Origin of the sequence: Streptomyces sp. BK79 (genome assembly GCF_044142145.1) — a bacterium.
GTDB lineage: Bacteria > Actinomycetota > Actinomycetes > Streptomycetales > Streptomycetaceae > Streptomyces.
The window spans coordinates 1-56,843 of record NZ_JBHVOC010000032.1; the positions used below are offsets into that span (position 1 = coordinate 1).

Below are 56,843 nucleotides of genomic sequence, written 5' to 3' on the forward strand. Positions count from 1 at the left end.
CGCGGGGGGGGGGCGCCGGGGGGTCGTAAACCAGTCAGGCCGGTGAAAGACCGGCTAGGGGAGACGGCCGGTGCGGCTCGGGCGGGGGAGTGGGGGAGCAGGGAGGGGGAGAGGGAGGGGAAAGGCGCGGGGGAGCGGTCGGGGCCGGGGTCAGGGTCAGTGGATGATGCCGGTGCGCAGCGCCACGGCGACCATGCCGGCGCGGTCGCCCGTGCCGAGCTTGCGGGCGATGCGGGCCAGGTGGCTCTTGACGGTCAGGGCGGACAGGCCCATAGAGACGCCGATCGCCTTGTTCGACTGGCCCTCCGCCACCAGGCGCAGGACCTCCACCTCGCGGCCGGAGAGCTCGCGGTAGCCGCCCGGGTGGCTCGGGGCACCCGGGGGGCGGCGGTGCAGGCGGGCGGCGGCGGCGCCGATGGGGGCGGCGCCCGGGCGGGTGGGGAGCCCGACGTTGGTGCGGGTGCCGGTGACGACGTAGCCCTTGACGCCGCCGGCCAGGGCGTTGCGCACGGCGCCGATGTCGTCGGCGGCGGACAGCGCCAGGCCGTTGGGCCAGCCCGCGGCGCGGGTCTCCGACAGGAGGGTCAGGCCGGAGCCGTCGGGGAGATGGACGTCTGCGACACAGATGTCGCGGGGGTTGCCGATGCGGGGACGAGCCTCCGCGACGGACGAGGCCTCGATGACGTCGCGCACACCGAGGGCCCACAGATGGCGGGTGACGGTGGAACGGACGCGCGGGTCGGCCACGACCACCATGGCGGTCGGCTTGTTCGGGCGGTAGGCGACCAGGCTTGCAGGCTGCTCGAGGAGAACGGACACCAGGCCTCCTGGGGTGCGGGACGGGGCCGGCTCGTGGGGGCGAAGCCGGGACGAACCGTGCTTTCAAGGTCACAGTCGTCTTCGGCACCGAACCCGTCCGCCTTTAGACAATGATCACGATCTGGTGAGTAACAATCCGAGCAATTCGGACACGCTGTCGATCATTCGAAGATCGAACGGTTTCACACTTTGTCGATACGGGCCCGAAAGTGGCCGTGTCGACAAAGTGACGGAACGTTTCCCGAGCCGGACGGGGCCCGGGAGAAGGACCAGGGGAACAGGGGCGCCGCTAGCGCGACTGCGGGCCGCGACGCTGCGGCAGCGTGACCACCGACGCGTCGCCCGGCGCGGCCGGCGGCAGGCCCGCGACCTGCGCCAGCAGATCGCACCACGACGCGAGGTGCACCCCCGTGTCCGGGACGCCGCCCAGCCCCTCGCGCGGCGTCCAGGACGCCCGGATCTCGATCTGCGAGGCGGACGGGCGCGCCGACAGCCCCCCGAAGTAGTGGGAACTCGCGCGCGTGACGGTGCCGCTGGGCTCGCCGTACGTCAGCCCCCGCGCCTGGAGGGCGCCGGTGAGCCAGGACCAGCACACCTCCGGCAGCAGCGGGTCCGCGGCCATCTCCGGCTCCAGCTCGGCCCGCACCAGCGTCACCAGCCGGAAGGTGCCCCGCCACGCGTCGTGCCCGGCCGGGTCGTGCAGCAGCACCAGCCGCCCGTCCGCGAGGTCCTCGTCGCCGTCGACGACCGCGGCCTCCAGCGCGTACGCGTACGGCGCGAGCCGCTTCGGCGGGGGCACCGCCTCCACCTCGATCTGCGGCCGCAGCCGCGTGGCCCGCAGCGCCTCGACGGCCGCCGCGAAGGGCGGCGGAGCCGCAGCGCCCGCTTTCCGGGCCTCGTCCTCGGTACCCTTCGGTTCGTCCATTCCGCCAGCGCCGTCCGACAGTCGTCCCTGAGCCGCAGCCATGCGGGGAAGATTAAGCGGAACAGCGCCTCGGCGCAGGGAGGGACACCCGCGTGCGGACGCGATGTCCGGATCACGCGGTCCCTCGCGGGCGCCCCCGTCCGCGCCGTCCGCGCGGGCGCACCCGCGGTCGGGCGCCTCGCGCCGGACATGCGAGACTTGCCGCTGTGAGTGCCAACCAGAGCCCCGCGGGCAAGCAGCCGACCGCCACGTACGACTCCGCGTTCCTCAAGGCGTGCAGGCGTGAGCCGGTGCCGCACACCCCCGTCTGGTTCATGCGGCAGGCCGGGCGCTCACTGCCGGAGTACCTGAAGGTGCGCGAGGGCATCCCGATGCTCGAGTCCTGCATGCGCCCGGAGCTGGTCGCCGAGATCACCCTCCAGCCGGTGCGCCGGCACGGCGTGGACGCGGCGATCTACTTCAGCGACATCGTCGTCCCGCTCAAGGCCATCGGCATCGACCTCGACATCAAGCCGGGCGTCGGCCCGGTCGTCGAGAACCCGATCCGCACCCGCGCCGACCTCCAGCGGCTGCGCGACCTCACCCCCGAGGACGTCTCCTACGTCACCGAGGCGATCGGCCTGCTCACCGCCGAGCTGGGCGCCACCCCGCTGATCGGCTTCGCCGGCGCGCCGTTCACCCTCGCGAGCTACCTCGTGGAGGGCGGCCCGTCCCGCAACCACGAGAACACCAAGGCGCTCATGTACGGCGACCCGCAGCTGTGGGCCGACCTCCTGGACCGCCTGGCGGACATCACGGCCGCCTTCCTCAAGGTGCAGATCGAGGCGGGCGCGAGCGCCGTCCAGCTCTTCGACTCCTGGGTCGGCGCCCTCTCGCCCGCGGACTACCGCCGCTCGGTGATGCCCGCCTCCGGCAAGGTCTTCGAGGCCGTCGCCGGGTACGGCGTGCCGCGCATCCACTTCGGCGTCGGCACCGGCGAACTGCTCGGGCTCATGGGCGAGGCCGGCGCGGACGTCGTCGGCGTCGACTGGCGCGTCCCGCTCGACGAGGCCGCCCGCCGCGTCGGCCCCGGCAAGGCGCTCCAGGGCAACCTGGACCCCGCCGTCCTCTTCTCCACGCGGCAGGCCGTCGAGACCAAGACCCAGGAGATCCTGGACGCGGCGGCGGACCTGGAGGGCCACGTCTTCAACCTCGGCCACGGCGTCCTGCCCACCACCGACCCGGACGCCCTGACCCGGCTCGTGGAGTACGTGCACACGCAGACCGCCGCCCGCTGAACCGGCGTCACCCGGCGCCCGCGCCCGAGAAACCGGACGGGCGCCCTCACCACCCCGGCCGCGCCCGCCTCCCGAACAGCAGCCCGCGCGGCTGTGGCGGGGGCGGGGTGCCGCGCCGCAGCGGCCAGGCGATCAGCAGGCCCACCACGAAGCCGACGACGTGGGCCGCGTACGCCACCGTCCCCGCGTCGGAGACGGCACCGCCGGACGAGTAGACCGCCTGGAGCCCGAACCAGAAGCCCAGCACGATCCAGGCGGGCAGCCTGAGCGGCAGGAAGATCAGGAAGGGCACCAGGACCCACACCCGCGCCCTCGGGTAGAGCACCAGGTACGCGCCGAGCACCCCGGCGACCGCCCCCGACGCGCCGATCAGCGGGGCGGCCGAGTCGGCGTCCAGGAGGGCGAAGCCGTAGGTGGCCGCGTAGCCGCAGACGCCGTAGAAGAGCAGGAACCGCAGGTGGCCCATGCGGTCCTCGACGTTGTTGCCGAAGATCCACAGGAAGAGCATGTTGCCCAGCAGGTGCAGCCAGCCGCCGTGCAGGAACATCGCCGTCAGGACGCTCAGCTCGGCGGACTTGTCGTAGTCAGGCGGGCCGACCACACAGCCCGGTCCCCGGGGGCCGATCCCGGTGTCGCCCGTCGGCACCAGCCGGGGCATCCGGTGGTGGACCAACTCCTGCGGCACCGCCGCCCAGTGGTCCAGGAACGCCTGGAGCTGACACGCCTGCGCGAGGCTGCCCTCTCCGGTCACCGACCCGGCCGTCCCTGGCGTGAACAGGAAGACCAGGACGTTCGCGACCACCAGGGCGTACGTCACCCAGGGGGTGCGGCGCGCGGGGTTCAGATCATGGACGGGAATGACCACGAGTCACTCCTGCCCGCCCGGCGGAGGGTGAATCGGCACGTCCCCTGAACGCCCCCGTCCGTGCGTCCGTATGACCCCGTATCCGCCCGCGGCCCGGGGAAGGCGGGGCGCGGGGACGACGTGAGGAACAGGCGATGAACGAACGGGTCACACCCGCTCCGGCGATGCACGCCCTGCCCGACGGCGAGGCCGAGGTCTCCCTCGTGCTGCGCCTGCCCTGGGAGGACGTCGCCCGGCTCGGTCAGGAGGCCGGGCGGCTGGCGGCGCAGATGCGGCGGCCGGTGACGCTGGACGAGGCGGTCGGCCACCGGCTGCGCTCCGCGCGGAGCGCGGCCCACGCCCGGCCGGCCGGCGAGCAGCCGCCCGCGGTGAGCGCGCCGGGGTCCGGCTCCGCGTCGCTGTCCGGCTCCGCGCCCGTGTCCGGCCCCGCGTCCGTGTCCTCCCTGCCCTCGCGGCCCCCGGCCGAGCAGGCGCGGCAGGCCATCGACCGGATCAACGGGACGGCGTAGGACGGCGTGGCACCCGGGCGGTTCCTCGTGCGCGCCGTTCCACCGCCCGCGTCGCCACCGGGTCAGCCCTGCCGCTCCACCGCCCGCGCCGCCTTGCGGGCGGCCACCAGCACCGGGTCCCACACCGGTGAGAACGGCGGTGCGTAGCCCAGGTCCAGGGCCGTCATCCGGTCCACCGTCATCCCGGCCGTGAGGGCCACCGCGGCGACGTCGACCCGCTTGCCCGCGCCCTCACGGCCGACGATCTGGACGCCGAGCAGCCGGCCGGTGCGCCGCTCGGCCAGCATCTTCACCGTCATGGGGGAGGCACCGGGGTAGTAGCCGGCCCGGCTGGTGGACTCGACGGTGGCCGTCACGAACCGCAGCCCCGCCCGCAGCGCGTCCTTCTCGCGCAGCCCGGTCCGCGCGATCTCCAGGTCGCAGACCTTGCTGACCGCGGTGCCGACCACGCCCGGGAAGGTGGCGTAACCGCCGCCCGCGTTGGTGCCGATGACCTGCCCGTGCTTGTTGGCGTGGGTGCCCAGCGGAATGTGCCGCTCCTGCCCGGAGACCAGGTCGAGCACCTCCACGCAGTCGCCGCCCGCCCAGATGTCCTCGTGCTCCCGCACCCGCATGCCCAGGTCGGTCAGCAGCCCGCCGTGGGCGCCCAGCGGCAGCCCGGCGGCCGCCGCGAGCCCGGTCTCGGGGCGTACGCCGACGCCGAGCACCACCACGTCCGCCGGGAACTCGGCGTCCTCGGTGGCCACCGCGCGCACCCGGCCGTCGTTGCCGGTGCGCACCTCGGTGACCTCGGCGTCGTTCACCATGGTGATGCCGAGGCCCTCCATCGCCTCGTGCACCAGGCGGCCCATGTCGGGGTCGAGCGTGGACATCGGCTCCCGGCCGCGGTTGACGACGGTCACCTCGTAGCCGCGTTTGATGAGCGCCTCGGCCATCTCCACGCCGATGTACCCGGCGCCGACGACCACCGCGCGGCGGCCGCTCGTGCGGGAGAGCGTGTCGAGCAGCGCCTGTCCGTCGTCCAGCGTCTGCACGCCGTGCACGCCGGGCGCGTCGATGCCCGGCAGCTCGGGACGGATCGGCCGCGCGCCGGTTGCGATCACGAGCTTGTCGTACGGCGTCCAGGAGTGGGCCCCCGAATCGACGTCACGCGCGCGCACCCGTCGGCCGGCGACGTCGATCTCCGTGACCTCGGTGCGCAGCCGCAGGTCGATGCCGCGGGCGCGGTGCTCCTCGGGTGTCCGGGCGACCAGGTCGTCCCGGTCGGTGACGTCGCCGCCGACCCAGTACGGGATGCCGCACGCCGAGTACGAGCTGAAGTGGCCGCGTTCGAACGCCACGATCTCCAGTTCGCCCGGGCCCCTCAGCCGGCGGGCCTGTGACGCCGCGGACATCCCCGCGGCGTCACCGCCGATCACGACCAGTCGCTCTCTCGTACGGTCCGCAGGGCTCATGTTCATGCGAACACGCTACGGCGGCGCGGCGTTCCGGTCCGGCCCGCCCCGGACCTCGCGTCCGTGCCGACCCGGCCCTCGTCAGTCCCGCCCGCCGGGCTTCCGCCCGCTCGCCGTCGCGGCCGGTGCCGGTGCGGCCGGTGCGGCCGGTGCGGCCGGTGCGGCCGGAGCCGGGCGGCGCGGCAGCCGGGGCCGTACGACCCGCAGCCACAGCAGCGCGACCAGCGCCGCCACCGCGGCGAACGGCAGGATCGCGCCGAAGGCCACCGCCACCCAGCGCAGCATCGTCACGAACGCGTCCCAGCCGCCCGCCAGCGCGTCCGTGAACCCCGGCTCGTCGTCCTCGGCCGCCTTCTCCTTCACCGGCGTCTCGGAGAGGGAGAGTGTGATGGTGGCCAGGCCGGTGCGGTCCTTCAGGGACGCCTGCTGGGCGAGCAGTGCCTCCAGCTCGGCCTGACGGCTGCTCAGCTCGCCCTCCAGCGTCACCACGTCGCTCAGTTTCGTCGCCCGGTCCATCAGCTCGCGCACGCGGGCCACGCTGGCGCGCTGCGAGGTGATCCGGCTCTCCACGTCGACGACCTGTTCGGTGACGTCCCGCGCCTTGGCGTCGCGGCGCAGCAGCTTCCCGGCGCCCTCCAGGTCGTCGAGGACGTCCTGGTAGGCGTCGACCGGCACGCGCAGGACGAGCCGGGTGCGCTCGTGGCCGTCGCCGTCCCGGCTGGTGTTCTCGTCGCCGACGTAGCCGCCCGCGTTCTCGACGGTGGCGCGGGCCTCGTCCAGGGCCTTCGGCACGTCCTTCACCCGGACGGTCAGGGAGGCGGTGCGGATGACGTGGCTCGCGGCGGCCTTCGGCGGGGCGGTCGCCCTGGCGCCGTTCGCCCCACCGCCCGCCGCGCCCTGCCGGTCGCGCGCCGCGCCGGGGGCGGCCTCCTTCGCGGCGCTGTCCGCGCCGCTCCCTCCGGAGTCGCCCCCGGCGGTGCATCCGGTGAGCGCCAGGGCCGCGGCGAGCAGGACGGCGGCCAGGGCCGGAACGGGTCGGACGGTACGTGGTGTGCGCACAGGAGCCCCCGGGATCGTCGGTACGACTGTCGTTCCTACGACGCCGGGACCGCCCGGGAGGTCGGCGCGGAACGGTTCCGAACAGGTCACGGTCCGGACTCGCGCGGCCCGGGCGGACAGGGCGGTTAGTGCGGTCCGCCCGGCCTGGCGGCGGTGCTGTCGGTGGGGTCTGAGACGCTGGGGGCATGTGCGCAAGCGAGACCACCGCGGGCGGGGCGGCCCCCGCGGACCAGGGCCATGTCGTCGTCGTGGGAGCCGGGATCGCCGGGCTCGCCGCCGCCCACCGGCTGCTGGAGCGCGGCGCGCGGGTGACCGTGCTGGAGGCGTCGGACCGCGTCGGCGGCAAGTTGCTGCCCGGTGAGATCGCGGGGGTGCGCGTCGACCTCGGCGCCGAGTCCCTGCTGGCCCGCCGCCCTGAGGCCGTCGGCCTGGCCCGCGAGGTGGGACTCGCCGACCGCCTCCAGCCGCCGTCCACCGCGTCGGCCTCCCTGTGGACCCGCGGCGCCCTGCGTCCGATGCCCAAGGGCCACGTCATGGGCGTCCCCGGCACCGCCGCCGCCCTGGCCGGCGTCCTGTCCGAGGAGGGCCTCGCCCGCATCGAGCGCGACGCCGACCTGCCCCGCACCGAGGTGGGGGACGACGTCGCGGTGGGCGAGTACGTGGCGGCGCGCCTCGGCCGCGAGGTCGTCGACCGCCTCGTCGAACCCCTGCTGGGCGGCGTCTACGCGGGCGACGCGTACCGCATCTCCCTGCGGTCCGCCGTGCCCCAGCTGTTCGAGGCCGCCCGCACGCACACCTCCCTCACCGAGGCGGTGCGCGCCCTCCAGGGCCGGACGGCCACCTCCCCGCCGAGCGGCCCGGTGTTCACGGGCATCGAGGGCGGCGTCGGCACCCTCCCGCTCGCCGTCGCCGAGTCGGTGCGCGCGCGGGGCGGCGAGATCCTCACCCGGGCGCCCGCGACGGAGCTGCGCCGCACCGCCGACGGGAGCTGGCGGATCACCACCGGCGACCGGGTGCTGCACGCGGACGCGGTCGTCGTCGCCGTCCCCGCCCGCCCCGCCGCCGAGCTGCTGCGGGCCGAGGCCCCCGCCGCCGCGGCCGAGCTGGCCGCCGTCGAGTACGCCTCGATGGCACTGATCACCCTCGCCTACCGCCGCTCGGACGCCGCCGTGCTCCCCGAGGGCAGCGGCTTCCTCGTGCCGCCGGTCGACGGGCGCACCATCAAGGCGTCCACCTTCGCCTCCCGCAAGTGGGGCTGGATCGACGCCGAGGACCCGGACCTGGTCGTCCTGCGCACCTCGGTGGGCCGGTACGGCGAGACGGAGGTCCTCGGCCGCGACGACGCCGGCCTGGTCGCCGTCTCCCGGCACGACCTGAAGGAGGCCACCGGTCTGGCCGCCGCGCCCGTCGCCACCCGCGTCACCCGCTGGCAGGACGGCCTGCCCCAGTACCCCGTCGGCCACCACGCGCGCGTGGCCCGCGTCCGCGCGCACGTCGCGAAGCTCCCGGGCCTCGCGGTGTGCGGCGCGGCGTACGACGGCGTCGGCGTCCCGGCGAGCATCGCGAGCGCCTACGCGGCCGTGGACCGGCTCCAGGGCGACCCGCGGGGTGTGGAGCGGCTCACCGCCCACCCGGTGCGGAGCCCGCACGGCGGAGCGGGAGAATAGGGCCATGAGTGACGACGCCTCCACCCCCGCCGCCGAGCGCATCCCCAACAAGGGCAAGCTGGCCAAGGACCTCAACGAGGTCATCCGCTACACGCTCTGGTCCGTCTTCAAGCTCAAGGACGTGCTGCCCGAGGACCGCGCGGGCTACGCCGACGAGGTCCAGGAGCTGTTCGACCAGCTCGCCGCCAAGGACGTGACCGTCCGCGGCACGTACGACGTGTCCGGTCTGCGCGCCGACGCCGACCTCATGATCTGGTGGCACGCCGAGACCGCCGACCAGCTCCAGGAGGCGTACAACCTCTTCCGGCGCACCAGGCTCGGCCGCGCGCTGGAGCCGGTCTGGTCGAACATGGCGCTGCACCGCCCCGCCGAGTTCAACCGCTCGCACATCCCGGCCTTCCTGGCCGACGAGACGCCGCGGAACTACGTCAGCGTCTACCCGTTCGTGCGCTCCTACGACTGGTACCTGCTGCCCGACGAGGACCGCCGCCGCATGCTCGCCGACCACGGCAAGATGGCCCGCGGCTACCCGGACGTGCGCGCCAACACGGTCGCCTCCTTCTCGCTCGGTGACTACGAGTGGCTCCTCGCCTTCGAGGCCGACGAGCTGTACCGCATCGTCGACCTCATGCGCCACCTGCGCGCCTCCGAGGCCCGCATGCACGTCCGCGAGGAGGTCCCCTTCTTCACCGGGCGCCGCAAGGACATCGGCGACCTGGTGGCCGGCCTCGCCTGATCAGGCGGCCGGCGCCGCGGCCTCCGGTGCCGCGGCCTCCGGCTCCGCCGGGGTCCTCGGCTCCGGCTCCGGGCGCGGGGCGCACGACGCGTCCCGCGCCGGGAGGCGGCCCTCCAGCAGGTACGCCTCCAGGTGGCCGTTGACACAGGCGTTGGCCCCGCCGCCGACGCCGTGCGAACCGGCGTCCCGCTCCGTCACCAGCACCGACCCCGCCACCCGCCGGCGCAGCTCCAGCGCGCCCTCGTACGGGGTGGCCGCGTCCCGTTCGGCGGCCAGGATCAGCGTCGGCGGCAGCTCGCCCGGCGCGGTGCGCACGTCGAGCGGGGTCTGCCGGGGCGCCCGCCAGTAGGCGCACGGCAGGTTCGTCCACACGTTGTCCCACGTCTCGAACGGCGCCCGGCGCGCCAGCCGCGTGTTGTCCCGGTCCCAGACCGCGAAGTCGGTCGGCCAGGGCGCGTCGTTGCACTCGACGGCCGTGTACACCGCGTTGGCGTTCTCCGCCCCGGCGGCCCCTTCCTCGGTCCGCGTCCCCGCCTGGTCGATCAGCGGCTGGGGGTCGCCGTTCAGATACGCCGACAGGGCCTGCGCGCGGTGCGGCCAGTAGTCGTCGTAGTACCCGGCCTTCAGGAACGCCCCCTGCAACTGGGCGGGCCCCACCGTCCCGCCCGCGGGCTCCACCGCGAGCCGGGCGCTCGCCTCCTCGTAGCTGTTCTGGACCTCCCTCGGCGTGTCGCCGAGCCCGTACACGGCGTCGTGCTCCGCGATCCACTCCTTGAAGTCGTCCCAGCGGTCCTCGAACGCCTCCGACTGGTCCAGGTTGTTGCGGTACCAGACCTGCCCGGGGTCCGGGTTCACCACCGAGTCGAACACCATCCGCCGCACCCGCGCGGGGAACAGCTCGGCGTACAGCGCCCCGAGATAGGTGCCGTACGACGCGCCCATGAACGTGAGGCGCCGCTCGCCCAGCGCGGCCCGGACGACCTCCAGGTCACGGGCGTTGTTGAGGGAGTGGTAGTGCCGCAGCGCGTCCCCGGCCCGCTCGGCGCAGCCGCGCGCGTACGCCTCGGCCTCGGCGGCACGCTCCTTCTTGTACGCCTCCGACGGCCGCGTCGGCGCCGGCCGGGGCCCCTTGAAGAAGTCCCCGGGGTCCTGGCAGGACAGCGGCGCGGAGGGCGCGACCCCGCGCGGCGCGTACCCGACGAGGTCGTACGCCGCCGCGATCCGCTTCCACTCGGGCACCATGCCGACCAGCGGGAAGTACAGCCCCGAGCCGCCCGGACCGCCGGGGTTGTAGAGCAGCGCGCCCTGGCGGGGCACCTCGCGCCCGCCGCCGCCCGGGTCCTCGCGCGTGGCCGGCAGGCGGCTGACGGTGAGCCGGAGCGACTCGCCGTCGGGGTGCGCGTAGTCCAGGGGCACGGTGACCGTGCCGCAGCGCACCCGGGCCGGCAGCCCTTCCGCCTTCGGGCAGGCGCCGAAGTCGACGCCGGCCGCCGCCGCGCGCTCGGCGGCCACGGCGGTGCCCCGCGCCTCGGCGGAACCGGGCCCGCCCGGCGTGCCGTGGGCCGGTACGGCGGCGAGGGTGGTCAGCAGCAAGGACCCGGCGGCCGAGTGGAGGACGGCAGCTCGCATCGCGTATCCCTTCGGTGCACGGCGTGACACAAGGGATGTTTGGTGCGGCGGCCGGACAGGGCAAGCACCGCCCGCGCATGTCGGCGCCGAGTGCCCCCGTACGCCCCCCGGCGCGTCAGATCCGGCGTCGCCGTCGCTCCTCGGCGTGCTCCCAGGTGTGCTCCTCGCGGTGGGCGAAGGCCGCGCGCAGGTCCGGCTCGCCGACCGCGTGGACGCCCCGCACGGCGACCGAGGTCAGGTACGTGCGGTCGTCACAGGTGCCGTCGGCGTGCCGGACGAGGGCGCCGATCAGCCGCTGCCCGGCCGGGGAGGCCCAGCGCGCGTACGGGTGGACCTCCATCCGGGTGATCGCGAGGCATCCCAGGGTCAGGGTGAGCGGCAGCGCGAACCACAGGGCGATCAGCAGGCGCGGCTCATCGGCGGGCAGGGGCAGTGCCAGCGCGGCGGCCCCCAGCGCGCACACGGTGACCGCGGCCGTCCGCACCCGCCGGACCCCGGCCGCGATGCTCCGGGTGCCGTCCGGCACGGCGAGGCCCGCGCCGACCAGCCGGTCGGCGAGGCTCCGCACCGCCTCCGCGGTGGCCGCGGCGGCCCGCACCGGCGCTATCCGGGACTGTCCGCCGGGGCCTATCGCCCCGATGACCGACCGCTCCATCTCGTCCCGTCCGCGAGGGTCGACGACGGTCGCCCAGCCGGTGTGCGCGAGCAGCAGCCGGCGCTGGCGCGCCATCGAGACCATCGTGAGGTCGGCGACCCGCCGGGGGCCGCCCGCCAGGAACGCCGCCTCGTACAGCGTCAGCGCGTGCTCGCGGTCGACGGCGCCCGGATCGACGGCCGCCGCGCGCACGGCGGCCAGACACAGCCGCAGGCACGCCAGCCCGGCGACGGCCCAGGCGGGCAGGAGGAGAAGGACCCAGAACATGCCGTACTTCTATGCCAAAGGCTTTCGCCGGCGCCATGGTCTGTTCACCATTCGGGACGCACTGTTGTGGGTACGTGACGTTCCGTTCGGCGATGTCCCGATGCTGCCGGGACGGGCTCAGCGGCGCAGCAGAACACGCCTGGTCGCACGGGCCAACCGGGCCCCGGGCCGCTCCGGCCGTGGCACCGGTCCCGACCGTTCCAGCCACCACGCGCGCACCTCGCGTCGCACGTCGGCGTCCTGCGGACGGCCGTCCCGCATCAGGTGCTCGGCGAAGTCGAGGGCGTCCCGCCGGTAGCCGCCGGTCATCGGGCGCCGCCGGGCGTAGGAGAGGAAGGCCGGCCGGTAGCCCGCCCCTAGGATCTCCGGCAGTTCGGGCGCCACCTTGGCGACCACGTCCGCCCGCTTGGCGGCGAGCGCCCGTGCCTGCACCCCCAGCCGCACCCGGTCGAACCCCTCGGGTGCGGGAGTCCCGGCGACCAGCGCGGACAGCAGCGCGGCCTGCGCGAGACCGAGCCGCTGACGCACGGCGTCCGGGGCGCCGGAGTCGGCCGACGCCCGCGCGGCCCGCGGTGCCACCGCCCCGCCCGCGCCGGGCGCCGTACCCGCGGCCCGCCCCTTTTCCACGGCGGCGCGGATCGCGTCCACCTCCGCCTCCAGCTCCTCCCCCTCGGGGAAGTCCTCGTCCCGCTCCAGGAGCACACCGGGGGGCGACACGCGGGAGGCGAGGTCGGTCAGGATGTCGAGCACCGACTGCGGAACGGGGTGGGCGTGGCTGTCGTGCCAGACGCCGTCCCGCTCGAACCCCCCGGCGACGTGGACGTAGGCGATGGCCTCCAGGGGCAGGTCGCCGAGCGCCTCGGCCGGGTCCTCACCGCGGTTGACGTGGTTGGTGTGCAGGTTCGCCACGTCGATCAGCAGCCGTACTCCCGTCCGGTCGGCCAGCTCGTACAGGAACTGCCCCTCCGTCATCTCCTCGCCGGGCCAGGAGACGAGCGCGGCGATGTTCTCCACGGCGAGCGGCACGGGCAGCGCGTCCTGCGCGACGCGCACGTTCTCGCACAGCACGTCCAAGGCGTCGCGGGTGCGCGGCACGGGCAGGAGGTGACCGGCCTCCAGGCGCGGGGAGGCGGTCAGCGGTCCGCCCGCCCGGACGAACGCGATGTGCTCGGTGACCAGCGGCGCCCCCAGTGCCTGCGCGCGCTCGGCCAGCGCCGCCAGCCGCCCCGCGTCCGGCCGCTCGGCGCCGCCGAGCCCGAGCGAGACCCCGTGCGGCACCACGGTCACCCCCCGCTCGCGCAGCCGCAGCAGCGAGTCGGGCAGGTGCCCGGGGCAGAGGTTCTCGGCCACGGCCTCGACCCAGTCGATGCCGGGCATCCGCTCGACGACGTCCGCGATCTCCGGACGCCAACCGATGCCGGTTCCCAGCCGTGCCACGCGCTCCATGGTTCGTCCCCCTCCTGCGACCATGCCGGGGGTATCGCCCGCCCCGTCCGGACCCAACCCCGAAGGCGGCATGTTCAGAGCAATATCTGAGGTTCCCGGGGGCGCCGGACGTCAGCGCAGGTCGAGCCGCATCAGCACCCGCGGATGACCGGCCAGCACGGACGTGGTGTCGGCGGCGTGGACGAACCCGGCGCGCTCGAAGTTCTTCCGCAGTCCGGCGTACGCCATGGTCAGGTCGACTCTGGCGTCGCCATTGTCCAGCGGATACGCCTCGACGGCCGGCGCGCCGTGGGAGCGGGCGAAGTCGACCGCACCGGCGATCAGGGCGTGCGAGATCCCCTGCTTCCGGTGGCCGGGGCGGACGCGGACGCACCACAGCGACCAGACCGGAAGGTCGTCCACGTGCGGGATCTTGCGGCCCCGCGCGAAGGAGGTGTCCGCGCGGGGCGCCACGGCGGCCCAGCCGACCGGCTCGTCACCGTCGTAGGCGAGCACTCCCGGAGGGGGCCCCGTACGGCACAGCTCGGCGACGTACGCGCCGCGGGCCGGTCCGCGCAGCTCGTTGTTGACCTTGGAGGGGACGCGGTAGCTCAGACACCAGCAGACGTTGGCCTGCGGCGACTTCGGTCCCAGCACCGCCCGGACGTCCTCGAAGACCGATGCCGGGCGGACGTCGATGGTCATGGCACCACGATGGCACGGCGCACCGCCGGGCGCCCCCCGTTCGCCGGCTACCGCAGCGCCGGATGGTCCGCCACCACCGTGCACGAGCCCGGCGCGATCTCGGTGTACCCGGCGTCGCGGACCACCGGCAGGCCGCGCGTCGTCAGGTCGCGCCAGCGGGCCGGGTCCGGAGTGCGCACCGCCAGCGGGTATCCCGCGTCCCGCCAGGCCGCCCGGGCCTCCTCGTCCAGCTCCCACCAGGCGAGCTGGGCGCCGTGTCCGGCCTGGGCCATCGCCTTGCCGGCCGACATGTCCAGGTCCGGGTTCATCCACAGCACGGGCGCGGAGAGGTCCGCGTCGAGGGGCGGCTCCGGGTCGTCGAGGTCGGTGCCGGAGACCTGGAGGCGGGCCAGGTCCTTGGGCCAGCCGTCCAGCGGGACCGGCGGGAAGACCCGAACCTCGGCGCTCTTGCCGGTGACCGTGATGCCGGGCAGTGCCTCGGCCCGCCGCCACTCGGCGCCGCGCGCCCGCCGGACGACCTTGCGGATGCGCGCGTCCTGCCAGTCCCGCACCGCCCGCGCCCAGGCGCCGTCGCCGGTGGAGCGCTCGTCGCCGAGCAGCACCAGCACCGCGCGGGCCGCGGTCTCCAGCGCGTCGGTACGGGGCGGCGGCGCGGCCCGCTCGATGCGCACGACCAGCGGCAGCACGAACTGCGGGGCGAGGTCGCGGTCGCCGGGCTCGGGGCGGAAGGGGCTGTCGGGGACGGGCGTCGTCGGATCATCGCTCACGCCCCCAGTCTGCCAAGTCCCGCGCGCCGGTGAGGACGCCCCGGCGGCATCCCCGGCGGCATCCCCGCCGGTCCGGTGGATCAGCCCGAGCAGGCCGTGCGCTGGGCCTCCTGCCATTCGCAGACCGGGCAGTAGGTGATGCCCTTGTACGACTCGGGGTACTCCGTGGGCTCCCGGCACAGCACGCACTCGGCGTACGGCGGGCCGTCGGCCTTGGGGGGCCGGGTCGCGTCGATCAGGCAGTAGTCGTCCGGGCCTTGCTCGTCGTCGCTGCTCATGCCTCCAGCGTAGGCCCGTCAGCGGCGGCCGTTCGCGGTGCCGATCAGCTCCGAGACCTTCACGAAGCGGTACCCCTGGCGGCGCAGCTCGGGCACGATCTTCCGCACCGCCTCCTCGGTGACCGGGGCGGCGCTGCGGGTGCAGTGCAGGACGACGACCGACCCGGGCCGCACCCCCTCCAGCACCTGCCGGGCCACCGCGTCCGCGTCCGTCGCGAACGCGTCCCCGCTCACCACGTCCCACTGGACGGCGGTGACACCGGTGGCGGCCAGCTCCTGGAGGGCCGCCTCGTCGTGACAGCCGCCGGGGAAGCGGAAGTACGGCATCGCGTCCCGGACCCCGGCCTTCTCGAACGCCGCGTAGGCCCGCTCCACGTCCGACCGCATGCGCTCTCTGGGCACGGTCGGCAGGCCGTAGCAGTCGTCGGTGAAGGCGTGGTGGCTGTAGGAGTGGTTCGCGATCTCGAACCGCGGGTCCCGGTCGATGGACCGGGCCGCGTCCGGGTACTCCTCGGCCCACCGCCCGGTCATGAACACCGTGGCCGGCACGTCCAGCCTCCGCAGGGTGGCGATCAGCGCGGGGTTGTCGAACCGCTCGCCCGCCGCCGCCCTCGGCCCCTGGTCGGCGGTCATGTCGGCGTCGAAGGTGAGGGCGACCGTCCTGCCGTCCGCGCGCGGACCGTGCTCGAAGACGGGGGTCAGACCGGCGGGGCCGGGGGCGAGCGTCGGCGGCCGGGACGGTGCGGGCTTCGACGGGGCGGCGGAGGACGCGGGCGGCGCCGGGCGGGGGGTCTGCGGGGCCTCGGCGGTCCCGCAGGCGGCGAGGGCGGCACCCAGCGCGCACAGGGCGGTCGCACGTCGTACGAGAGTGATCACCGTACGAACGTATGAGTGTGATGTTCGGTATGTACGACTATGGAGGGTGGCGTGCCCGTGAGGTCACCCTCTCGGGTCACTACAGCCCGGCGGCGGTCAGATGTCCCGCCGCTCCAGCGGCTTGGTCGCCGGGCCCTCGATCACCGTGCCGTCCGTGCCGAAGCGGGAGCCGTGGCAGGGGCACTCCCACGCCTTCTCGGCCGCGTTGAAGCCGACCAGGCAGCCGAGGTGGGTGCAGCGCGGCGAGACGGCGTGCAGCGCGCCCGCCTCGTCCCGGTAGACCGCGAGCCGGTCGCCGCCGACCCGGACCACGGCGCCCTCGCCCGGCGGCAGGGCGTCCACCGGCGGGGAGGGCTTGAGCCGGTCGCCGACGAAGTGCCGGGCCACCTCGGCCTGCGTCTTCAGGAACGCCGGCGCCTCCCGCACCGCCGTGCGCAGCCGGCGCGGGTCGTACAGCCCGCTCCACGCGCACTCCTCGCCGGTGATCTGCGCGGTGAGCAGCCGGCCCGCCATCATGCCGCCGCTCAGCCCCCAGCCGCCGAAGCCGGTGGCGACGTACGTGTGTTTCGCGCCCGGGTGCAGCGGGCCCACCATCGGCACGGTGTCGGTCGGGTCGATGTCCTGCGTGGCCCAGGCATGGGTGAGGCCGACGCCGGGGAAGTGCTCGCGGGCCCAGGCGGACAGGCGCTCGAAGCGCTCCCGGGTGTCGCCCGTGCCGGGGGTGAAGTGCTCCCCGGTGACGACGAGCAGCCTTCGGCCCGCGTCCGGCAGGGGCGCCGTGCGCACCGAGCGGGTGTTCTCGTCGGGGGTGATGTACATGCCGTCGACATCGCGGTCCGCCTCGATGCTCCCGGCGACGACCAGCTCACGGCGCGGGGAGAGGCGGGCGAACAGCAGGGCGCGGTCGAAGATCGGGTAGTGCGTGGCGACCACGACGTCCCGGGCGGTGACCGTCGCTCCCGCCTCGGTCGACACGCGGCACGGCTCGCCCTCGTCCAGGCCGTGCACGGTGGTGTTCTCGAAGATCCGCCCCCCGCGCGCCTCCAGGTCCTCGGCGAGGGCCAGCAGGTACTTGCGCGGGTGGAACTGGGCCTGCCCCGTCACCTCGACCGCACCCGCGACCGGGAACGGCAGCCCGGTCTCCGTCACGAACGACGCCGGCAGCCCCGCCTCCTTCGCGGCGGCGGCCTCGGCCCGCAGCTCGTCCACGCGGCCCGCGTCGCGGACGTAGGTGTACGCGCTGCGGGTCTCCCAGTCGCAGTCGATGCCCAGCTCGGCCACGACCTCGGCGGCGTGCTCGATCGCCTCGGTCTGCGAGCGGGCGTACAGGCGGGCGCCCTCGGGGCCCCGGGTGCGGCGCAGCTTGTCGTACACCAGCGAGTGCAGGGCGGTGAGCTTGGCGCTGGTGTGGCCGGTGACGCTGGCGGCGACCCGCCCGGCCTCCAGCACCGCCACACGGCGCCCGGCCCGCGCCAGTTCCCAGGCCGCGCTGAGCCCGGCGACGCCGGCGCCGATCACGACGACATCGACGTCGAGATCCTCCGCCAGGGCGGGGCGCGGCACACCGCCCGGTGCCGTCTGAAGCCAGTACGAGCCGTTGACCTGCGCTTTCTCCGTCATGGGGTGCCGAGTACCCCAGGGCCGCGGCTTCAGTGACCGGGCGGTGCGCCCCGGCGGGCTACCCGCGCCAGGGGCCCGTCACCGCGAAGGTGGTGCCGGGCGTGTAGCAGTTGACGTACATCGTGTCGCCGTCGGGCGAGAAGGTGACCCCGGCGAACTCACCCCACTCCGGTTCCTCGGGCGTCCCGATGTTCTGGGCGCCCCGGGCCATCGCGTACACCTCGCCGCGCCGGGTCACGCCGTACACGTGCTGGGCGCCGTTGCCGTCCTCGCAGACCATGAGGCCGCCGCTGGGGGCCAGGCAGATGTTGTCGGGGGACTCGCCGGGGAGCTGGACGTCGGTGTCCGGGCCGAAGACGATCACCAGGGTGAGCCGGCGCCGCTCGGGGTCGTAGCGCCAGATCTGGCCGTAGTGGTCGCCCGCCGAGCCCTCCGCGCTGCGGGCGAAGGACGACACGAAGTAGACGCTGCGCCCGCCCCAGTAGCAGCCCTCCAGCTTCTGCGCGTGGGTGATGCCGCCCCGGCCGAAGTCCTGGTGCCGGATGGGCGTCTCCACGGCCAGCGGGTCGGGTACGTCGACCCACTCGACGCCGTCGAAGGAGGCGCCCGTCTCCTGGATCGAGGAGAGGTCGGGCACGCCCGGCACGCGCATCGCCTGGAGCCGGCCGCCCGCCCGCAGCGAGCCGGTGCCGCCCAGCGGCTTCTCGGGCAGGAACCGGTAGAAGAGGCCGAACGGCCGCTCGAAGGCGTCCTCCGTCTCGTACACGACGCCCCGCCGCGGGTCCACGGCGACCGCCTCGTGCTGGAAGCGGCCCATCGCCGTCAGCGGCACCGCGCCCGTGCGGCGCGGGTCGGCCGGGTCGACCTCGAAGATGAACCCGTGGTCCTTGGCGTAGCCGTTGGTGCCGGCCTTGTCCTCGGTCTCCTCGCAGGTCAGCCACGTGTGCCACGGGGTGGGCCCGCCCGCGCAGTTGACGGCCGTACCGGCGATGGCGACGCGCTCGTCGAGGACGTGGTTACGGGAGTCCAGGGTGAGCGCCGTACAGCCGCCCTTGCCCTGCGGGTCGTAGGTCAGTCCCTCGACCGTGGGGACGGGGACCCTGCCGGTGGCGCGGTTCTCGTGGTTGCGGACGAGGTGGACGCCCCCGCCCCCGTGACGGCCGCGGTCACGCGCGGCGAAGGCCGCCATGCCGTCGTGGTTGGACGGGACCGGGCCCTCGCCGGAGCGCAGTTCGTCGCCCTCACGGGACAGCACCCGGTAGCGGAATCCCCTGGGCAGGTCGAGCAGGCCGTCGGGGTCGGGGATCAGGGGGCCGTATCCGGTGCGGCCCAGGGGCTGCGCGGCGGCGGTGCCGGCGAAGAGTTCGGAGAGCGCGCCGGTGAAGGCGATGCCCGCGCCGAGCGCGCCGGTGCGGGCGAGGACCTGACGTCGGGTCGTGCCGTTGCTGGACAGGGACATGGGGCGACCTTCCTGCTGGCGGACAGGATTGTGACCCCGCCGTGTCTATCACCTGGCGTGATTCCCGGGAACCACGCGCGTAGCACGTGTCACTTCTCGACCGTGCGCTCCTGGGCCTTCTCCAGGAACCGCAGCAGCTCCACCGGGAAGGGCAGGACCAGCGTCGAGTTCTTCTCGGCGGCCACGGCCACGACCGTCTGCAGCAGGCGCAGTTGCAGGGCCGCGGGCGTCTCGGACATCTCCCGCGCCGCCTGGGCCAGCACCTTCGACGCCTGGAGTTCGGCGTCCGCGTTGATGACCCGGGCCCGCCGCTCCCGGTCGGCCTCGGCCTGGCGGGCCATCGACCGCTTCATGGTGTCCGGCAGGGACACGTCCTTGATCTCGACGCGGTCGATCTGCACGCCCCAGCCGACGGCCGGGCTGTCGATCATCAGCTCCAGGCCCTGGTTGAGCTTCTCCCGGTCGGACAGCAGGTCGTCCAGGTCGCTCTTGCCGATGATCGAACGCAGCGAGGTCTGCGCCATCTGCGAGACCGCGAACCGGTAGTCCTCGACCCGGACCAGCGCGTTGGCCGCGTCGACCACCTTGAAGTACACGACCGCGTCCACGCGCACGGTGACGTTGTCCCGGGTGATGCCCTCCTGTGCGGGCACCGGCAGCGTGACGATCTGCAGGTTCACCTTGTGCAGCCGGTCCACGAACGGGACCACCATCGTGAACCCCGGGCCGCGCACCTCACCCGCGAGCCGCCCGAGCCGGAACACCACCCCGCGCTCGTACTGCTTGACGACCCGCGCCGCCGCGGCGACGTACAGCACCCCGGCGCTCGAGGCGGCGGCAGCCGCGGTCAGCAACTCCTGGAGCATGACGACCTCCTCGCCACGAGGCCCGTTTCGTCCGCTCCTGTCACGATAAGCCGGACGCCCGGCCCAGGACCATGCCCCGGACCGGGCTTCGTCGCCGGCGGCCGGCCCCCACGGGCGGACCGGCCGCCGGCGCGGCTACACCGCCGCCGGTTCCGTGACCTTCACCGGGTCCGTGCCGGTGGCGCTGTGCCGCTCGGCCCAGTTCTCCAGCGCGGTGCGGCAGGCGTGGTCCAGGTGGTGCAGCCCGGACAGGTCCAGCTCGACCGGGCGGTCCTGCGGCAGCGCCTCCAGGCTCTCCAGGATCTTCGGCAGCCGCAGGAAGGTCGCGTTGCCCGTCAGGTGCGCCTGGACGGGGCCGGCGCCCTTGTCGACCACCTCCAGCTTGAGGTGCGACGCCTCCCAGGCGGTCTTGGCGACGGACAGGGCCAGACCGATCAGCACGCCCTCGAACATGTTCACCGCGACGATCGACACGGCCGTGACCACCAGGATCAGCGCCTCGCCCCGGTGATCGCGCCACAGCGGCACGATGCTGCGGAACGGGATCAGCTTCCAGCCCGCGTGGACCAGGATGCCCGCCAGCGCCGGCAGCGGGATCAGGGCCAGCACGGACGGCAGCAGGGCGGCGAACAGCAGCAGCCACACACCGTGCATGACGCGGGACGCCTTGGTCCGCGCGCCGGCGCTGACATTGGCGGAGCTGCGCACGATGACCGCGGTCATCGGGAGCGCGCCGAGCAGACCGCAGACCGTGTTGCCCGCGCCCTGCGCCATCAGCTCCTTGTTGTACTCGGTGCGCGGGCCGTTGTGCAGCCGGTCCACCGCGGCGGCGCTGAACAGGCTCTCCGCCGACGCGATCAGGGTGAACGCGACGATCGTGCCGAGGAGACCGACGTTCGCCAGCCCGCCGAAGGCGTCGGCGCCGGGCGGCTGGACGGAGTCGAGCAGGCCGTTCACCTCGACGGTCGCCACCGACAGTCCGAAGACCGCCGTGACCGCCGTGGCCAGTCCGACCGCGGCCAGCGCGCCCGGCACCGTCCGCAGCCGCTTCGGCAGCCGCGTCCACAGCACCATCACGGCGATGGTGCCCGCGCCGAGCGCGAGGGAGGTGAGCGCCTCCGTGCTGCCCAGCGCGTCGGCGGCGGCCCCGGGCAGCCCGGTGATCTTGTCGAGGCCGGAGGAGGGCGCCTGAAGCCCGGCCGCCGCGTACAGCTGCCCGGCGATGAGCACGAGGCCGATGCCGGCCAGCATGCCCTCGACGACCGACAGGGAGATCGCCCGGAACCAGCGCCCCAGCCTCAGGGCGCCCATCGCGAGCTGGATCAGACCGGTGGCCAGCACGATCACACCGAGCGCGGCCAGCCCGTACGTGTCGACCGCGCCGAAGACCAGCACGGTCAGCCCGGCGGCGGGACCGGAGACCTGGAGGCTGCTGCCGGGCAGCAGACCCGTGACGATGCCGCCCACGATGCCGGTGACCAGGCCCAGTTCGGCCGGGACACCGGAGGCGACGGCGACGCCCACGCACAGCGGCAGGGCGACGAGGAACACGACGAGCGACGCGGTGAAGTCCTGCCGCAGGTGGGGGAAGGCGCGGGACTTCTCGGATATCGAGGTCACGGGGGCGCTCACAGGGTCTCGAACGTGTCGGTGTCCGCCTGGTGCCGGCGCACGGACCCGGTGTGGACCTCGTAGTACCAGCCGTGCGTCCGCAGGGAGCCCGCCGTCAGCCGGCGCTCGACGCAGGGGTAGGAGCGCAGCCGCAGCAGCTGCGACAGCACGTGGTGCTGCACGGCCTCGGCGACCGTGGGGTCGGCCGGGTCGCACGGCTTCGGCTCGTCCGCGGCGGTCGTCAGCCAGTCGCGGACGGCGGGTACGGCGCTCAGATCGTCGCCGCGCACCAGCGCGCCGACCGCGCCGCAGTGCGAGTGGCCGCAGACCACGACGTCCGTGACGCCGAGGACCTCCACGGCGTACTCGATGGTGGCCGCCTCGCCGGAGGGGTGCTCGGCCCCGTACGGCGGGACGATGTTGCCGGCGGTGCGCAGCTCGAAGAGCTGGCCGGGGCGGGCGCCCGTGATCAGGGCCGGGACGACCCGGGAGTCGGAACAGGTGATGAACAGGACTTCGGGCGACTGGCCTTGGGCGTGCCCGGCGAACTCCTCAGGGCGCTGTCCGAACGTGCGGGCGTTGTCGATGAGGGGCTGCATGATGTGGTGATTCCTCCTGGCGCGCAGTGGGGGCGCGTCGGATGGGCAGGGCAGAGGTGGGGGGTCGTGCCGGACCTCAGCAGCGGAAGACCTGGAGCGCCGCCGGGGAGTGTCCCGTCGCCGGTCTCTCGAGCGGGCCGGCCGCGCCGCCGGGTGCGGCGGGTGCGGCGGCCGGATGGACGCGCTGCCGCAGCGGCGGGCGCTCGGGGGCGTCCGGCTGGGGTGCGGCGGTGGTGCGGTGCCGGTCGCGGACGCGGGGCGCGTTGTCGGTCTCCCCGGACCGGCCGGCGTCGTGGCAGGTGACGGTCTCGTCGTGCGGCACCGTGCCGGAGGGGGAGCTTCCGAGGCGAGCGTTGGCCACGGCATCACGACTCGTATGCGCGGATGCGAAGGGTGCGTCGACCGCGAAGAACGGGAGGGTGATCAGGGCGGCGGCGAGGAAGGCAACCACGATCCGGGCCGTCGTGCCTCGCAACATGCGCCCCCTCCTGGTGTTTCCCGCTCTCGCCCCGCGCCGGCGCATGGTCAATGCCCGGTCAACGCATGGTCAATGCGTGGTCAAGAAATACGTTAACCCTGCGAAGCGCTTTGCAGGGTTAACGGAGCGTTACGGGTTGAAGAGAGCCCGAAAAGAGCGGGTGAGTTGGCGCGAACAGGCTGGTCCGGCTGTGGGGAGAGGGTGCGCGCGCCGTGTTCGGGCGGTGCTCAGGGCGTGTCGACGAGCCGTGCCGCGTCCCGGGCCAGCGCGGTGAGCCGGGAGATCGCCCGGAAGTACTTCTTGCGGTACCCGCCCTTCAGCATCTCCTCGCTGAAGAGCCGGTCGAAGGGCAGCCCGGAGGCGAGGACCGGCACCTCGCGGTCGTAGAGCCGGTCCGCGAGCACCACCAGCCGCAGCGCCGTCGACTGGTCCGGCACCGCCTGGACGCCGGTGAGGCACACGGCCTTCAGGTCGTCGGTCAGGGCGCCGTAGCGGCTGGGGTGGACGCGGGCGAGGTGGTCGAGGAGGGCGGGGAAGGCGTCCAGGGAGGCGCCCTCGGTGGCCCGCGCCGCGCGGGCGACCTGCTCGTCGGAGTACGGCGCCGGGGCCTCGGGCAGGCCGCGGTGGCGGTAGTCCTCGCCGTCGATGCGCAGGGCGCGGAAGTGGGCCGACAGCCCCTGGATCTCGCGCAGGAAGTCGGCCGCCGCGAAGCGGCCCTCGCCGAGCTTGCCCGGCAGCGTGTTGGAGGTGGCGGCGAGCGCCACGCCGGCCTCGACGAGCCGGGCGAGCAGGCTGGAGACGAGGACGGTGTCGCCCGGGTCGTCCAGCTCGAACTCGTCGATGCACAGCAGGCGGTGCCCGGAGAGGGTCCGCACGGTCTGCTGGAAGCCGAGGGCGCCGACGAGGTTGGTCAGCTCCACGAAGGTGCCGAACGCCTTGCGCTCAGGCTCCGCCGGGGTGGCGTGCCACAGGGAGGCCAGCAGGTGGGTCTTGCCGACGCCGTAGCCGCCGTCGAGGTAGACGCCGCGGGGGCCGGCCGGCGGCTTCGGGGCCTTGCTCCGGCCCAGGCCGAAGAAGCCGCGCCGGGCGGGGGAGGCGCCGCCGTTCCCGCCGCCGAGTCCGGCCGCGAAGCCCTCCAGGACGCGCACGGCCTCGCTCTGGCTCGGCTGGTTCGGGTCCGGGATGTACGTGCTGAAGCGGACCGAGTCGAAGCGGGGCGGCGGCACCATCTCGGCGACCAGGCGCTCCGCGGGGACGTGCGGCTCGCGGGCGCACAGCGACAGCGGGGCGGCGGCCGTCGTCCCGGCTATCGGGGTGGGGCCGGGGGTGGCGGAGGCGGAGGAGGAGGGCGACACGGGGATCCATGGTAGGGCCTGTCAGGGGGGTGCCCCTCGCGGTACGGGGCGCACGGGACCGGTGGTGCGCGGTGCGCCCGGCGGGAGCGCCGGGCCGGGGAGGGCGCGCGCTGCCCGGCGGCGAGGGGCGCCGCCGCGCCCGCCCGTACCGCCCCCGGGCGCGCCATTTCGGCCGTCCGGCACCGGGACGGACCGTGCGCGGCCCGTGGGGGCGGGGCGCGGTCCCCGAGGCCGCGGGCACGGTGGCCTGGGACCCCGCCGCCCGCGGGGCGGGACGGCCGCCTGCCGGGCGGGCGGCCACGTGGACGGACGGATCGGCGGCTCGGGGCCGCCCGGCCTGGCGGCCGGGCGGCCCCGAGGTTCGGGTTCCGGGTGCGTGGAACACTGCTCGGCATGCGACGCCTGTTCCCCGTGATCCCCGTGCCCCCCACGACTTCTGTGACCGATCAGACAGCCGGCCCGGGCCCCGACGGGGCCGACCGGGAGTGGACCCTGGCCGAGCTGGCCGCCGCCTACGCCTACCCGGAGGGGCACGGGCGCCCGGCGTGGCTGCGGGCGAACATGGTCTCCACCCTCGACGGCGCCGCGCAGCACGACGGCCGCTCCCAGCCCATCTCCAGCGCGACCGACATGCGCGTCTTCGGCACCCTGCGGGCGCTGGCGGACGTGGTGATCGCCGGCGCCGAGACGGTGCGCCGGGAGGGCTACCGCCCGGCACGCGAGCGGGCGGAGTTCACGCCGGCGCGGCGGGCGGCCGGGCAGACCCCCGCGCCCGCCGTCGCCGTGGTCAGCGCCGGTCTGGAGCTGGACTTCTCGCTGCCGCTGTTCACCTCGCCGTCCGTGCCCACGCTGATCCTGACCGGTGCCGACGCGCCACCGGAGCGGATCGCGGCCGCCGAGCGGGCCGGTGCCCGGGTGGTCGTCGCCGGTGACGGCGCCGGCGTGGACCCCGCCCGAGCCGTCGACGAACTGGTCGCCCTGGGGCACACCCGGCTGCTGACCGAGGGCGGTCCCCGGCTGCTGGGGCAGTTCGTCGCGGCAGGGGTGCTCGACGAGCTGTGTCTGACCGTCTCGCCGATGCTCACCGCGGGCAGCGCCCAGCGGATCGCGGGCGGGCCGTCGGTGGAGGTGCCGCGGCGGTTCGTCCTGGCGTCCCTGCTCGAGGAGGAGGGCTTTCTCTTCAGCCGCTACCGGCGGGAGTGAGGAAATCGGCGGAATTTGCCGTTCCGCTTAGCTCGCGCCGGGCACACTGGATCCGGCAGTACCCGTGCGATCACGGGGAAGGATGGTTTCCGCAGGGTTCGGTCAGGCACCCACGGAGGGTGGGCCACGGGCCCTCGAAGGAGAAGGGGCGCCTGGTGTTCACAAGCGTTTTGATGATCGAGAAGGCCCTCACGTCCGCCGACGTGGAGTTCGTCACCACCTTGCACGGGGAGGAGCCGGTCGCCTTCCACGTGCTGCTCCAGCCCCGCGGCGATCAGGCGGACCGGCTGCTGAGAGCCATCGACGACGTCGCGCTCGGCGAGCTGGACGACGCCGTCAGGGAGGGCGAGACGCCCGAGGGGCAGGAGGCGAAGAGCGTCGGGCAGCGGGCGCTGGAGGTGTCGCTCACCGCCCTGCGCGCGTCCGGCGCCGAGGCGGAGGGCCGGCTGATCGAGGACCACCCGCTGGACGAGCTGAAGTCCCTGGTCCTGGAGACCGGGGCCGACGAGGTGATCGTCCTGACCGACCCGCACTACGTGGAGGAGTTCTTCCACCGGGACTGGGCCTCGCGGGCCCGGCACAAGGTCGGCGTGCCGGTCCTGAAACTGTTCTCCCACAGCAAGGCATAGGCTGGGGCCGCGCTCCACGGCCCCGTGCCGGGGGCGCGCCCACGGCGGACCGCCTCTGGCACCCCTCACGTCCGCACCACGTCGTACACCCGTCGCACCTCTGGGGAGAACAGCGCATGGCACCCGGCCTTCCTACCGCCATGGACCGACCGCACTTCATCGGCATCGGCGGCGCCGGGATGTCGGGCATCGCCAAGATCCTCGCCCAGCGCGGCGCCGAGGTGGCGGGCAGCGACGCCAAGGAGTCGGCGACCGCCGAGGCGCTGCGCGCGCTGGGCGCCACCGTGCACATCGGGCACGCGGCGGAGCACCTCGCCGACGACGCGAGCTGCGTGGTCGTGTCGTCGGCGATCCGCGAGGACAACCCCGAGCTGGCCCGCGCGGCCGAGCTGGGCATCCCGGTCGTGCACCGCTCCGACGCCCTCGCCGCCCTGATGAACGGCCTGCGTCCGATCGCGGTCGCCGGCACCCACGGCAAGACCACCACCACCTCGATGCTGGCGGTCTCCCTGTCCGCACTGGGTCTGAACCCGTCGTACGCGATCGGCGGCGACCTGGACGCGCCCGGCTCCAACGCCCTGCACGGCGACGGCGAGATCTTCGTCGCCGAGGCCGACGAGAGCGACCGCAGCTTCCACAAGTACGCCCCCGAGGTCGCCATCGTCCTCAACGTCGAGCTGGACCACCACGCCAACTACGCCTCGATGGACGAGATCTACGAGTCCTTCGAGACCTTCGCCGGGAAGATCGTCCCCGGCGGCACGCTGGTGATCACGGCCGACCACGAGGGCGCCCGGGAGCTGACGCGGCGGCTGGCCGGATCGGTGCGGACGGTGACGTACGGGGAGTCCGAGGACGCCGACGTGCGCATCCTGTCCGTCGTCCCGCAGGGCCTCAGGAGCGAGGTCACGGTCGTCATGGACGGTGCCGAGCTGACCTTCGCCGTCTCCGTCCCCGGCCGCCACTACGCCCACAACGCCGTCGCCGCCCTCGCGGCGGGCGCGGCCCTGGGCGTCCCCGCCGCCGAGCTGGCCCCCGCGCTGGCCGCCTACACGGGTGTCAAGCGGCGCCTCCAGCTCAAGGGCGAGGCGGCCGGCGCCCAGGTCGTCGACTCCTACGCGCACCACCCCACCGAGATGACGGCCGACCTGGAGGCCATGCGCGCGGCGGTCGGCGACGCCCGCATCCTGGTCCTCTTCCAGCCGCACCTGTTCTCCCGCACCCAGGAGCTGGGCAAGGAGATGGGCCAGGCGCTGTCCCTCGCGGACGCCTCGGTCGTCCTCGACATCTACCCGGCCCGCGAGGACCCGATCCCGGGCGTCACCAGCGAGCTGATCATCGAGGCGGCCCGCGCGGCGGGCGCGGACGTCACGCCGGTGCACGACAAGGCGGAGGCGGCCGCGGTGGTCGCGGGAATGGCGAAGGCCGGTGATCTCGTTCTCACCATGGGCGCGGGCGACGTCACCGACCTCGGACCGCGCATCCTGGAAGAGCTGTCGAGCAAGGCGAAGTAAGGGGCTGAGGACTCATGTCGTACGACGTCGAGAAGCCGGACGAGCAGTGGCGCGCAGAGCTGGCCCCGGCCGAGTACGCCGTGCTGCGCCAGGCCGCCACCGAACCCGCCTTCACCGGTGAGTACACCGACACCAAGACCGAGGGCGTCTACTCCTGCCGCGCCTGCGGCGCCGACCTGTTCACCTCGCAGACCAAGTTCGAGTCGCACTGCGGCTGGCCGTCCTTCTTCGACCCGAAGGACACGGACGCCGTCGAGCTGATCGAGGACCGGTCGCACGGGATGGTGCGCACGGAGGTGCGCTGCGCCCGGTGCGGGTCGCACCTCGGGCACGTGTTCAAGGGCGAGGGCTATCCGACCCCGACCGACCAGCGGTACTGCATCAACAGCGTCGCGCTGCGGCTCCAGCCCGCCGAGGGCTGAGCCGGAAGCGAGGTCAGCGGGCGGCGGACGGGAGCGTCACGGTGAACACCGTGCCGCCCGGTCCGCCGCCCACCTCGATCGTGCCGCCGTGCGCCCGCACCAGTGAGGCGGCCACCGAGAGCCCCAGCCCGCTGCCGCCCCGGTCGCGGCCGCGGGCCTCGTCGACGCGGTAGAAGCGGTCGAAGATCCGTTCCCGGTCGGCGGCCGGGACGCCCGGCCCGGTGTCGGCGACGGCCACCGTCACGCGCTCGTCCGCCGCCGTCACCGCGACCGACACCTTCGTGCCAGGCGGGGTGTGCACGGCCGCGTTGGTGAGCAGGTTGTCGAGCACCTGCCGCAGGCGCCGGGGGTCCAGGCGCAGCCGCACCGCCCCGGGAGGGGCCGTCACCGTCAGCGGATGCCCCGGGTGACCGGCGCGGAAGGCGTCGGCCGCCTGCCGCACCAGCTCCGTCAGATCCGCGTCCTCCCGGTGCAGCGGCGCCTGAGCCTCGCCCGCGTCCAGCCGGGCGAGCAGCAGCAGGTCGTCCAGGAGCACCCCCATCCGGGCCGCCTCCGCCCGCAGCCGGACCAGATGCCGCTCTCGTTCCCCGGGCCGGTCGGCCGCCGCGTACTGGAACAGATCGGCGTAGCCCCGCACCGACATCAGCGGGGTGCGCAGCTCGTGCGAGGCGTCGGCGACGAACCGGCGCAGCCGCTGCTCGGCCTCGGCGCGCACCGCCAGCGACGTGTCGATGTGCTCCAGCATCGTGTTGAACGCGGTCCGCAGCTCCGCCACCTCCCGCCCGCCGTCCCGGCCGTCCACGCGCAGCGGCAGCCGGGCGGCGGACTCGGTCAGGTCGTGCGAGGCGATGCCGTGCGCCGTGCCCGCCATGTCGCTCAGCGGTGCCAGCCCGCGCCGCAGCATCCGCCGGCCGAGCACCACCAGCGCCAGCAGCGCGAGACCGAACACGGCGACCTGCACCGTGACCAGCCGCTCCACGGTGTCCTCGACGTCCCCCAGGGGCGCCGCGCTGACCAGCACCACCCCGGGCTCCACCTCGCAGGCCCGCAGCAGGTAGGGACCGTGCCCGTCGATCCGCACCGTGCGCGTGAGGTCCTCGCCGGAGCCGGCCATCGTCCGCGCCAGGGCGGTCAGCGCACGGCTGTCGGCCGGCACGTCGGCGGGTGTGCGCAGGTCCGCGGAGCCGCCGGAGACGTCGTACACGGCCGTGTACCAGCCGTAGTACGGCTTGCGCCGCACCGTGCCGTGCGTCGCCGCGTCCTTGGACTGCACGACCTGCACCAGCTTCATCTGGTCGGCGAGCTGCCGCTCCAGATAGTCCCGCATGTACGCGGTCAGCACCGTGCCGACCAGGGCGAACACCACCAGCGCCAGCGCCCCCAGCCCCAGCGCCAGCCGGGTCCCGAGCCGCAGCCCGCGGTAGGCCCGCCACCACCGGCGTATCACCGCTCCGACCGCCGGATCACGTACCCGAAGCCGCGCACCGTCCGGATCAGCGGTTCGGCGTCCTGGGGGCCGGGGGCGGCGGCGTCCAGCTTGCGGCGCAGGCGGCTGACGACCAGTTCCACGACGTTGGACCGGCCGCCGAAGCCGTACTCCCAGACGTGGTCGAGGATCTGGGCCTTGGTCAGCACGGTCGGCGACCTGCGCATCAGGTAGCGCAGCACCTCGTACTCGGTGGGCGTCAGCGCCAGCCGCCGCCCGCCCCGGCGCACCTCGCGGGAGTCCTCGTCCATCGTCAGGTCCGCCACCCGCAGCACCGGCCGCGGGGAGCCCGCCCCGGCGCTGCGCCGCAGCACGGTCCGCAGCCGGGCCATCAACTCCTCCACCGCGAACGGCTTGACCAGGTAGTCGTCACCGCCCCGGGTCAGCCCCGCCACCCGGTCGGCCACCCCGTCGCGCGCGGTGAGGAACACCACCGGCACCATCGTGCCCGAGCCGCGCAGCCGGTCCAGGACCCCGAAGCCGTCGACGTCCGGCAGCATCACGTCGAGCACCACGATGTCCGGCCGGAAGTCACCGGCCAGCCGCAGCGCCTGCTCGCCGGTGTACGCGGTGACCGCCTCCCAGCCCTCGTAGCGGGCGACGGTGGCCACGAGATCGGCGATCGGCGGATCGTCGTCCACCACGAGGAGTCGTACGTTGTCCACGCGCTCATACTGCGCCACCGGTCCTCCGACCCTCGAACGCCAGGGAAAACGGTTCAGCGGCACGGACGTCTAGACTCTCCCGGCAACGACCCGTAGTGACCTGGCCAGAACTTCCCGCCCACCCGAAGGGTATTCGGCGTTTTGATACGGATGGAATCAGTCACCAAGCGGTACCCCGACGGCACCGTGGCGGTCGACCGGCTGTCGCTGGAGATACCGGACCGCGCGATCACCGTCCTCGTCGGACCGTCGGGCTGCGGCAAGACGACGACCCTGCGGATGATCAACAGGATGGTCGAACCGACCGAGGGCACCATCCTCCTCGACGGCGCGGACGTCCAGCGGCAGCCGGTCACCACGCTGCGCCGGTCCATGGGGTACGTCATCCAGAACGCCGGACTCTTCCAGCACCGGACGATCATCGACAACATCGCCACCGTGCCCCGCATGATCGGCTGGGGCAAGCAGAAGTCCCGTGAGCGGGCGGCGGAACTGATGGAGCGGGTGGGACTCGACGCCTCGCTCGGCAAGCGGTACCCGTACCAGCTCTCCGGCGGCCAGCAGCAGCGCGTCGGCGTGGCCCGGGCGCTCGCCGCGGACCCGCCCGTGCTCCTCATGGACGAGCCGTTCTCCGCCGTCGACCCGGTGGTCCGCAAGGGCCTCCAGGACGAACTCCTGCGCATCCAGGACGAGCTGGGCAAGACCATCGTCTTCGTCACCCACGACATCGACGAGGCCATCAAGCTCGGCACCCGGGTCGCGGTGATGCGCACCGGCGGCCGGCTCGCCCAGTTCGCGCCCCCGGCCGAGCTGCTGTCGAACCCCGCGGACGACTTCGTCGAGGACTTCCTCGGCGCCGACCGCGGCATCCGGCGGCTGTCCTTCTTCCCGTCCGCCGGCCTGGAGCTGACCACCGGCCCGGTCGTGCGCGCGGACGCCACGGCCGAGCGGCTCGCCGCGTCCGACGCCCCCTACGTCCTGGTGACCGACGCGGAGGACCGGCCGCTGGGCTGGGCCGAGCCGGGCGACCTGACCGCCGGGGGCATCGCGGCCGACCGACTGCTGCCGTACGGGCGGCCCTTCGTGCCCGGCACCGACTCGCTGCGCGCCGCCCTCGACTGCGCGGTCCTCTCGCCCACCGGCTGGGCCGTCGCCGTGGACGCCGACGGCCGGGTGGCCGGCGTCGCCTCCCAGCAGACCATCGGCGACGCGATCCGCACCGCCCACGGCGCGCAGGACACCGCCGACGCGCAGGACCCAGGGCCCGTCGACGTCGCGAAGGCCGCCCCGTGAACGGCTTCTTCGACATCCCGAGCGACCTCGACAACACCTACTTCGGCCTGATCGGGCTGCACCTGCGCGAGGCGCTGCTGCCGGTCCTGGCCGGGCTGCTGCTCGCGCTGCCCGTCGCCCAGCTCTGCGTGCGCTTCCGCTGGCTGTACCCGCCCGTCCTCGGCGTGACCACCGTCTTCTACGCCGTCCCGTCGCTGGCCGTCTTCGTCGTGCTCATCGACTACACCGGCCAGACCGAACTGACCGTGATGATCCCGCTGGCCGTCTACAGCCTGGTGGTGCTCGTCCCGGCGATCGTCGACGGCGTGCGGTCGGTGCCCGCGGAGACCCTGGCCGCCTCCACCGCGATGGGCTTCGGCCCCGTACGGCGCTACCTCCAGGTGCAGTTGCCCATCGCCGTGCCCGCGATCCTCGCCGGACTGCGGGTGGCCGTCTCGGCGAGCATCTCCCTGGTCAGCGTCGGCGCCCTCATCGGCAACCAGGGCGCCCTCGGCAACCTGCTCGCCGACGCCCAGAAGTACGGCCGGCCCGAACTGGCGGTCAACTCCGTCCTCACCACCGCCGTACTGGCCGTCCTGTGCGACGCGGCGCTCGTCCTGCTCCGGAACCTGCTGACCCCGTGGATGCCGCGCGGCAAGGGCGGCCGGCGCCCGAAGGAGACCGCGGTGCGGCAGGACACGCCCGGACCCGAGGAGGCGGCCGCCCGGTGAACGTCCTCAACTTCGCCGACGCCTTCTTCAGCGACAGCGCCCACTGGCACGGCTACGACGGCATCCCGCAACGCCTCCTGGAACACGTCCAGTACACCCTGATGGCGCTCGGCCTGGCCGCCGCGATCGGGCTGCCCGTCGGGCTGCTGACCGGACACACCGGACGCGGCGGCAACGCCGTCGCCTTCGTCGCCACCGCCGCCCGCGCGCTGCCCAGCTTCGGACTGCTGGTGCTGATCGCCGTCGTGGTCGGCATCGGCCTGCTGCCCGTGATGATCCCGCTCGTCGTGCTCGCGGTCCCGCCGATCCTGGTGACCACGTACGAGGCGGTCCGCTCCGTGGACCCGGCCCCGGTGGACGCCGCGCGGGGCATGGGCATGCACGAGCCGGGCATCCTCTTCCGCGTCGAACTGCCCGTCGCCCTGCCGCTGGTCCTCAGCGGGCTGCGCTCGGCCGCCATCCAGGTCGTCTCGACGGCCACCATCGCCGCGTACGTCAGTCTCGGCGGGATCGGCCGGTACATCATCGACGGGCTCTACCAGCGGGACTACGAGAAGGTGGTCGGCGGTGCCACCCTGGTGGCGCTCCTCGCGCTCGTCACGCTCGGGGTGTTCTGGGCGGCGGGGCGGCTGGCGGTGTCGCCGGGGGTGCGCAGACGGTGACGCGGGGCTGCCGGACACGTGGGCCGGAAGAAACCGTAACCAGGCTGTTCTTGACTGACCGACAACCGGCTCGTTTGGATCGGTGGATGACTTTCACCGTGAAGAGCAGCAGGTCCAGGACGAGGCACACCGGCGCGGCGGCCGTCGCGCTCACCGCCGCGGCGGCGCTGCTCGCGGGCTGTTCCTCTTCCGACGACACCTCCGACAACCCGCTCGCCGGGGAGAAGGCGGAGGCCGGCACCGTCGTCGTCGGCTCGAACAACTTCGCCGAGAGCACCCTGCTCGCCGACATCTACGGCGAGGCGCTCAAGGCCAAGGGCCTCAAGGTCACCTACAAGCACAACATCGGCAGCCGGGAGACGACGTACGGCCTGATGAAGAACGGCTCGGTCACGGTGCTGCCCGAGTACAACGGCTCGCTGCTCGCCTACCTCGACCCGAAGGCCGGGCAGCAGTCCGCCGACGCGGTCAACGAGGCCGCCAAGGCCAAGCTCGACAAGAAGCTGACGCTGCTGGAGTCGTCGCCGGCCGAGAACAAGGACTCGGTCAGCGTCAACGCCGAGACCGCGAAGAAGCACGGCCTGACCGCCGAGTCGACCCTCGCCGACCTCAAGGACATAGCGCCCGAGCTGGTCATCGGCGGTTCGCCCGAGTTCCAGACCCGGCAGCAGGGGCTCAAGGGCCTGGAGTCCGTGTACGGCCTGAAGTTCAAGTCCTTCAAGGCGCTCGACGCGGGCGGCCCGCTGACCCAGTCGGCGCTGACCAAGAACACCGTGCAGGCGGCGGACGTCTTCACCACCGACCCGACCATCATCAAGGAGAAGTTCGTCGTCCTGAAGGACCCGGAGAACCTCTTCGGATACGCGAACGTGACTCCGCTCGTCCACAAGGAGGGCCTGCCCCAGGAGGGCGTCGCCGCGCTGAACGCGGTCTCCGCCGCGCTGGACACCAAGACGCTCCTCGACCTGGACGCCCAGGTGCAGCTGGACAAGAAGGACCCGCTGGACGTGGCCAAGGCGTGGCTGGAGTCGGCGGGACTGGTCTGACCCGACTCCGTGCCTCAGGAGGCCGAACTGACGGGCAGTCATCGGTGAGTTATCGTGTACAGGGGGTTAAGACAGGCGGCACGGCCTGTTGAGTTCCAGCCCAGGAGAGTTCAGCCGATGGCGAGGCAGCTTCGCGCCGAACAGACCCGCGCGACGATCATCGTGGCCGCCGCCGATCTGTTCGACCGTCAGGGCTACGAGTCGACCAGCCTGAGCGAGATCGTGGCCCACGCCGGAGTCACCAAGGGTGCCCTGTACTTCCACTTCGCCGCGAAGGACGACCTCGCGCACGCCATCATGGAGCTCCAGTCCAGAACCTCGCGGCGACTGGCGACCGAGCTGGACGGGCGGGGCTACACCTCCCTGGAGGCGCTGATGCGCCTCACGTTCGGCATGGCCCGGCTGTGCGAGGAGGGGCCGGTGCTGCGCGCCGGTCTGCGGCTCGCCACCGGGGGAGTGGCGGTGCGGCCCCCGCTGCCGCACCCCTTCACCGAGTGGCGGGAGATCGCCTCGTCCCGTCTCCTGGACGCCGTGCGGCAGTCCGACGTGCAGCCGGACATCGACGTCGACTCCGTCGCCCACACCCTCGTCTGCTCCATCGTCGGCACCCGCGTCGTCGGCGGCACCCTCGAACCGGACGCGCGGCAGCGTCGCCGCCTGGCCGGGATGTGGCGCCTCCTCATCCGGGGCATGGTCCCGGTGACCCGGCGCGCGCGTTACCTCACCCTCGCGGCCCGCCTGGAGCGGGAGGCGGGCGCGGCCTGACCCGGCACGGACGGCGCCCGCGCGCCGGAACACGGCCGCCTCCGCCCGCCCCTGCGGGACCGCGCGGTACGGTGAGGCGCATGCCCGACACCCCGCCCGAGCCCGCCCCCGTCATCCTCGGAAACCGGCCCGGCTCCTTTCCCCACGGCGTGCTGGCCGAGCGGCACCCCGCCATCATCGGGCAGGTCGGGGAGGCGTTCCCCTACGACCCCGAGCGGCGGCGGGCCCTGGACGCGCTGCTCGCCAGTTGCGCCGACGGCGTGGTCGAGCCGCTCCCCGCCGAGGCCGACCCGCGCGACCGGGACCGCTGGGCACGGTGGGGGATGGACGCGTACGCGGGCCGCTCCTGGTTCGACGTGCCCTGGCTGTGGGCGGAGAGCCACTTCTACCGCCGGCTCCTCGACGCCGTCGGCTACTTCGGCCCCGGCGCCTGGCAGGGCGTCGACCCGTTCCGGCCCGCCAAGCTGGCCGAGCTGGACGCCCCGGAGACGGACGGGGAACTCGCCGCGCTCGACGGCCTCGCCGACCTGCCCGCGGACGAGCGGAGCCGGGCCCTGCTGCACGGCTCGCTCTGGGGCAACCGCGCCGACCTCGGCTTCCGCCTCTCCCGCGGCGGGAACGACACCGAGGGCGACGCCGAGCCCCTGGTCGCCGACGACAGCGACGCGCTCTGGTCGCTGCTGCCGCCCGCCCGGACGGGCACCTCGGGGACGGGCACCTCCGGTACGGGCACTTCCGGTACGGGCACCTCCCGTTCGGGCGCCTCGGCCCCCGTCGTCCTGTGCCTCGTCGCCGACAACGCCGGCCGGGAACTCGTCCCCGACCTGCTCCTCGTCTCGCACCTCCTCGCCGAGGGCCGTGTCGACCGCGCGATCCTGCACGTCAAGCCGTACCCGTACTACGTCTCCGACGCCACGCCCGCCGACGTGCTCGACGCGCTGCGGCGGCTCCGGGCGGCGGGCGGCGCGGCCGCCGCGTACGGAGAGCGGCTGTGGGCCGCGCTCAGCGACGGCCGCGTCACCGTCCGCGCCCACCCCTTCTCCTGCGCCCCGCTGCCGTACGCCGACATGCCCGACGACCTGCGCGCGGAGTTCGCCTCGGCCACGGTGACCGTCCTCAAGGGCGACCTGAACTACCGCCGCCTGGTGGGCGACCGGTGGTACGCCCCGACCACCCCCTTCGCCGACGTCACCGCCTACTTCCCGGGCCCCGTCGCCGCCCTGCGCACCCTCAAGTCCGACGTGATCACCGGTCTGGGCGCGGACACGGAGGCGGCGCTGGAGGCGAGCGGGGAGGGGCGCTGGCGGACCGGCGGAACCCACGCGCTGATCCAGGTCCGCGGCTGAGCGCACGACGACGCGTCAGGGGCGCACCGGCGAAGTTCCCGCTTTCCACCCCGATTCACGCGATGGTGTGATCATGTCCCGCCCCGCGGATGTGCCCCGGGGGCCCTGGGTAGTGCCCGGCCATGACGCAACAGCCCTTCGAACTCCCGCACTTCTACCTGCCGCATCCCGCGCGGCTCAACCCGCATCTCGACGAGGCGCGTGCCCACTCGACGACGTGGGCGCGCGAGATGGGCATGCTGGAGGGCTCCGGGGTCTGGGACCAGGCCGACCTCGACGCGCACGACTACGGCCTGCTCTGCGCCTACACGCACCCCGACTGCGACGGGCCGGCGCTCTCCCTCATCACCGACTGGTACGTGTGGGTCTTCTTCTTCGACGACCACTTCCTGGAGAAGTTCAAACGCAGCCAGGACCGCGTCGGCGGCAAGGCCCACCTCGACCGGCTCCCCCTCTTCATGCCGCTCGACCTCAGCGCCGGGATGCCCGAGCCCGAGAACCCGGTCGAGGCCGGTCTCGCCGACCTGTGGAAGCGCACGGTGCCGGCCATGTCGGCCGACTGGCGCCGCCGCTTCGCCGTCGCCACCGAGCACCTGCTCAACGAGTCCCTGTGGGAGCTGTCCAACATCAACGAGGGGCGGATCGCCAACCCCGTCGAGTACATCGAGATGCGCCGCAAGGTCGGCGGCGCCCCCTGGTCGGCCGGGCTCGTGGAGTACGCGACCGCCGAGGTGCCCGCCGCCGTCGCCGGGACCAGGCCGCTCAGGGTGCTGATGGAGACCTTCTCCGACGCCGTGCACCTGCGCAACGACCTCTTCTCCTACCAGCGCGAGGTCGAGGACGAGGGCGAGCTGAGCAACGGGGTGCTGGTCCTGGAGACCTTCTTCGGCTGCACCACCCAGGAGGCCGCCGAGCTGGTCAACGACGTCCTCACCTCGCGCCTGCACCAGTTCGAACACACCGCGTTCACCGAAGTTCCCGCCGTGGCCCTGGAGAACGGCCTGACCCCGGCCGAGGCCACCGCCGTCGGGCTGTACGCGAAGGGCCTGCAGGACTGGCAGTCCGGTGGCCACGAATGGCACATGCGCTCCAGCCGGTACATGAACAAGGGCGCCCGGCCCGACGCGGGCTGGCAGGCGCTGACCGGACCCGGCACCTCCGCCGCGAACGTCGGAGCGCTGCTGGCCGGCGCCGCCGCCGAGCGGGCCCGCCCGTACACGTACGTGCCGTTCCAGAAGGTCGGCCCCTCGATCATCCCCGACATCCGGATGCCCTTCCCGCTAGAGCTGAGCCCCGCCCTGGACGGCGCCCGGCGGCACCTGGCCGAGTGGTCGCGGGAGGTCGGCTTCCTCGGCGAAGGGGTCTGGGACGAGGACAAGCTCGCCAGCTGCGACCTGCCCCTGTGCGCCGCCGGCCTCGACCCGGACGCCACCCAGGAGCAGCTGAACCTCGCCTCCGACTGGCTGGCCTTCGGCACCTACGGCGACGACTACTACCCGCTGGTCTACGGCCACCGGCGCGACCTGGCCGCCGCCCGGCTGACCACCGCCCGCCTGTCGGCCTGCATGCCGCTCGACGGAGAGCCGGTGCCGCCGCCCGCCAACGCCATGGAGCGCTCCCTGATCGACCTGTGGGCCCGCACGACGGCAGGCATGACCCCCGAGGAGCGCCGCCCGCTGAAGTCGGCCGTCGACACGATGACCGAGGCGTGGGTGTGGGAGCTGGCCAACCAGATCCAGAACCGCGTCCCCGACCCCGTGGACTACCTGGAGATGCGGCGTGCCACGTTCGGTTCCGACCTGACCCTCGGCCTGTGCCGCGCCGGCCACGGCCCGGCCGTCCCGCCCGAGGTCTACCGCAGCGGCCCCGTCCGCTCCCTGGAGAACGCGGCGATCGACTACGCGTGCCTGCTCAACGACGTCTTCTCCTACCAGAAGGAGATCGAGTACGAGGGCGAGATCCACAACGCGGTCCTCGTCGTCCAGAACTTCTTCGGCGTCGACTACCCGGCCGCCCTCGGCGTCGTCCAGGACCTGATGAACCAGCGCATGCGCCAGTTCGAGCACGTCGTCGCCCACGAACTGCCCATCGTCTACGACGACTTCCAGCTCTCCGACGAGGCACGGAAGATCATGCAGGGCTATGTGACCGACCTGCAGAACTGGATGGCCGGCATCCTCAACTGGCACCGGAACGTCCCGCGCTACCGGGCCGACTACCTGGCGAGCCGCACCCACGGGTTTCTCCCGGACCGGGCCCCGGCCGTGCCCGTGCCCAGGAGCAGCCCCGTTCCGACCGGCTGACCGTCGTTCAGTCTCACTCTTTCGTGACTCGTCACGCGGTGGTGCGCCGGGTAGAGCACCAGCCGGAGGCGAACCATGGAACAGACAGCGTTGCGACCCAAGCCGATGCCCGGCCAGGAGCCGGGAGCCGTCACCGCACCCGACGGCGTCCGGCGCCCCCAGTCCGGGCGCCGGCGCCGCAGGCGGCTCACCACCCTGCTGCTCGGGGTGTTCGCCGCGGCGGTCCTGCTCCTGGCGGGCGTGGGGCTCGGCACGGTGGGCGCCACGGTCATCGGCATGAGCGAACTGGCCGAACTGCGGCAGCGGGCGGGCGCCCCCGGAGCCGGGCCGGGAGCGGCGGCGGGGCCCGGGGCGGAAGCGAAGAACCGGCCGGGCAGCGGGGCCGCCCCCGCCCGTCCGGCGGCCGGCCCGACCCCGGCGCCGCCCGCCGCGACCCTGGGGGTGGAGGCCGTGGACCACGAGCGGCCGGGCGCGCTGGTGGTGGGCGTCCATGTGCCCGGCCCGGCGTACGCGGCGGGCCTGGTCCGGGGCGACGTGCTCCTCGCGTTCGGCAGGACCCGCGTCGACTCGGCCGCCGACCTCGCCCGTGCGGTGGCCCGCGCCCGGCCGGGCAAGGCGGTCACGCTCACGGTGCGCCACGAGAGCGGCGGCTACCAGCAGCTGACGGCCGTACCGGGCGTCGTCACGTGACCGTGCGGACGTGGCTCGCCGGGCGCCACGCCGCCGGCCCGTCTTCCGGGGATGTGCGGACCCCGCCCTCGGTCGTGGAGGTCGATCGACGTCAATCCGCTCGCGCGGACCCCTCGCCGAGGGCAGGATGCTGCCCGTAGTCCCTTCACTTCCACCCTCAGGGAGGCCCGGATGACCGGCAGCACGCCCGCCGCGTCCTTCACCGCCGACGACTACCGGGCCCGCATGGAGCGCGCCGCGCGGGCGGCCGCCGACGCCGGGCTGGCCGGGCTGCTGGTGGCACCGGGGCCGGACCTCGTATGGCTCACCGGCTACGCGCCCACCGCCGCCACCGAACGGCTCACCCTGCTCGTCCTGGCCCCCGGCCGCGATCCCGTCCTCGTCGTCCCGACACTGGAGGCACCCGACGCCGAGAAGGTCGCCGGGGCCCCCGCCCTGACCCTGCGCGACTGGACCGACGGCAAGGACCCCTATGCCGCCACCGCCGCCCTCCTCGACGGCTCCGGACGGTACGGCGTCAGCGACAACGCCTGGGCCCTGCACCTGCTGGCCCTCCAGCGGGCGCTGCCCCGCACCTCGTACGCCTCGCTCACCGAGGCGCTGCCCATGCTGCGCGCCGTCAAGGACGCCGCGGAGCTGGAGCTGCTGGCGGCGGCGGGCGCGGCCGCGGACGCCACGTTCGAGGAGATCCGGAAGGTCACCTTCGGCGGGCGGCGCGAGTCCGACGTCGCCGCCGACCTCGCGGACCTACTGCGGCGGTTCGGCCACTCCCAGGTCGACTTCACCATCGTCGCCTCCGGGCCGAACGGCGCCAACCCGCACCACGAGGTCGGCGACCGCGTCATCGAGGACGGCGACATGATCGTCCTCGACTTCGGCGGCCTGAAGGACGGCTACGGCTCCGACACCTCCCGCACCGTGCACGTGGGCGAGCCCACCGACGAGGAGCGCCGGGTGCACGACCTCGTCCGCGAGGCGCAGGAGGCCGGCTTCCGGGCGGTGCGGCCCGGCGTCGCCTGCCAGGAGGTCGACCGGGCCGCCCGCGCCGTCATCGCGGACGCCGGGTACGGCGAGTACTTCATCCACCGCACCGGGCACGGCATCGGCGTCACCACGCACGAGCCGCCGTACATGATCGAGGGCGAGGAGCAGCCCCTCGTGCCCGGCATGTGCTTCTCCGTCGAGCCCGGCGTCTATCTGCCCGGCCGGTTCGGGGTACGCATCGAGGACATCGTCACGGTCACCGAGGACGGCGGCCGGCGTCTCAACGACACCAGCCGGGAGATGGTCCTGGTGGAGTGACCCTCGACGGCACCCCGCACCCCGCACCCCGCACCCGGCAGCCCCGGAAGACGACGGCTCGATCATGACCCAGGCACCGACACCCACCCCGGACACCGTCCGCCGACTGGTCCGTTCCCTGCTGGGCGGGAGCGCGGAATCCGACGTCCGTCCCGTCGCGGCGGTCGCCGGGTCCGCCACCTGGTGGGTCGGTCCCCGCCACGTGCTGCGCCTGGCCCCCGACCGCGAGGCGGCGGTCCGGCAGCGCCGCGAGCTGCGCCTGCGCGAACTGGTCCGCCCCGCCGTCCCGGTGGCGCTGCCGACGAGCGTGGCGCACGGCGAGTGGGCGCCGGGGCTGACCTACACCCTGGACGCCAAGGTGCCCGGCGGCTCGGGCGAGGACCACGAGGTGTCGGCGCTGGGCGAGGCGGACCTCGCGGCCCTGCTCACCGGATTGCGCGAGGTGTCCGTCCGGCAGGCCGAGACCTTCGGCGTGCCCCGGGCCGCCCCGCGCTCGCTGGAGGCGCTCAGGCAGTCCGCGGAGCGCGCCGCCCGGCGCCTGGCCGAGGCCGACGAGTTCGACGCCGCCCGGCCGGAGCGGCTCACCCGCGCGGCGGCGGCCCAGCTGGCCGCCCAGCCCGGCGCGGCCGTCCTCGTCCACCGCGGCCTGTCCGGCGATCACCTCGTGGTCAGCGCCGACGGCCGGGTGCGCGGCGTGCTGGGCTGGACCGAGGCGGTCCTCGGCGACCCGGCGGAGGACATCGCCTCTCTCGCGCTCTCCGTCGGTTCGCCCGCCGCCGTCCGCGCGGCCACCCTCGCCGGCTACGGCGCCCGCCCCTGCCTGCGCGGGCTGTGGCTGGCCCGCTGCGACACCCTCGTCCAGCTCGCCGCCGCCCTCGCGGGCCGCGCGTCCGAGGCGCCGCCGCCCGTCCCGCCCCTTCCTCTGCCCCTGCTCCGGACCCGTCTGCGGCGCGCCTGGGAGCCGATCCTGCTGGAACGTGTGACGGAACTGCGCGAGGACGGGCCGGAGGACGGGCCACAGGCCAACTCGGAAGACACCCCGGACGGCCCACAGACCTGAGCACCCCCGGCCCGTCGTCCGGGTCCTGTTGTCCGGCCCCCGTCAGTCCTGAAGGAGCACCACGCTCGACTCGCCCGGCAGGCGCAGCACCCCGTCCGAGCCCGGCACCTCCACCGGCTCCCACGCGGCGAGCACCCGCGCCGGACGGGTACCCAGCGGGATCGCCACCGGCCCGGCACCCAGGTTGACCGCCACCCGGATGTCGCCGCGCCGGAAGGCCAGCCAGCGCGCGTCGTCGTCGTACGCGACCCTGGTGTCGGCCAGGTCCGGGTCCGTCAGGTCCGGCTGCTCGGCGCGCAGGGCGATCAGCCGGCGGTACCAGGCCAGCACGCGCGCGTGCGGCTCGCGTTCCGGCTCGGACCAGTCGAGGCACGACCGGTCCCGCGTCGCCGGGTCCTGCGGGTCGGGCACGTCCTCCTCCCGCCACCCGTGCGCGGCGAACTCGCGCCGCCTGCCGTCGCGCACGGCCTGAGCCAGCTCCGGGTCGGTGTGGTCGGTGAAGAACTGCCACGGTGTGCCCGCCGCCCACTCCTCGCCCATGAACAGCATCGGCGTGAACGGCGCGGTCAGCGTCAGTGTGGCCGCGCAGGCCGCCAGGCCGGGGGAGACCAGCGCGGCCAGGCGGTCGCCCTGGGCGCGGTTGCCGACCTGGTCGTGGGTCTGGCTGTAGCCGGTGAGCCGGTGTGCGGCCACCCGCCCGCGGTCCAGCGGCCGGCCGTGCGCGCGGCCCCGGAAGCTGGAGTACGTCCCGTCGTGGAAGTATCCCCGGGTCAGCGTCCTGGCGAGCGCCGCCAGACCGGCGTGCGCGAAGTCGGCGTAGTAGCCCTGGGACTCCCCGGTCAGCGCGGTGTGCAGGGCGTGGTGGAAGTCGTCGTTCCACTGCGCGTGCACCCCGAGGCCGCCCTCCGCGCGCGGGGTGATGATCCGGGGGTCGTTGAGGTCGGACTCGGCGATCAGGAACAGCGGGCGGCCCACGTCGGCGGCCAGGTCGTCCACGGCGGTCGACAACTGTTCGAGGAAGTGGCACGCCCGCGTGTCGACGAGGGCGTGCACCGCGTCCAGGCGCAGCCCGTCGATCCGGTAGTCCCGCAGCCACGCCAGCGCGCTGTCCACCAGGTACGCGCGGACCTCGTCCGAGCCCGGGGCGTCCAGGTTGACGGCGACGCCCCAGGGCGTGTGGTGGGTGTCGGTGAAGTACGGACCGAAGGCGGGCAGGTAGTTGCCCGAGGGGCCCAGGTGGTTGTGCACCACGTCCAGGACCACGCCCAGGCCGAGTTCGTGGGCCCGGTCGACGAAGCGTTTCAGCGCCTCGGGGCCGCCGTACGGCTCGTGCACCGCCCACAGGGAGACACCCTCGTACCCCCAGCCGTGCCGCCCGGGGAAGGGGCACAGCGGCATCAACTCGACGTGGGTGACGCCCAGTCGCACGAGGTGGTCGAGCCGCTCGGCGGCGGCGTCGAGCGTGCCCTCGCGCGTGTACGTGCCCACGTGCAGCTCGTACAGGACGCCGCCGGGCAGCGGACGCCCGGCCCACGGTGCGCGCCACGCGTACCGCCCGTGGTCCACGACCGCGCTCAGCCCGTCCGGCCCGTCCGGCTGCCGGCGCGAGCGCGGGTCCGGCAGCACCGGCCCGTCGTCCACCGCGAAGCCGTACCGCGAGCCGTCGTGCGCCTGCGCCCGGCCGCACCACCACCCCGGCCGCTCCGGATCCTGCTCCAACGCGTGCGTGACGCCGTCGCACTTCAGCGTCACCCGGCCGGCCTGCGGTGCCCACACCTCGAACTGCACGGACGGTTCCCCTTCGTCTGCTCACCGTGATGTAGCCCGTCCATGGTCCTGCAAAAGCGATCAGTCCGCTGGGGAAAAGCACCGTTCGCGGCAGGTGTCGTGTCCGGCGGCACGCCGCGCCCCGCGTCCGACGGCCGCGCACCGCGCGCGTGGTGGCCGTTTTCCCGTTTCCTGGACACCCCGGCCCGGCTGACCGACAATCACGAGCGTGACGTCGTCCTTCGAGTTCCACACGTACCCCGCGCGGTTGTCCGACGCGGAGCGCGACAAGGCGCTGAAGGTGCTCCGGGACGGTGTCGTCATGGGGCGTCTGTCGCACGACACGTTCATCCGCAGGATGGAGCTGGCCCTCGCCGCCCGCCGCCTGGAGGAACTCGCCGCGCTCACCGCCGACCTGCCCACCGAGAGCCGGGTGTCGCGGCTGGTGTTCGGCACCGTCGAGGCGGTGTCCGGGTTCGGCGTACGGCTGCGCCGGGCCTGGCAGGCCGAGCGGCTGCCCAAGCTCCTGCTGCCCCACCCCGGTACCGGTCATCCGCTGCGCATAGGGCGCGACCCGGCGAGCGGGCTGCGGCTGACCCACGAGACGGTGTCCCGCGTGCACGCCGAACTCAGCCGCCAGGGCGGCATGTGGGTGCTGCGCGACCTCGGCTCGACCAACGGGACCACGGTCAACGGGCGGCGGGTCATCGGTGCGGCCGTGGTCCGCGAGGGTGACCAGATCGGCTTCGGTCAGATGGCCTTCCGCCTCGCGGCGACCTGATCCGCACGAGGCGGCGCGCACAGCTCTGGCCTGGGCTTCACCCGGTGTGGTGCATCCCGGTGGGGCGATCGCAGGACGGACCACGGGGCGGATCACAGGACGGACCAGTGGGACAAATCCCTTTGCTTTTCATGGTGTTGACGAAGCCCTGAAGTCGTGACTGACTGTGCGTACACCGCGCACGCCAGGTGAACCGACGGCCCGCATCGTGGAGGTGTGCCCTGCCGCCCCTCCTTCGCTATCCGACCGTGGACGAGCTGGGCGCACGGGCCGCCGCGCTCGTCGCCCGCCACCCCCGGCACGCCCGGCTGCGCCGCGTCGGCACCTCCCGCGCGGGCACCCCGCTGCTGCTGCTCTCCGTCGGCCACGGCAGCCGCCAGGCCCTCGTCGTCGCCGGTCCGCACGCCAACGAACCGGTGGGCGGCGCCACCGTCCTGCGGCTGGCCGAGCGCGCCCTGGCCGACCCCCGGCTCACCGAGGGGGCCGACGCCACGTGGAACCTGCTGCTGTGCGCCGACCCGGACGGCCTGCGCCGCAACGAGGGCTGGCTGTCAGGCCCCTACACCCTCGGCCGCTACGCCCGGAACTTCTTCCGCCCCGGCTTCCTGGAACAGCCCGAGTGGCTGCCCAACGGCCCGGACCACCCCGCGCTGCCGGAGACCCGCGCCCTGCTCGCCCTCCAGGACAAGCTGCGGCCCTTCCTCCACTGCTCCCTGCACGGCGTCGACGTCGGCGGCGGCTTCGTCGAACTGACCCACGACCTGCCGGGCCTCGCCCAGCGCATCGCCCACGCCGCGGCCCGGCTCGGCATACCCCGCGAACTCGGCGCCTACGACACCCTGTACTGGCCCGGCCTCGGCCCCGCCGTCTACCGCATCCCCCCGCCCCGCCGCGGCGACCTCACCGCGGCCATCACCGAGGCCGCCGTCGAGTCGACGTGGTGCCACCCGCGGCGGTACGGCACCGTCACCGCGGTCGTCGAGGCGCCCATGTGGGGCGTGGACGCCGTGGCGGACGGCTCCCCTCCGGCCGACCGCGACGCCGTGCTGCGGTCCGTGAGCCGCACCCTGCGCCAGGACACCCGGCGCCTGCACCGCGCCCTCGCCCGGATCCGGCCGCGCCTGGCCACCGTCCCGGACGCGGCGCACCTCCTCGCGCCGGTCGACGACTACCTGCTGGTCTGTCCCCGCCTCGCCGACGCGTGGGACCCCGACACCGACGACGGGTCGGGCCGCTCGCTCCCGCCGATGAGCACCGCCCACCTGGTCGCGCTGCGGCTCGCCGGACGGCGCCTGTCGCTGCGGACCGCGGGGCTGCTGCACCAGCTGGTGACCCGCGCCGGCGAAGACCCGGCGGGCGTCCTGCCCGAGCTGGACCGGCTCGTCGACGAGGGCTGCGCCGACTACCGCGACGGCTGCGCGGCCCGCTGGATACCGGTCTCGCGCCAGGTGGAGTACCAGACCCGGGTCGTCCTCGCCGCGTTCGAACTGGCCGTGCGGCGGTCCAGCGCGGGCTCCCGTTCGGGTGAGCCGGGCTGGGGTTCCGAGGCCGCCGTGCCGATGCACCGGGAATGACCCACTTCTCCACGCCCCGAGCGGCCGCCCGGGCCGCCCTCCTCGCGGCCACGGCCCTGCTCCTCACCTGCGCCACCCCGGCGCAGGCCACCGCCGGGCGGGCACCGGCGCACGACTGGCTCCTGCTCACCGTCACCCACGGCGAGACCCCGTCCACCCACGGCGAGACCCCGTCGGGCGCCCGGCCCGGCGCGCCCTCGGGCTCCGGGCCCGGCACCACCCGCGGCGCCCTCCTGCTGTGCGACCCGCCCCGGGGGCACGCCCGCGCGGCCGGCGCCTGCGCGGAACTCGGCGCCACGGGCGGCCGCATCGCCGACATCCCGCCCCGCGACACCCACTGCACGCTGGTCCACGCCCCGGTGACGGCCCACGCCCACGGCCAGTGGCGGGGCCGGCCGGTGCGGTACACGCAGACCTTCCCCAACCCGTGCGTGATGACGGCACGGACGGGATCGGTCTTCGCGTGGGACACGGAGGGCGAGCCGCGGTGAGACGCGGGGGGTGAGCCCCGGTGAGGCCGCGAGGAGTGCTGGAATCCGGGTGCGCCCGGGTTCAGGGCGCGCTTGCCTCCGCCCCCTCCACCCGTTCCAGCAGGGCCACCGGAAGGCTCTCGAAAAGCTCCTCCACGCGCGCGTGCCCGGCGAACTCCCGGCCGGGTGCCAGCGCGTCGGCCCAGCGGCCCGGCGGCAGGGGCAGCTTCGTCTCCTGCCAGCCGCCCGCCTCCGCCAGCCGCAGCGACAGCCGGGTCACGGCCGTCAGGACCTCTCCGGAGCGGACGAACGCCACGCAGTGCGCCGCCGCCGGGCCGTCGGCGGACAACGGCTCGTACGTCGCCGCGTCGCCGAACGCGTCCGGCCGCCGTGCGCGCAGCGCCAGCGCGGCCCGCGTCACCGCACACTTCTCCCCGTCCGTCCCGAGCCCGTCCGTCCCGAGCCCGTCCGTCCCGAGCCCGTCGGTCCCGAGCCCGGCCTCCCCGGCCCCGGTGGGCGGGAACCGCACGGGCCGGCGGTTGTCCGGGTCCACCAGGGCCAGGGACTCGCCCTCCGTGCCCTGGTAGACGTCCGGCACCCCCGGCATCGTCAGGTGCGTGAGCGCCGTACCGAGGACGTTGGCCCGGATGTGCGGCCCCACGGCGGCACGGAAGGCGGCCACCCGCTCACCCGGCGCGCCGCACGGCCCCGCCGCGACGAACCGCGTCACCGCCTCCTCGTACGGCGGCTCCTGCTCCGTCCAGCTGGTGTACATCCCCGCCTCGCGCACGTGCTTCAGCAGCGCCTCCCGCACCCGCTCCCCGTCCGCCGGCCCCAGCCCGAACACCGTCTGCCAGGCCGCCCACGCCAGCTGCGCGTCCGGCACGCCCTCGCCGGTGCGGGTGACCTCCGTCAGGACGTCCGCCCACCGCCGCGGGCACTCGGTGAGCACCGCCAGCGCGGCCCGTACGTCGGCGCTGCGCTTGGTGTCGTGGGTCGAGACGACCGTGCCGGTCAGGGGCCAGTCGCGCTGCACGCGCGCGCAGTACGCGTGGAACTCCTCCGGCGACAGGGCCGGGCTCCCCGGGTTCCCGCCCACCTCGGTCGCCGACAGCAGCGGCACGTAGCGGTAGAACGCCGTGTCCTCCACCGACTTCGCGCGCAGGGCCGACGCGGTCTGCGCGAACCGCGTCCGGAACTCCACGTGCTCCGGCCCGTCCCCGAACCGCCCCAGCACCAGGCCCCGTACGACATCGACCGCGCCGGCCTCCTCCGGCACCGCGAACGCGCCCCGCGCCTCGGCCGCCGCGTCCTCGGTGACGACCGACGCCGCGTCCACCGACTCGTAGGGCCGGTACACCTCCAGCCGGACCAGCAGCTCCCGCAGCGCCGTCCGCAGCGCCCACGGCGACCGGTCGCGCAGCGCGGGATCGGGCGAGGCGACGCACAGGCGGTGCGTCACCCGGGTCAGCCGGTCCATCTCGGTGGCCAGCTCGTGCGTGAGCACCTTGTACGCCGCCCGCCGCACCGTCGCCGCCCAGTCCCCGCCCCGGTCCGTCTGCGGGGCGGCGAACCTGCGGTACTGCCCGAGCAGTTCGCCGTATCCGGCCGGGTCCGTGAAGAGCCCGTCGACGTGGCGCAGGGCGTCGTAGCCGGTCGTGCCCGCGACGGGCCAGGCGGCGGGCAGCCGTTCACCGTCCGACAGGATCTTCTCCACGACCGTCCACCGCCCGCCACTGGCCTCGTGCAGCCGCCGCAGGTAGGTGTCGGGGTCGGCGAGGCCGTCCGGGTGATCGACGCGCAGCCCGTCGATGACGCCTTCGTGCAGCAGCCGCAGGACGGTGGCGTGCGTGGCCTCGAAGACCTCGGGATCCTCCACCCGTACGCCGATCAGCTCCGAGATGCTGAAGAAGCGCCGGTAGTTCAGGTCGGTGCGGGCGAGCCGCCACCACACCGGGCGGTACCACTGCGCGTCCAGGAGCTGCGGCAGCGGCAGGTCCCGGGTGCCGTCCCGCAGGGGGAAGGCGTGGTCGTGGTACCGCAGTACGTCGCCGTCGACCCGCAGCTCGTCCAGCACGTCGCCGACCGGCGCGCCGAGCACCGGCACCAGCACCTGGCCGTCCTGGGCCTCCCAGTCGATGTCGAACCACCGCGCGTACGGGGACTTCGGCCCCTCGCGCAGTACTTCCCACAGGGCGTGGTTGTGCCGGGGCGACATCGCCATGTGGTTCGGGACGATGTCCGCCACCAGGCCGAGACCGTGCTCCCGCGCGGTGCGTGCCAGCGACCGCAGCCCCTCCTCGCCGCCCAGTTCCCCGCGCACGCGCGCGTGGTCCACGACGTCGTAGCCGTGCGGCGAGCCCGGGACCGCCTCCAGCACGGGGGACAGGTGCAGGTGCGACACGCCGAGCGAGGCCAGGTACGGCACGGCCGCGGCGGCGGCGGAGAAGGGAAACTCGGGCCGCAGTTGCAGCCGGTAGGTGGCCGAGGGGGCCGGGGAGGCGGAGGACAGCACCGGGTCGGGTCGCTCAGGCGTCATGCAAACCTACGTACCCGCCCCGCCGCCTTTCGTGTCATCGGCCCCTCCTCGGGTGTACGCGCGCGTGGCTAGCTTCGGGTGATGGGAAGCAGCGGGGGGACCGGGCGGCACGGTGCGCTGGAGGCCTACCGTCAGGTGATCGGCCTGACCGGGCCGCTGCTGCCGGCGGTGTCCTTCCTGGGGCGCCTGCCGACGGCCACGATCCAGTTCGGCAGCGTCCTGCTGGTCGCCCGTACCAGCGGTTCGCTGGCCGCCGCGGGGCTGACCGGGGGAGCGCTCGCCGTCGGCCAGGTCGCCTGCGCCCCGCTGGTCGGCCGGCTCGCGGACCGGCACGGCCAGCGCACCGTCGTCCTCGTCCTCGCCCTGGTCAACGCCCTCGCGATCGCCGCCCTGGTGGCCGGTGCGCTCGCCGGGGCGGCGACGCCGGTGCTGGTGCCGCTCGGCGCGGTGGCGGGCGCGAGCGTGCCCCTGATCGGCCCGCTGGCCCGCGCCCGCCTGCTGGGGCTCGCCCGCCGGGCCCGTGCGCCCGAGTCCACCGTGGGCGCCGCGCTGTCCTTCGAGAGCGCCCTCGACGAGGTCTCCTTCGTCCTGGGTCCTGCCCTGGTCGGCCTGGCCGCGGTCTTCGCCCACCCGGCGTACGCCCTGGCCGGCGCCGCCGTCCTCGTCGCCGGGTGCGGCACCGCCTTCGCCCTGCACCCGACCGCCCGCGCGGCGGCGCCCTCGTCCGCCGGGGACGGTGGCACGCGCCCCCGCATGCCCCGCGCGGTGCACGCCCTGCGCGCCTCCCTCGCCCTCCAGGGGGCGATGTTCGGGGCCTGCCAGGCGGGCATCACCGCGCTCACCGAGCGGCTCGGGCAGCCGGAGCAGGCGGGGCTCGTCTACGCCGCCATGGGAGTGATGAGCGCGGTCGCGGGGCTCGCGATGGCCGCGGTGCCCGCCCGTTTCGGGCTCCGGGCGCGCTGGCGGGCGGCCACCGCGACCGCGTGCGCCCTGTCGCTGCCACTGCTGTGGACCGACAGCCTGGCCGGTCTGTACGTCGTGGTCACCGTCCTCGGCACCGCCTACGCCCCCCACCTGATCACCGTCTCCGCACTCACCGAGCGGGTGGTGCCACGGGCCCGGCTCGCCGAGGCGATGGCCTTCGCGACCAGCGCGGTCGTCGGCGGGCAGGCCCTCGCGGTGGTCGTCACCGGACGCCTCGCCGAGTCCCACGGCCCGGCCGCGGCGTTCGGGGTGGCCTGCGCGGCCGCCGGGACGGCGTGCGTGCTCGCCCTGGTGGCCCGCCCGGCGCCCCGCACCGCACGGCACGCGGAAGCACCGCACGACACGCGGAAGCGGCCCCCCGCGCACGCGGAAGCGGCCCCCCACGCGCGTGAAGCGGCCCCCCACGCGCGCGTGGAGGGCCGCTCGGGCGACACGCCCGCCTAGACGGGCCGCTGCAGCACCGTCAGGCTCCGGTCCACCAGGGTCAGCCGGTCCCCGGCCTGGACCTTCGGACCGGTGCCCGTGGGCACCCCCTCGGTCAGGGCGGTGTCCACGATCACCTCCCACTGGCGTCCGTGGTCGACCGGCACCACGAAGTCCAGCGGCTTGGGCGAGGCGTTGAACATCAGCAGGAACGAGTCGTCGGCGATGCGCTCCCCGCGCGCCCCGGGCTCGGAGATCGCGTTGCCGTTCAGGAACACCGTGAGCGCCGACGCCCGCGCCGAGTCCCAGTCCCGCTGCGTCATGTCCGCGCCTTCCGGGGTGAACCAGGCGATGTCCGACAGCTCGTCGCGGGTGCCCTCCACGGGGCGTCCGTGGAAGAAGCGCCGCCTGCGGAAGACCGGGTGGTCGCGGCGCAGCCACACCATCGCGCGGGTGAACTCCAGCAGCCCCGCCCCGACGCCCGTGCCGCCGTCCCCGTCCCCGTCCCCGCCGGGCCACGCCACCCACGCCAGCTCGTTGTCCTGGCAGTAGGCGTTGTTGTTGCCCCGCTGGGTGCGGGCGAACTCGTCGCCGTGGCTGATCATCGGCACGCCCTGGGAGAGCAGCAGGGTGGCGATGAAGTTCCGCATCTGGCGCGCCCGCAGCTCCAGCACCGCCGGGTCGTCGGTCTCGCCCTCGGCCCCGCAGTTCCACGACCGGTTGTGGCTCTCGCCGTCGCGGTTGTCCTCCCCGTTGGCGTGGTTGCGCTTCTCGTTGTACGCCACCATGTCGTGCAGGGTGAAGCCGTCGTGGCAGGTCACGAAGTTGATCGAGGCCAGCGGACGGCGGCCGTCGTCCTGGTAGAGGTCCGAGGACCCGGTCAGCCGGGACGCGAACTCCGCCAGCGTGCGCTGCTCGCCGCGCCACAGGTCCCGCACCGTGTCCCGGTACTTGCCGTTCCACTCGGTCCACAGCGGCGGGAAGTTTCCCACCTGGTAGCCGCCCTCGCCCACGTCCCACGGCTCGGCGATCAGCTTGACCTGGGAGACCACGGGATCCTGCTGCACCAGGTCGAAGAACGACGACAGCCGGTCCACCTCGTGGAACTGCCGGGCCAGGGTGGCCGCGAGGTCGAAGCGGAAGCCGTCGACGTGCATCTCGGTGACCCAGTACCGCAGCGAGTCCATGATCATTTGGAGTACGTGCGGGGACCGCATGAGCAGCGAGTTCCCGGTCCCCGTGGTGTCCATGTAGTAGCGGGGGTCGTCGGTCAGCCGGTAGTAGGAGGGGTTGTCGAGCCCCTTGAAGGACAGCGTGGGGCCCAGGTGGTTGCCCTCGGCGGTGTGGTTGTAGACGACGTCGAGGATCACCTCGATCCCCGCCTCGTGCAGCGCCTTCACCGCCGACTTGAACTCCAGCACCTGCTGGCCGCGGTCGCCCCAGGAGGCGTAGGCGTTGTGCGGGGCGAAGAAGCCGATCGTGTTGTAGCCCCAGTAGTTGTTCAGGCCCATGTCCACCAGGCGGTGGTCGTTCACGAACTGGTGCACCGGCATCAGCTCCAGCGCCGTCACCCCCAGTTCGGTCAGGTGCTCGATGAGCGCCGGGTGCGCGAGGGCCGCGTAGGTGCCGCGCAGTTCCTCGGGCAGGCCCGGGTGCCGCATCGTCAGGCCCTTGACGTGGGCCTCGTACAGCACGGTGTGGTGGTACTCCGTCCGGGGACGCCGGTCGTCGCCCCAGTCGAAGTACGGGTTGACCACGACCGACGTCATCATGTGCGGCGCCGAGTCCAGGTCGTTGCGCCGGCCGGGATCGTCGAAGTGGTAGCCGTACACCTCCTCGCCCCACTGGATCGAGCCGCTGATCGCACGCGCGTACGGATCGAGGAGGAGCTTGGCGCTGTTGCAGCGCAAGCCGCGCTCCGGGGCGTACGGGCCGTGCACGCGGTAGCCGTACCGCTGCCCCGGCATCACGCCCGGCAGGTACGCGTGCCGGACGAACGCGTCGCTCTCCCGCAGCTCGATCGCGGTCTCCGAGCCGTCGTCGTGCAGCAGACACAGCTCTACTCGGTCGGCGGCCTCCGTGAAGACCGCGAAATTGGTACCGGCGCCGTCGTACGTGGCACCGAGTGGATACGCCTCTCCAGGCCAGACCTGCATGAACACGACTCTTTCAGGTGTGGGGCGCCGGTACGGACGCCTTGGCTCCGAGTCTCCCGGAAGTCTCCCCGAAAGTGAGGCGACGACCTAGCACGTACGTCCTCCTACCCACCCGTGGGCGTTCTGCTCCACACGCGCCCCGTGCGGGGTGCGAGGGAGTCTTCCCCGTACCCGGCCGTGTCACCGCTATGAATCCGCTCACTCGCCGGTGTGCGGACCGACGGAACGGGCGTGGAGATCAAGGAGGTTGGGAAAACCGGCCCGTCCATCGGGCTGCACCGCGGACCGCTCGCGGAGTACCCTTCCTTGATCGTTGGGACGGGGTCTGACCGGGAGTGCTCCGAGGGAGCGGAAGGCGGTGCGCGGGTGGGCTCGGGAGGGCTGGAGCTGCCTCCTGGTGACGACGGACACCAGGGGAACTCCACGGACGTCCCGCCCGGCGCGGTGTCCCTGGCGCGGCCGATGAACGCGGGCGCGATCGGGCCGGAGCTGGACTGGGACGCCGACGCGTGGCACGAGGTGCGCACCCGTGCGCAGCGGGCCGGCCGGGCCTACATCTGGCTCAACCTCGTCGAACAGCGGCTGCGCGCGGTCGTCGCCGCGGTCCTCAGGCCGGTCTACGAACCCGTCCACGGCGACGACTGGGTGGTCGCCGCGGCCGGCCCCGCCGGCCAGGAGTGGGTGCAGCGCGCCGTCGCCGTCCGCGAGGTCAGCCGCCGCAAGGGCTACCTGCTCGACCCGGCCGACGACAACGTCCTCAGCTTCCTGACCCTGCCGCAGCTGCGCGAGCTGATGGTCCAGCACTGGCCGTGCTTCGAGCCGTACGTGGACGAGCGCCGCGACGTGGAACTCGCCCTGGACGAGCTGGAGGTCACCCGCAACGTCGTCTCCCGCAACCGGGCCCTGTCCGAGGCGGTGCTGAACCAGGCCGAGCGGGCCTCGGCGCGGCTGCTGGAGGTGCTGGGCGCCGGCAGTGACGTGCCGTCCGCGCGGCGGCTGCCGGTCGACGCCGTGGAGGACCTGGTCGGCGACCGGTACGCCGACGTGGTCGCCGTGCACTCCGACCGGGTGCGGCTGCTGCGCCAGTTCCCGGCCGAGGACCTCTTCGGCAGCGCGCGGCGCGTGGACGCCCTCGGGATCGGCCTCAACCTGCTCGTGCAGAACTTCTCCGGCCGCCGCCTGCTCCGGCTGGCCGAGTCCGGCGGCCGGATCCGGCTGCTCTTCCTGAACCCGGCGTCCAGCGCGATCAAGCGCCGCGAGCGCGAACTCGGCATCAAGCGCGGCGAGCTGAGCCGCGCCGTGGAGATGAACATCCTGCACATGCGCCGGGTGCGCTCCCGGCTGCGGGACCCGGGCGCGTTCGAGATCCAGGTCTTCGACGAGACCCCCCGCTTCACCGCCTACCTCGTCGACGGCGACGGCGTCGACGGCATCGCGGTCGTGCAGTCCTACCTGCGCCGGACGCGAGGGATGGAGGCGCCGGTGCTCGTGCTGAGAAACGGACGGAACGGTGGAAAGGTCGTGAAGGCGGACCAGAGTGACGAAGGCGGGCTCTTTCCCACCTATCGCGAGGAGTTCGAGCTGATGTGGGCTGATTCGCGGCCCGTGTCGTGAGCGTCGGTACGGGGTCGGCGGCCGGCCTGCCGGGGTGCGAGGGCGCAGGTAAGCGGAATGCGATCCTCTGATTGTCAGTGGCCCGTGCGAAGGTGGGGACCACTGGGGGAACGCACCACCAAGAAGGGGGACCGCCCATGGGCTGGCACCGGGAGCTGCTGATCGGCTTCGACCTGGAGACGACGGGCACCGACCCGTGCGAGGCGCGCATCGTCACGGGGGCCGTGATCGAGGTCAGGGGCGGGGAGCCGCTGGGCCGCCGGGAGTGGCTGGCCGACCCCGGCGTGGAGATCCCGGCGGACGCGGTGGCGGTGCACGGCATCACCAATGAGCGGGCGGCCGGCGAGGGCCGCCCCGCCGACCAGGTCGCGGACGCCATCGCCGACGTGCTCACGTCGTACTGGAAGACGGGTGTCCCGGTCGTCGCCTACAACGCGGCCTTCGACCTCACCCTCCTCTCCGCCGAACTGCGGCGCCACGGCCTGCCGTCCCTGCGGGACCGCCTGGGCGGCCTGGACCCGGCCCCCGTCATAGACCCGTACACCATCGACCGCTCCGTCGACCGCTACCGCCGCGGCAAGCGCAACCTGGAAGCGGTCTGCCGGGAGTACGGCGTCCCGCTCGACGCCGCCCACGACGCCACCGCCGACGCCCTCGCCGCGGCCCGGCTCGCGTGCGCGATAGCCGGCCGCCACCCCAAGGTGGCGTCCCTCGGCCCGGCGGACCTGCACCACCGCCAGATCGAGTGGTACGCCGAGTGGGCGGCGGACTTCCAGAGCTTCCTGCGCCGCAAGGGCGACGCCACGGCCGTCGTCGACGGGACGTGGCCGCTGCGCGAACCGGCCGACGAACGGGTCTGACCGGGCACCGGACGGCGACGCGCGGTCAGAACGGATACCACCGCACCGTCGGGTCCCCGTCCCGCAGCGACGCCACCCGGCGCTCGAACTCGGCCAGCGCCTTCGGGTTGCTCGGCGCGTGCTGGGCCACCCAGGCGCAGCTGGCCGTCTCCCGGGCCCCGCGCAGCACCGCGCAGCCGTCCCACGTGCGCACGTCCCAGCCGTAGGCGGCGGTGAAGGCGTCGTACGCCTCGGCGGGCAGCCCGTAGCGGTCCCGGCTGAGGGCCATGACCACCAGGTCGTGCTCGCGCAGGTCGGTGGAGAAGGTCTCCAGGTCGACCAGGACCGGTCCGTCCGGCCCGACGTGCACGTTGCGGGGCAGCGCGTCCCCGTGGATCGGTCCCGGCGTCAGGTGCGGGACGAGTGCGGCGGCGGCCGTCGCGAAACCGTCGCGCCGCTCGCGCAGATAGGCGGCGTCCGCCGGGTCGATCACGTCGCCCGCGAGCCGCAGCCAGCGCTCCACCCCGCCCAGCAGCTCGCGGGGCGGCAGCGCGAAGGAGGGGGAGGGCAGAGCGTGGACCAGCCGCAGCAGCGCGGCCACGTCCCGCGGCTCGGCGGGCCGCACCGGGTCGGGCAGCCGCCGCCACACGGTCACCGGGTGCCCGTCGACGAACAGCGCCGTCGGTTCGGCCGCCCGGACCGCCGGGACGCCGGCCTCCTCCAGCCACACGGCGACGGCGAGTTCCCGGCGTGCCCGGTCGAGGAGTTCGGCGTCGCGGCCCACCTTGACCGCCAGGTCACCGGCGGCGAACACCGCGTTCTCGCCGAGAGCCAGCAGCCGCGCCTCCCGCGCGTGGCCGGGCAGCACTCCCGCCGCGGCCAGCACCTCCCGCGCCCGTGCCTCGTCCATCGTCCCCTGCCTCCGTGTCCGTGCGTCCGCGTCCGCGTGCCCGGCGTCGTGTCCGTTCTGCCCGCCGTGTCCGTCGGGTTCCCGCCATCCGTCGGTCAGTGTCGCATTCGCACAGGTGGGAGCGTGTACGCGGGCTCTTGACGGGGCACCGCGCCTTCACGACCATGACCAGGCCCGTCCGAGCCGCGCAAAGGGGCTGATGACGTGACATCGGTGACCGAGCCGAGAAAGCCGGCGCGGCGCGCGCCCGGCACGGACCGGCGCGGGCGCGGCCCCGACCACGGCGCCTGGTTCCTGGTGCTGCCCGCGCTGATCCCGATCCTGGTGCTCAGCGTCGGACCGCTGCTCTACGGCATCCTGCTGGCCTTCACCGACGCGCAGTCGGGCCGGACGGAGCCCACGCAGTGGATCGGCACCCTGAACTTCCAGGATCTCACGCACGACACCCTGTTCTGGGAGTCGTTCCGCATCGGACTGGTCTGGGCGGCCGGCGTGACGGTGCCGCAGTTCCTGCTCGCGCTCGGCCTCGCCCTGCTGCTCAACCAGAACCTGCGGCTGCGCTGGCTGGCCCGCGCCCTGGCCATCGTCCCCTGGGCGATGCCCGAGGTGGTGGTCGGCATCATGTGGCGGCTGGTCTACAACCCGGACGCGGGCATCCTCAACGAGACGCTGCGCGACCTCGGCCTCGGCGACGGCCGGGACTGGCTCAGCGGCCTCGCCACCGCCCTGCCCGCGGTCATCGTCGTCGGCGTCTGGGCCGGCCTGCCGCAGACCACGGTCGCCCTGCTCGCCGGCCTCCAGAACACCCCGCGCGAACTGCACGAGGCCGCCGCGGTGGACGGCGCCGGTGCCTGGCGCCGCTTCCGCACGGTCACCTGGCCCGCCCTCAGACCGGTCGCGCTCGCCATCACCGCGCTCAACCTCATCTGGAACTTCAACTCCTTCGCCCTGGTCTACGTGCTGACCAGCGGCGGCCCCGGCGGCCGGACCAGGCTGCCCATGCTCTTCGCGTACGAGGAGGCCTTCCGCTACGGGCAGTTCGGCTACGCGGCGGCGATGGGCTGCGTCATGGTCGCCGTCATCTCGATCCTGCTGGCCGTCTTCCTCGTCGGGCGGCTGAGGGGCGGACTCAAGGAAGGCGGCACGGCATGAGGACCTCGAAAAGGGCTCGCGCGGGCCAGTACGCCGCGCTGCTCGCGTACCTCGTCTTCCTGGCCTTCCCGTTCCTGTGGCTGATCTCCACCGCGTTCAAACCGCCGCAGGAGCTGGCGAGCCTCCACCCCACCTGGATCCCGGAGCACCCCACCCTCGACAACTTCCGGCAGGCCTTCGACGAGCAGCCGCTGCTGCGGGCCGCGCTCAACTCCCTGCTCGCCGCGCTCGGCGCCGCGGTGGTCGCCGTGGTGATCGCGACGCCGATGGCGTACGTCATGGCCCGGCACCGCGGGCGGCTCGCCAGGGCGGCCACCGGGTGGGTCGTGGTCAGCCAGGCGTTCCCCTTCGTCCTGCTGATCATCCCGCTCTTCCTGGTCCTGAAGAACCTCCGGCTGATCAACAGCGTCCCGGGGCTGGTGCTGGTCTACGTGGTGTGGTCGCTGCCGTTCGCGCTGTGGATGCTCGCCGGGTACGTACGGGCGGTGCCGGCCGAGCTGGAGGAGGCGGCGGCGGTCGACGGCGCCGGGCGGCTGCGCACCCTCGTCTCGGTGACCGCGCCGCTGCTCGCGCCGGGGATCGTGGCGACCGCGCTGTTCGCCTTCATCACCGCGTGGAACGAGTTCTTCTTCGCGCT

The 56,843-nt window shown here is 74.1% G+C and carries 51 protein-coding genes (1 of these 51 running past the window's edge); 26 read left to right on the plus strand and 25 right to left on the minus strand.

What is annotated here, in order from left to right:
- Positions 1-156 precede the first annotated feature (156 nt).
- Both ACFIF2_RS31885 and ACFIF2_RS31890 read right to left on the minus strand, forming a co-directional pair.
- Entirely contained in the window at positions 157-819 is a 663-nt protein-coding gene (locus tag ACFIF2_RS31885) for a response regulator transcription factor (protein WP_003972894.1), read from the minus strand.
- A gap of 289 nt (positions 820-1,108) precedes the next feature.
- Positions 1,109-1,786, minus strand: coding sequence for a DUF3000 domain-containing protein (locus ACFIF2_RS31890; RefSeq protein WP_395576751.1), 678 nt, complete (start codon positions 1,784-1,786; stop codon positions 1,109-1,111).
- Between the two features lie 164 nt (positions 1,787-1,950).
- Between ACFIF2_RS31890 and hemE the strand changes: the two genes are divergently transcribed.
- Positions 1,951-3,021 (plus strand): uroporphyrinogen decarboxylase, encoded by a 1,071-nt coding sequence (hemE, locus tag ACFIF2_RS31895; protein WP_395576752.1) that lies wholly within the window; start codon positions 1,951-1,953, stop codon positions 3,019-3,021.
- A gap of 46 nt (positions 3,022-3,067) precedes the next feature.
- Here hemE and ACFIF2_RS31900 read toward each other — a convergent pair whose 3' ends face one another.
- Positions 3,068-3,886 carry a rhomboid family intramembrane serine protease gene (locus ACFIF2_RS31900; protein WP_395576753.1) on the minus strand — a complete coding sequence of 273 codons (819 nt, stop codon included), beginning with the start codon at positions 3,884-3,886 and terminating at the stop codon, positions 3,068-3,070.
- Between the two features lie 134 nt (positions 3,887-4,020).
- On the opposite strand from ACFIF2_RS31900, the gene ACFIF2_RS31905 reads away from it, so the two are divergent.
- A complete protein-coding gene (locus tag ACFIF2_RS31905) occupies positions 4,021-4,395 on the plus strand; it encodes a hypothetical protein (protein ID WP_395576754.1) in 375 nt (124 codons plus the stop codon).
- A gap of 62 nt (positions 4,396-4,457) precedes the next feature.
- Here the strand turns inward: ACFIF2_RS31905 and ACFIF2_RS31910 are convergent, their stop codons facing one another.
- Both ACFIF2_RS31910 and ACFIF2_RS31915 read right to left on the minus strand, forming a co-directional pair.
- Entirely contained in the window at positions 4,458-5,855 is a 1,398-nt protein-coding gene (locus tag ACFIF2_RS31910; RefSeq protein ID WP_395576755.1) for an FAD-dependent oxidoreductase, read from the minus strand.
- A 75-nt stretch (positions 5,856-5,930) separates the two neighbouring features.
- Complete coding sequence (locus tag ACFIF2_RS31915) at positions 5,931-6,908, minus strand: DUF4349 domain-containing protein (RefSeq protein ID WP_395576756.1); 978 nt, start codon at positions 6,906-6,908, stop codon at positions 5,931-5,933.
- A gap of 185 nt (positions 6,909-7,093) precedes the next feature.
- Between ACFIF2_RS31915 and hemG the strand changes: the two genes are divergently transcribed.
- Positions 7,094-8,575, plus strand: coding sequence for a protoporphyrinogen oxidase (gene hemG, locus ACFIF2_RS31920; protein WP_395576757.1), 1,482 nt, complete (start codon positions 7,094-7,096; stop codon positions 8,573-8,575).
- Positions 8,576-8,579: 4 nt separating this feature from the next.
- Positions 8,580-9,311, plus strand: coding sequence for a hydrogen peroxide-dependent heme synthase (hemQ, locus tag ACFIF2_RS31925; RefSeq protein ID WP_395576758.1), 732 nt, complete (start codon positions 8,580-8,582; stop codon positions 9,309-9,311).
- On the opposite strand, the gene ACFIF2_RS31930 is transcribed toward hemQ, so the two are convergent.
- From ACFIF2_RS31930 to zapE, 14 genes are all read right to left on the minus strand, one after another.
- The gene (locus tag ACFIF2_RS31930) at positions 9,312-10,940 is read right to left on the minus strand and encodes an alpha/beta hydrolase (RefSeq protein ID WP_395576759.1); all 1,629 of its coding nucleotides are present in this window, start codon (positions 10,938-10,940) and stop codon (positions 9,312-9,314) included.
- Between the two features lie 115 nt (positions 10,941-11,055).
- Positions 11,056-11,862 (minus strand): TIGR04222 domain-containing membrane protein, encoded by an 807-nt coding sequence (locus ACFIF2_RS31935; protein ID WP_395576760.1) that lies wholly within the window; start codon positions 11,860-11,862, stop codon positions 11,056-11,058.
- Between the two features lie 117 nt (positions 11,863-11,979).
- Positions 11,980-13,299, minus strand: coding sequence for a DUF692 domain-containing protein (locus ACFIF2_RS31940; protein ID WP_395576761.1), 1,320 nt, complete (start codon positions 13,297-13,299; stop codon positions 11,980-11,982).
- Between the two features lie 120 nt (positions 13,300-13,419).
- Positions 13,420-13,992, minus strand: coding sequence for a GNAT family N-acetyltransferase (locus tag ACFIF2_RS31945; protein WP_395576762.1), 573 nt, complete (start codon positions 13,990-13,992; stop codon positions 13,420-13,422).
- Positions 13,993-14,039: 47 nt separating this feature from the next.
- Positions 14,040-14,759 carry a peptidyl-tRNA hydrolase gene (locus ACFIF2_RS31950; protein ID WP_395576763.1) on the minus strand — a complete coding sequence of 240 codons (720 nt, stop codon included), beginning with the start codon at positions 14,757-14,759 and terminating at the stop codon, positions 14,040-14,042.
- Between the two features lie 80 nt (positions 14,760-14,839).
- The gene (locus tag ACFIF2_RS31955) at positions 14,840-15,037 is read right to left on the minus strand and encodes a hypothetical protein (protein WP_395576764.1); all 198 of its coding nucleotides are present in this window, start codon (positions 15,035-15,037) and stop codon (positions 14,840-14,842) included.
- Positions 15,038-15,055: 18 nt separating this feature from the next.
- Positions 15,056-15,913: a polysaccharide deacetylase family protein gene (locus ACFIF2_RS31960; RefSeq protein WP_395576765.1), complete on the minus strand. Its 858-nt coding sequence runs from the start codon at positions 15,911-15,913 to the stop codon at positions 15,056-15,058.
- A 96-nt stretch (positions 15,914-16,009) separates the two neighbouring features.
- Positions 16,010-17,533, minus strand: a complete 1,524-nt coding sequence (locus ACFIF2_RS31965) for an FAD-dependent oxidoreductase (RefSeq protein ID WP_395576766.1) — start codon at positions 17,531-17,533, stop codon at positions 16,010-16,012.
- Positions 17,534-17,591: 58 nt separating this feature from the next.
- Positions 17,592-18,992, minus strand: a complete 1,401-nt coding sequence (locus ACFIF2_RS31970; protein WP_395576767.1) for a PhoX family protein — start codon at positions 18,990-18,992, stop codon at positions 17,592-17,594.
- An 89-nt stretch (positions 18,993-19,081) separates the two neighbouring features.
- The gene (locus tag ACFIF2_RS31975; protein ID WP_395576768.1) at positions 19,082-19,858 is read right to left on the minus strand and encodes a slipin family protein; all 777 of its coding nucleotides are present in this window, start codon (positions 19,856-19,858) and stop codon (positions 19,082-19,084) included.
- Positions 19,859-19,993: 135 nt separating this feature from the next.
- Positions 19,994-21,478, minus strand: coding sequence for a SulP family inorganic anion transporter (locus ACFIF2_RS31980; RefSeq protein WP_395576769.1), 1,485 nt, complete (start codon positions 21,476-21,478; stop codon positions 19,994-19,996).
- A gap of 8 nt (positions 21,479-21,486) precedes the next feature.
- Positions 21,487-22,068: a carbonic anhydrase gene (locus ACFIF2_RS31985; RefSeq protein ID WP_395576770.1), complete on the minus strand. Its 582-nt coding sequence runs from the start codon at positions 22,066-22,068 to the stop codon at positions 21,487-21,489.
- Between the two features lie 76 nt (positions 22,069-22,144).
- Positions 22,145-22,546, minus strand: coding sequence for a hypothetical protein (locus ACFIF2_RS31990; RefSeq protein ID WP_395576771.1), 402 nt, complete (start codon positions 22,544-22,546; stop codon positions 22,145-22,147).
- Between the two features lie 227 nt (positions 22,547-22,773).
- A complete protein-coding gene (gene zapE, locus ACFIF2_RS31995; protein ID WP_395576772.1) occupies positions 22,774-23,901 on the minus strand; it encodes a cell division protein ZapE in 1,128 nt (375 codons plus the stop codon).
- Between the two features lie 393 nt (positions 23,902-24,294).
- On the opposite strand from zapE, the gene ACFIF2_RS32000 reads away from it, so the two are divergent.
- The 4 genes from ACFIF2_RS32000 (at position 24,295) to msrB (ending at position 27,669) form a co-directional block, all read left to right on the plus strand.
- Entirely contained in the window at positions 24,295-25,104 is an 810-nt protein-coding gene (locus ACFIF2_RS32000; protein WP_395576773.1) for a pyrimidine reductase family protein, read from the plus strand.
- 155 nt (positions 25,105-25,259) lie between these two features.
- A complete protein-coding gene (locus ACFIF2_RS32005) occupies positions 25,260-25,733 on the plus strand; it encodes an indole-3-glycerol phosphate synthase (RefSeq protein WP_395576774.1) in 474 nt (157 codons plus the stop codon).
- A 116-nt stretch (positions 25,734-25,849) separates the two neighbouring features.
- Positions 25,850-27,247 carry a UDP-N-acetylmuramate--L-alanine ligase gene (murC, locus tag ACFIF2_RS32010; protein ID WP_395576775.1) on the plus strand — a complete coding sequence of 466 codons (1,398 nt, stop codon included), beginning with the start codon at positions 25,850-25,852 and terminating at the stop codon, positions 27,245-27,247.
- 14 nt (positions 27,248-27,261) lie between these two features.
- The gene (gene msrB / locus ACFIF2_RS32015) at positions 27,262-27,669 is read left to right on the plus strand and encodes a peptide-methionine (R)-S-oxide reductase MsrB (RefSeq protein ID WP_395576776.1); all 408 of its coding nucleotides are present in this window, start codon (positions 27,262-27,264) and stop codon (positions 27,667-27,669) included.
- Between the two features lie 13 nt (positions 27,670-27,682).
- Here msrB and ACFIF2_RS32020 read toward each other — a convergent pair whose 3' ends face one another.
- Together ACFIF2_RS32020 and ACFIF2_RS32025 are read right to left on the minus strand one after the other, a co-directional pair.
- Positions 27,683-29,116, minus strand: coding sequence for a sensor histidine kinase (locus tag ACFIF2_RS32020; RefSeq protein ID WP_395576777.1), 1,434 nt, complete (start codon positions 29,114-29,116; stop codon positions 27,683-27,685).
- Positions 29,113-29,838: a response regulator transcription factor gene (locus ACFIF2_RS32025; protein WP_395576778.1), complete on the minus strand. Its 726-nt coding sequence runs from the start codon at positions 29,836-29,838 to the stop codon at positions 29,113-29,115. Before ACFIF2_RS32025 ends, ACFIF2_RS32020 begins: the two co-directional genes overlap by 4 nt.
- Before the next feature lie 123 nt (positions 29,839-29,961).
- Between ACFIF2_RS32025 and ACFIF2_RS32030 the strand changes: the two genes are divergently transcribed.
- From ACFIF2_RS32030 to ACFIF2_RS32075, 10 genes are all read left to right on the plus strand, one after another.
- The gene (locus tag ACFIF2_RS32030; RefSeq protein WP_395576779.1) at positions 29,962-31,113 is read left to right on the plus strand and encodes an ABC transporter ATP-binding protein; all 1,152 of its coding nucleotides are present in this window, start codon (positions 29,962-29,964) and stop codon (positions 31,111-31,113) included.
- Complete coding sequence (locus ACFIF2_RS32035; protein WP_395576780.1) at positions 31,110-31,823, plus strand: ABC transporter permease; 714 nt, start codon at positions 31,110-31,112, stop codon at positions 31,821-31,823. The genes ACFIF2_RS32030 and ACFIF2_RS32035 overlap by 4 nt, the downstream gene beginning before the upstream one ends.
- Entirely contained in the window at positions 31,820-32,485 is a 666-nt protein-coding gene (locus ACFIF2_RS32040; RefSeq protein ID WP_395576781.1) for an ABC transporter permease, read from the plus strand. Before ACFIF2_RS32035 ends, ACFIF2_RS32040 begins: the two co-directional genes overlap by 4 nt.
- A gap of 86 nt (positions 32,486-32,571) precedes the next feature.
- Positions 32,572-33,531, plus strand: coding sequence for an ABC transporter substrate-binding protein (locus ACFIF2_RS32045; protein ID WP_395576782.1), 960 nt, complete (start codon positions 32,572-32,574; stop codon positions 33,529-33,531).
- Between the two features lie 117 nt (positions 33,532-33,648).
- On the plus strand, positions 33,649-34,296 hold the full coding sequence (locus ACFIF2_RS32050) for a ScbR family autoregulator-binding transcription factor (protein WP_395576783.1): 648 nt from the start codon (positions 33,649-33,651) through the stop codon (positions 34,294-34,296).
- A gap of 80 nt (positions 34,297-34,376) precedes the next feature.
- Positions 34,377-35,642, plus strand: coding sequence for a damage-control phosphatase ARMT1 family protein (locus tag ACFIF2_RS32055; RefSeq protein ID WP_395576784.1), 1,266 nt, complete (start codon positions 34,377-34,379; stop codon positions 35,640-35,642).
- A gap of 122 nt (positions 35,643-35,764) precedes the next feature.
- On the plus strand, positions 35,765-37,945 hold the full coding sequence (gene cyc2, locus ACFIF2_RS32060) for a germacradienol/geosmin synthase Cyc2 (RefSeq protein ID WP_395576785.1): 2,181 nt from the start codon (positions 35,765-35,767) through the stop codon (positions 37,943-37,945).
- A 75-nt stretch (positions 37,946-38,020) separates the two neighbouring features.
- Entirely contained in the window at positions 38,021-38,635 is a 615-nt protein-coding gene (locus tag ACFIF2_RS32065) for a PDZ domain-containing protein (protein ID WP_395576786.1), read from the plus strand.
- 171 nt (positions 38,636-38,806) lie between these two features.
- Positions 38,807-39,937, plus strand: a complete 1,131-nt coding sequence (locus ACFIF2_RS32070; RefSeq protein WP_395576787.1) for an aminopeptidase P family protein — start codon at positions 38,807-38,809, stop codon at positions 39,935-39,937.
- A gap of 64 nt (positions 39,938-40,001) precedes the next feature.
- A complete protein-coding gene (locus tag ACFIF2_RS32075) occupies positions 40,002-40,997 on the plus strand; it encodes an aminoglycoside phosphotransferase family protein (protein ID WP_395576788.1) in 996 nt (331 codons plus the stop codon).
- A gap of 42 nt (positions 40,998-41,039) precedes the next feature.
- On the opposite strand, the gene treZ is transcribed toward ACFIF2_RS32075, so the two are convergent.
- The gene (treZ, locus tag ACFIF2_RS32080) at positions 41,040-42,785 is read right to left on the minus strand and encodes a malto-oligosyltrehalose trehalohydrolase (protein WP_395576789.1); all 1,746 of its coding nucleotides are present in this window, start codon (positions 42,783-42,785) and stop codon (positions 41,040-41,042) included.
- A 208-nt stretch (positions 42,786-42,993) separates the two neighbouring features.
- On the opposite strand from treZ, the gene ACFIF2_RS32085 reads away from it, so the two are divergent.
- From ACFIF2_RS32085 to ACFIF2_RS32095, 3 genes are all read left to right on the plus strand, one after another.
- Positions 42,994-43,545 carry an FHA domain-containing protein gene (locus ACFIF2_RS32085; RefSeq protein WP_395576790.1) on the plus strand — a complete coding sequence of 184 codons (552 nt, stop codon included), beginning with the start codon at positions 42,994-42,996 and terminating at the stop codon, positions 43,543-43,545.
- Positions 43,546-43,793: 248 nt separating this feature from the next.
- Positions 43,794-45,119: a M14 family zinc carboxypeptidase gene (locus ACFIF2_RS32090; RefSeq protein WP_395576791.1), complete on the plus strand. Its 1,326-nt coding sequence runs from the start codon at positions 43,794-43,796 to the stop codon at positions 45,117-45,119.
- Complete coding sequence (locus ACFIF2_RS32095) at positions 45,116-45,610, plus strand: SSI family serine proteinase inhibitor (RefSeq protein ID WP_395576792.1); 495 nt, start codon at positions 45,116-45,118, stop codon at positions 45,608-45,610. Before ACFIF2_RS32090 ends, ACFIF2_RS32095 begins: the two co-directional genes overlap by 4 nt.
- Positions 45,611-45,671: 61 nt before the next feature.
- Here the strand turns inward: ACFIF2_RS32095 and treY are convergent, their stop codons facing one another.
- Positions 45,672-48,128 carry a malto-oligosyltrehalose synthase gene (gene treY, locus ACFIF2_RS32100; protein ID WP_395576793.1) on the minus strand — a complete coding sequence of 819 codons (2,457 nt, stop codon included), beginning with the start codon at positions 48,126-48,128 and terminating at the stop codon, positions 45,672-45,674.
- A gap of 81 nt (positions 48,129-48,209) precedes the next feature.
- Here treY and ACFIF2_RS32105 point away from each other — a divergent pair, with 81 nt between their 5' ends.
- Entirely contained in the window at positions 48,210-49,556 is a 1,347-nt protein-coding gene (locus ACFIF2_RS32105) for an MFS transporter (RefSeq protein ID WP_395576794.1), read from the plus strand.
- Here the strand turns inward: ACFIF2_RS32105 and glgX are convergent.
- Positions 49,553-51,691 (minus strand): glycogen debranching protein GlgX, encoded by a 2,139-nt coding sequence (glgX, locus tag ACFIF2_RS32110; protein WP_395576795.1) that lies wholly within the window; start codon positions 51,689-51,691, stop codon positions 49,553-49,555. The genes ACFIF2_RS32105 and glgX overlap by 4 nt on opposite strands.
- A 366-nt stretch (positions 51,692-52,057) precedes the next feature.
- On the opposite strand from glgX, the gene ACFIF2_RS32115 reads away from it, so the two are divergent.
- Together ACFIF2_RS32115 and ACFIF2_RS32120 are read left to right on the plus strand one after the other, a co-directional pair.
- Positions 52,058-53,305, plus strand: coding sequence for an SAV2148 family HEPN domain-containing protein (locus tag ACFIF2_RS32115; protein WP_395576796.1), 1,248 nt, complete (start codon positions 52,058-52,060; stop codon positions 53,303-53,305).
- A gap of 137 nt (positions 53,306-53,442) precedes the next feature.
- Positions 53,443-54,165, plus strand: a complete 723-nt coding sequence (locus tag ACFIF2_RS32120) for a 3'-5' exonuclease (RefSeq protein WP_395576797.1) — start codon at positions 53,443-53,445, stop codon at positions 54,163-54,165.
- 25 nt (positions 54,166-54,190) lie between these two features.
- On the opposite strand, the gene ACFIF2_RS32125 is transcribed toward ACFIF2_RS32120, so the two are convergent.
- Complete coding sequence (locus ACFIF2_RS32125) at positions 54,191-55,054, minus strand: phosphotransferase enzyme family protein (protein ID WP_395576798.1); 864 nt, start codon at positions 55,052-55,054, stop codon at positions 54,191-54,193.
- A 204-nt stretch (positions 55,055-55,258) separates the two neighbouring features.
- Here ACFIF2_RS32125 and ACFIF2_RS32130 point away from each other — a divergent pair, with 204 nt between their 5' ends.
- Together ACFIF2_RS32130 and ACFIF2_RS32135 are read left to right on the plus strand one after the other, a co-directional pair.
- Positions 55,259-56,206, plus strand: coding sequence for a carbohydrate ABC transporter permease (locus tag ACFIF2_RS32130; RefSeq protein ID WP_395576799.1), 948 nt, complete (start codon positions 55,259-55,261; stop codon positions 56,204-56,206).
- A protein-coding gene (locus tag ACFIF2_RS32135; RefSeq protein ID WP_395576800.1) for a carbohydrate ABC transporter permease crosses the window boundary here: on the plus strand, positions 56,203-56,843 show its 5' portion. The gene runs 193 nt beyond the window's last position; the window shows 641 of its 834 coding nt (coding positions 1-641); it begins with the start codon at positions 56,203-56,205; its stop codon lies off the right edge, out of view. The genes ACFIF2_RS32130 and ACFIF2_RS32135 overlap by 4 nt, the downstream gene beginning before the upstream one ends.

What these genes read in the sequence shown, in the direction of transcription:
- ACFIF2_RS32125 (WP_395576798.1), bottom strand. Translation starts at nt 55,054, where the DNA reads ATGGACGAGGCACGGGCGCGGGAGGTGCTGGCCGCGGCGGGAGTGCTG.
- ACFIF2_RS32050 (WP_395576783.1), top strand. Translation starts at nt 33,649, where the DNA reads ATGGCGAGGCAGCTTCGCGCCGAACAGACCCGCGCGACGATCATCGTG.
- hemQ (WP_395576758.1), top strand. Translation starts at nt 8,580, where the DNA reads ATGAGTGACGACGCCTCCACCCCCGCCGCCGAGCGCATCCCCAACAAG.
- ACFIF2_RS31975 (WP_395576768.1), bottom strand. Translation starts at nt 19,858, where the DNA reads ATGCTCCAGGAGTTGCTGACCGCGGCTGCCGCCGCCTCGAGCGCCGGG.
- ACFIF2_RS31955 (WP_395576764.1), bottom strand. Translation starts at nt 15,037, where the DNA reads ATGAGCAGCGACGACGAGCAAGGCCCGGACGACTACTGCCTGATCGAC.
- hemG (WP_395576757.1), top strand. Translation starts at nt 7,094, where the DNA reads ATGTGCGCAAGCGAGACCACCGCGGGCGGGGCGGCCCCCGCGGACCAG.
- ACFIF2_RS32000 (WP_395576773.1), top strand. Translation starts at nt 24,295, where the DNA reads ATGCGACGCCTGTTCCCCGTGATCCCCGTGCCCCCCACGACTTCTGTG.
- treY (WP_395576793.1), bottom strand. Translation starts at nt 48,128, where the DNA reads ATGACGCCTGAGCGACCCGACCCGGTGCTGTCCTCCGCCTCCCCGGCC.
- murC (WP_395576775.1), top strand. Translation starts at nt 25,850, where the DNA reads ATGGCACCCGGCCTTCCTACCGCCATGGACCGACCGCACTTCATCGGC.
- ACFIF2_RS31910 (WP_395576755.1), bottom strand. Translation starts at nt 5,855, where the DNA reads ATGAACATGAGCCCTGCGGACCGTACGAGAGAGCGACTGGTCGTGATC.
- ACFIF2_RS32070 (WP_395576787.1), top strand. Translation starts at nt 38,807, where the DNA reads ATGACCGGCAGCACGCCCGCCGCGTCCTTCACCGCCGACGACTACCGG.
- ACFIF2_RS31990 (WP_395576771.1), bottom strand. Translation starts at nt 22,546, where the DNA reads ATGTTGCGAGGCACGACGGCCCGGATCGTGGTTGCCTTCCTCGCCGCC.
- cyc2 (WP_395576785.1), top strand. Translation starts at nt 35,765, where the DNA reads ATGACGCAACAGCCCTTCGAACTCCCGCACTTCTACCTGCCGCATCCC.
- ACFIF2_RS31945 (WP_395576762.1), bottom strand. Translation starts at nt 13,992, where the DNA reads ATGACCATCGACGTCCGCCCGGCATCGGTCTTCGAGGACGTCCGGGCG.
- ACFIF2_RS31965 (WP_395576766.1), bottom strand. Translation starts at nt 17,533, where the DNA reads ATGACGGAGAAAGCGCAGGTCAACGGCTCGTACTGGCTTCAGACGGCA.
- ACFIF2_RS32075 (WP_395576788.1), top strand. Translation starts at nt 40,002, where the DNA reads ATGACCCAGGCACCGACACCCACCCCGGACACCGTCCGCCGACTGGTC.
- ACFIF2_RS31935 (WP_395576760.1), bottom strand. Translation starts at nt 11,862, where the DNA reads ATGTTCTGGGTCCTTCTCCTCCTGCCCGCCTGGGCCGTCGCCGGGCTG.
- glgX (WP_395576795.1), bottom strand. Translation starts at nt 51,691, where the DNA reads ATGCAGGTCTGGCCTGGAGAGGCGTATCCACTCGGTGCCACGTACGAC.
- msrB (WP_395576776.1), top strand. Translation starts at nt 27,262, where the DNA reads ATGTCGTACGACGTCGAGAAGCCGGACGAGCAGTGGCGCGCAGAGCTG.
- ACFIF2_RS32065 (WP_395576786.1), top strand. Translation starts at nt 38,021, where the DNA reads ATGGAACAGACAGCGTTGCGACCCAAGCCGATGCCCGGCCAGGAGCCG.
- ACFIF2_RS32120 (WP_395576797.1), top strand. Translation starts at nt 53,443, where the DNA reads ATGGGCTGGCACCGGGAGCTGCTGATCGGCTTCGACCTGGAGACGACG.
- ACFIF2_RS32055 (WP_395576784.1), top strand. Translation starts at nt 34,377, where the DNA reads ATGCCCGACACCCCGCCCGAGCCCGCCCCCGTCATCCTCGGAAACCGG.
- ACFIF2_RS32105 (WP_395576794.1), top strand. Translation starts at nt 48,210, where the DNA reads ATGGGAAGCAGCGGGGGGACCGGGCGGCACGGTGCGCTGGAGGCCTAC.
- ACFIF2_RS31930 (WP_395576759.1), bottom strand. Translation starts at nt 10,940, where the DNA reads ATGCGAGCTGCCGTCCTCCACTCGGCCGCCGGGTCCTTGCTGCTGACC.
- ACFIF2_RS31970 (WP_395576767.1), bottom strand. Translation starts at nt 18,992, where the DNA reads ATGTCCCTGTCCAGCAACGGCACGACCCGACGTCAGGTCCTCGCCCGC.
- ACFIF2_RS31985 (WP_395576770.1), bottom strand. Translation starts at nt 22,068, where the DNA reads ATGCAGCCCCTCATCGACAACGCCCGCACGTTCGGACAGCGCCCTGAG.
- ACFIF2_RS31905 (WP_395576754.1), top strand. Translation starts at nt 4,021, where the DNA reads ATGAACGAACGGGTCACACCCGCTCCGGCGATGCACGCCCTGCCCGAC.
- ACFIF2_RS31890 (WP_395576751.1), bottom strand. Translation starts at nt 1,786, where the DNA reads ATGGCTGCGGCTCAGGGACGACTGTCGGACGGCGCTGGCGGAATGGAC.
- ACFIF2_RS32045 (WP_395576782.1), top strand. Translation starts at nt 32,572, where the DNA reads ATGACTTTCACCGTGAAGAGCAGCAGGTCCAGGACGAGGCACACCGGC.
- ACFIF2_RS32095 (WP_395576792.1), top strand. Translation starts at nt 45,116, where the DNA reads ATGACCCACTTCTCCACGCCCCGAGCGGCCGCCCGGGCCGCCCTCCTC.